The 48072-nt window shown below is 63.9% G+C and carries 51 protein-coding genes and 1 pseudogene; 29 read left to right on the forward strand and 23 right to left on the reverse strand.

The window, feature by feature from the left end; all coding sequences use genetic code 11:
- Window positions 1-7 precede the first annotated feature (7 nt).
- Window positions 8-142 (forward strand): hypothetical protein, encoded by a 135-nt coding sequence (locus ACOJSJ_RS06585; protein ID WP_420144239.1) that lies wholly within the window; start codon window positions 8-10, stop codon window positions 140-142.
- 128 nt (window positions 143-270) lie between these two features.
- Window positions 271-801 (forward strand): peptide deformylase, encoded by a 531-nt coding sequence (gene def / locus ACOJSJ_RS06590; protein WP_420144240.1) that lies wholly within the window; start codon window positions 271-273, stop codon window positions 799-801.
- A gap of 87 nt (window positions 802-888) precedes the next feature.
- On the opposite strand, the gene phoB is transcribed toward def, so the two are convergent.
- From phoB to ACOJSJ_RS06625, 7 genes are all read right to left on the reverse strand, one after another.
- Window positions 889-1590: a phosphate regulon transcriptional regulator PhoB gene (phoB, locus tag ACOJSJ_RS06595; RefSeq protein ID WP_420144192.1), complete on the reverse strand. Its 702-nt coding sequence runs from the start codon at window positions 1588-1590 to the stop codon at window positions 889-891.
- 4 nt (window positions 1591-1594) lie between these two features.
- Window positions 1595-2290, reverse strand: coding sequence for a phosphate signaling complex protein PhoU (gene phoU, locus ACOJSJ_RS06600; RefSeq protein WP_420144193.1), 696 nt, complete (start codon window positions 2288-2290; stop codon window positions 1595-1597).
- A 17-nt stretch (window positions 2291-2307) separates the two neighbouring features.
- The gene (gene pstB / locus ACOJSJ_RS06605; protein WP_420144194.1) at window positions 2308-3096 is read right to left on the reverse strand and encodes a phosphate ABC transporter ATP-binding protein PstB; all 789 of its coding nucleotides are present in this window, start codon (window positions 3094-3096) and stop codon (window positions 2308-2310) included.
- Window positions 3097-3104: 8 nt separating this feature from the next.
- A complete protein-coding gene (gene pstA / locus ACOJSJ_RS06610) occupies window positions 3105-4349 on the reverse strand; it encodes a phosphate ABC transporter permease PstA (protein ID WP_420144195.1) in 1245 nt (414 codons plus the stop codon).
- Window positions 4346-5740, reverse strand: a complete 1395-nt coding sequence (pstC, locus tag ACOJSJ_RS06615) for a phosphate ABC transporter permease subunit PstC (RefSeq protein WP_420144196.1) — start codon at window positions 5738-5740, stop codon at window positions 4346-4348. Before pstC ends, pstA begins: the two co-directional genes overlap by 4 nt.
- Before the next feature lie 7 nt (window positions 5741-5747).
- Window positions 5748-6812, reverse strand: a complete 1065-nt coding sequence (locus tag ACOJSJ_RS06620; protein WP_420144197.1) for a substrate-binding domain-containing protein — start codon at window positions 6810-6812, stop codon at window positions 5748-5750.
- Window positions 6813-6905: 93 nt separating this feature from the next.
- Complete coding sequence (locus tag ACOJSJ_RS06625; RefSeq protein WP_420144198.1) at window positions 6906-8192, reverse strand: ATP-binding protein; 1287 nt, start codon at window positions 8190-8192, stop codon at window positions 6906-6908.
- 100 nt (window positions 8193-8292) lie between these two features.
- Between ACOJSJ_RS06625 and ACOJSJ_RS06630 the strand changes: the two genes are divergently transcribed.
- From ACOJSJ_RS06630 to ACOJSJ_RS06665, 8 genes are all read left to right on the forward strand, one after another.
- Entirely contained in the window at window positions 8293-8730 is a 438-nt protein-coding gene (locus ACOJSJ_RS06630) for a hypothetical protein (protein ID WP_420144199.1), read from the forward strand.
- A 106-nt stretch (window positions 8731-8836) separates the two neighbouring features.
- Window positions 8837-9997, forward strand: coding sequence for a glycosyltransferase (locus tag ACOJSJ_RS06635; protein WP_420144200.1), 1161 nt, complete (start codon window positions 8837-8839; stop codon window positions 9995-9997).
- 74 nt (window positions 9998-10071) lie between these two features.
- Window positions 10072-10350: an HPr-rel-A system PqqD family peptide chaperone gene (locus ACOJSJ_RS06640; protein ID WP_420144241.1), complete on the forward strand. Its 279-nt coding sequence runs from the start codon at window positions 10072-10074 to the stop codon at window positions 10348-10350.
- Window positions 10347-11210, forward strand: a complete 864-nt coding sequence (locus ACOJSJ_RS06645) for an HprK-related kinase A (RefSeq protein ID WP_420144201.1) — start codon at window positions 10347-10349, stop codon at window positions 11208-11210. Before ACOJSJ_RS06640 ends, ACOJSJ_RS06645 begins: the two co-directional genes overlap by 4 nt.
- Complete coding sequence (locus tag ACOJSJ_RS06650) at window positions 11207-12196, forward strand: nucleotidyltransferase family protein (RefSeq protein ID WP_420144202.1); 990 nt, start codon at window positions 11207-11209, stop codon at window positions 12194-12196. The genes ACOJSJ_RS06645 and ACOJSJ_RS06650 overlap by 4 nt, the downstream gene beginning before the upstream one ends.
- Before the next feature lie 154 nt (window positions 12197-12350).
- Entirely contained in the window at window positions 12351-13448 is a 1098-nt protein-coding gene (locus tag ACOJSJ_RS06655) for an endonuclease/exonuclease/phosphatase family protein (RefSeq protein WP_420144203.1), read from the forward strand.
- On the forward strand, window positions 13448-13840 hold the full coding sequence (locus ACOJSJ_RS06660; protein WP_420144204.1) for a hypothetical protein: 393 nt from the start codon (window positions 13448-13450) through the stop codon (window positions 13838-13840). Before ACOJSJ_RS06655 ends, ACOJSJ_RS06660 begins: the two co-directional genes overlap by 1 nt.
- A gap of 32 nt (window positions 13841-13872) precedes the next feature.
- Window positions 13873-14724: a hypothetical protein gene (locus tag ACOJSJ_RS06665; RefSeq protein WP_420144205.1), complete on the forward strand. Its 852-nt coding sequence runs from the start codon at window positions 13873-13875 to the stop codon at window positions 14722-14724.
- Here the strand turns inward: ACOJSJ_RS06665 and ACOJSJ_RS06670 are convergent.
- Window positions 14714-15304 (reverse strand): TetR/AcrR family transcriptional regulator, encoded by a 591-nt coding sequence (locus ACOJSJ_RS06670; protein WP_420144206.1) that lies wholly within the window; start codon window positions 15302-15304, stop codon window positions 14714-14716. The genes ACOJSJ_RS06665 and ACOJSJ_RS06670 overlap by 11 nt on opposite strands.
- A 72-nt stretch (window positions 15305-15376) precedes the next feature.
- Here ACOJSJ_RS06670 and bdcA point away from each other — a divergent pair, with 72 nt between their 5' ends.
- The gene (gene bdcA / locus ACOJSJ_RS06675; protein WP_420144207.1) at window positions 15377-16090 is read left to right on the forward strand and encodes an SDR family oxidoreductase; all 714 of its coding nucleotides are present in this window, start codon (window positions 15377-15379) and stop codon (window positions 16088-16090) included.
- A gap of 256 nt (window positions 16091-16346) precedes the next feature.
- Here bdcA and ACOJSJ_RS06680 read toward each other — a convergent pair whose 3' ends face one another.
- From ACOJSJ_RS06680 to ACOJSJ_RS06695, 4 genes are all read right to left on the reverse strand, one after another.
- Window positions 16347-16736, reverse strand: a complete 390-nt coding sequence (locus ACOJSJ_RS06680) for a hypothetical protein (RefSeq protein WP_420144208.1) — start codon at window positions 16734-16736, stop codon at window positions 16347-16349.
- 106 nt (window positions 16737-16842) lie between these two features.
- Window positions 16843-18240, reverse strand: coding sequence for an amidohydrolase (locus tag ACOJSJ_RS06685; protein ID WP_420144209.1), 1398 nt, complete (start codon window positions 18238-18240; stop codon window positions 16843-16845).
- A 456-nt stretch (window positions 18241-18696) separates the two neighbouring features.
- Window positions 18697-19488: a 3-hydroxybutyrate dehydrogenase gene (locus ACOJSJ_RS06690; protein WP_420144210.1), complete on the reverse strand. Its 792-nt coding sequence runs from the start codon at window positions 19486-19488 to the stop codon at window positions 18697-18699.
- Entirely contained in the window at window positions 19485-20678 is a 1194-nt protein-coding gene (locus ACOJSJ_RS06695) for a DUF3734 domain-containing protein (RefSeq protein ID WP_420144211.1), read from the reverse strand. Before ACOJSJ_RS06695 ends, ACOJSJ_RS06690 begins: the two co-directional genes overlap by 4 nt.
- 159 nt (window positions 20679-20837) lie before the next feature.
- Between ACOJSJ_RS06695 and ACOJSJ_RS06700 the strand changes: the two genes are divergently transcribed.
- On the forward strand, window positions 20838-21719 hold the full coding sequence (locus tag ACOJSJ_RS06700; protein WP_420144212.1) for a neutral zinc metallopeptidase: 882 nt from the start codon (window positions 20838-20840) through the stop codon (window positions 21717-21719).
- A gap of 19 nt (window positions 21720-21738) precedes the next feature.
- Here the strand turns inward: ACOJSJ_RS06700 and ACOJSJ_RS06705 are convergent, their stop codons facing one another.
- On the reverse strand, window positions 21739-22125 hold the full coding sequence (locus tag ACOJSJ_RS06705; RefSeq protein WP_420144213.1) for a hypothetical protein: 387 nt from the start codon (window positions 22123-22125) through the stop codon (window positions 21739-21741).
- A 108-nt stretch (window positions 22126-22233) separates the two neighbouring features.
- The gene (locus ACOJSJ_RS06710; protein ID WP_420144214.1) at window positions 22234-22425 is read right to left on the reverse strand and encodes a hypothetical protein; all 192 of its coding nucleotides are present in this window, start codon (window positions 22423-22425) and stop codon (window positions 22234-22236) included.
- An 85-nt stretch (window positions 22426-22510) separates the two neighbouring features.
- Here ACOJSJ_RS06710 and ACOJSJ_RS06715 point away from each other — a divergent pair, with 85 nt between their 5' ends.
- The 7 genes from ACOJSJ_RS06715 (at window position 22511) to ACOJSJ_RS06745 (ending at window position 29199) form a co-directional block, all read left to right on the forward strand.
- A complete protein-coding gene (locus ACOJSJ_RS06715) occupies window positions 22511-25198 on the forward strand; it encodes a bifunctional [glutamine synthetase] adenylyltransferase/[glutamine synthetase]-adenylyl-L-tyrosine phosphorylase (protein ID WP_420144215.1) in 2688 nt (895 codons plus the stop codon).
- Window positions 25198-25659 carry a thioredoxin-dependent thiol peroxidase gene (gene bcp / locus ACOJSJ_RS06720; RefSeq protein WP_420144216.1) on the forward strand — a complete coding sequence of 154 codons (462 nt, stop codon included), beginning with the start codon at window positions 25198-25200 and terminating at the stop codon, window positions 25657-25659. The genes ACOJSJ_RS06715 and bcp overlap by 1 nt, the downstream gene beginning before the upstream one ends.
- A complete protein-coding gene (locus ACOJSJ_RS06725; RefSeq protein WP_420144217.1) occupies window positions 25656-26465 on the forward strand; it encodes a ferritin-like domain-containing protein in 810 nt (269 codons plus the stop codon). Before bcp ends, ACOJSJ_RS06725 begins: the two co-directional genes overlap by 4 nt.
- Before the next feature lie 106 nt (window positions 26466-26571).
- The gene (locus tag ACOJSJ_RS06730) at window positions 26572-27300 is read left to right on the forward strand and encodes a M23 family metallopeptidase (protein ID WP_420144218.1); all 729 of its coding nucleotides are present in this window, start codon (window positions 26572-26574) and stop codon (window positions 27298-27300) included.
- An 82-nt stretch (window positions 27301-27382) separates the two neighbouring features.
- The gene (gene erpA, locus ACOJSJ_RS06735; RefSeq protein ID WP_420144219.1) at window positions 27383-27709 is read left to right on the forward strand and encodes an iron-sulfur cluster insertion protein ErpA; all 327 of its coding nucleotides are present in this window, start codon (window positions 27383-27385) and stop codon (window positions 27707-27709) included.
- A 126-nt stretch (window positions 27710-27835) separates the two neighbouring features.
- Complete coding sequence (gene xth, locus ACOJSJ_RS06740; RefSeq protein ID WP_420144220.1) at window positions 27836-28612, forward strand: exodeoxyribonuclease III; 777 nt, start codon at window positions 27836-27838, stop codon at window positions 28610-28612.
- A 68-nt stretch (window positions 28613-28680) separates the two neighbouring features.
- Complete coding sequence (locus ACOJSJ_RS06745; RefSeq protein WP_420144221.1) at window positions 28681-29199, forward strand: DUF2239 family protein; 519 nt, start codon at window positions 28681-28683, stop codon at window positions 29197-29199.
- Window positions 29200-29376: 177 nt separating this feature from the next.
- Here the strand turns inward: ACOJSJ_RS06745 and ACOJSJ_RS06750 are convergent, their stop codons facing one another.
- The gene (locus tag ACOJSJ_RS06750) at window positions 29377-31482 is read right to left on the reverse strand and encodes a RelA/SpoT family protein (protein WP_420144222.1); all 2106 of its coding nucleotides are present in this window, start codon (window positions 31480-31482) and stop codon (window positions 29377-29379) included.
- Window positions 31483-31593: 111 nt separating this feature from the next.
- On the opposite strand from ACOJSJ_RS06750, the gene ACOJSJ_RS06755 reads away from it, so the two are divergent.
- The 3 genes from ACOJSJ_RS06755 (at window position 31594) to ACOJSJ_RS06765 (ending at window position 34054) form a co-directional block, all read left to right on the forward strand.
- On the forward strand, window positions 31594-32076 hold the full coding sequence (locus tag ACOJSJ_RS06755) for a winged helix-turn-helix transcriptional regulator (RefSeq protein WP_420144223.1): 483 nt from the start codon (window positions 31594-31596) through the stop codon (window positions 32074-32076).
- 68 nt (window positions 32077-32144) lie between these two features.
- Window positions 32145-33257, forward strand: coding sequence for a sensor histidine kinase (locus ACOJSJ_RS06760; protein ID WP_420144224.1), 1113 nt, complete (start codon window positions 32145-32147; stop codon window positions 33255-33257).
- A complete protein-coding gene (locus tag ACOJSJ_RS06765; RefSeq protein ID WP_420144225.1) occupies window positions 33254-34054 on the forward strand; it encodes a LytR/AlgR family response regulator transcription factor in 801 nt (266 codons plus the stop codon). Before ACOJSJ_RS06760 ends, ACOJSJ_RS06765 begins: the two co-directional genes overlap by 4 nt.
- A 64-nt stretch (window positions 34055-34118) precedes the next feature.
- Here ACOJSJ_RS06765 and ACOJSJ_RS06770 read toward each other — a convergent pair whose 3' ends face one another.
- The gene (locus ACOJSJ_RS06770) at window positions 34119-34850 is read right to left on the reverse strand and encodes an SDR family oxidoreductase (protein WP_420144226.1); all 732 of its coding nucleotides are present in this window, start codon (window positions 34848-34850) and stop codon (window positions 34119-34121) included.
- Window positions 34851-35028: 178 nt separating this feature from the next.
- Here ACOJSJ_RS06770 and ACOJSJ_RS06775 point away from each other — a divergent pair, with 178 nt between their 5' ends.
- Window positions 35029-35922, forward strand: a complete 894-nt coding sequence (locus ACOJSJ_RS06775) for an AraC family transcriptional regulator N-terminal domain-containing protein (RefSeq protein ID WP_420144227.1) — start codon at window positions 35029-35031, stop codon at window positions 35920-35922.
- Window positions 35923-35963: 41 nt separating this feature from the next.
- Here ACOJSJ_RS06775 and ACOJSJ_RS06780 read toward each other — a convergent pair whose 3' ends face one another.
- Window positions 35964-37247: a dipeptidase gene (locus tag ACOJSJ_RS06780; RefSeq protein WP_420144228.1), complete on the reverse strand. Its 1284-nt coding sequence runs from the start codon at window positions 37245-37247 to the stop codon at window positions 35964-35966.
- Window positions 37248-37374: 127 nt separating this feature from the next.
- On the opposite strand from ACOJSJ_RS06780, the gene ACOJSJ_RS06785 reads away from it, so the two are divergent.
- Together ACOJSJ_RS06785 and aat are read left to right on the forward strand one after the other, a co-directional pair.
- Entirely contained in the window at window positions 37375-39333 is a 1959-nt protein-coding gene (locus ACOJSJ_RS06785) for a S9 family peptidase (RefSeq protein ID WP_420144229.1), read from the forward strand.
- 142 nt (window positions 39334-39475) lie between these two features.
- Window positions 39476-40228 (forward strand): leucyl/phenylalanyl-tRNA--protein transferase, encoded by a 753-nt coding sequence (gene aat / locus ACOJSJ_RS06790; RefSeq protein ID WP_420144230.1) that lies wholly within the window; start codon window positions 39476-39478, stop codon window positions 40226-40228.
- A gap of 35 nt (window positions 40229-40263) precedes the next feature.
- Here aat and ACOJSJ_RS06795 read toward each other — a convergent pair.
- The 6 genes and pseudogenes from ACOJSJ_RS06795 to ispH all read right to left on the reverse strand — a co-directional run.
- Window positions 40264-40683: pseudogene (locus ACOJSJ_RS06795) on the reverse strand (DUF2155 domain-containing protein); the annotation flags it as partial.
- Window positions 40680-41078 (reverse strand): NADH:ubiquinone oxidoreductase subunit NDUFA12, encoded by a 399-nt coding sequence (locus tag ACOJSJ_RS06800; protein WP_420144231.1) that lies wholly within the window; start codon window positions 41076-41078, stop codon window positions 40680-40682. The pseudogene ACOJSJ_RS06795 and the gene ACOJSJ_RS06800, both read right to left, overlap by 4 nt.
- A gap of 54 nt (window positions 41079-41132) precedes the next feature.
- A complete protein-coding gene (locus ACOJSJ_RS06805) occupies window positions 41133-41654 on the reverse strand; it encodes a DUF192 domain-containing protein (protein ID WP_420144232.1) in 522 nt (173 codons plus the stop codon).
- 199 nt (window positions 41655-41853) lie between these two features.
- Window positions 41854-42315, reverse strand: a complete 462-nt coding sequence (gene rnhA, locus ACOJSJ_RS06810) for a ribonuclease HI (RefSeq protein WP_420144233.1) — start codon at window positions 42313-42315, stop codon at window positions 41854-41856.
- Complete coding sequence (gene thrB / locus ACOJSJ_RS06815; protein ID WP_420144234.1) at window positions 42312-43289, reverse strand: homoserine kinase; 978 nt, start codon at window positions 43287-43289, stop codon at window positions 42312-42314. The genes rnhA and thrB overlap by 4 nt, the downstream gene beginning before the upstream one ends.
- Window positions 43290-43292: 3 nt before the next feature.
- Entirely contained in the window at window positions 43293-44252 is a 960-nt protein-coding gene (ispH, locus tag ACOJSJ_RS06820) for a 4-hydroxy-3-methylbut-2-enyl diphosphate reductase (RefSeq protein ID WP_420144235.1), read from the reverse strand.
- A gap of 172 nt (window positions 44253-44424) precedes the next feature.
- On the opposite strand from ispH, the gene ACOJSJ_RS06825 reads away from it, so the two are divergent.
- The 4 genes from ACOJSJ_RS06825 to ACOJSJ_RS06840 form a co-directional block, all read left to right on the forward strand.
- A complete protein-coding gene (locus ACOJSJ_RS06825; RefSeq protein ID WP_420144242.1) occupies window positions 44425-45033 on the forward strand; it encodes a hypothetical protein in 609 nt (202 codons plus the stop codon).
- Between the two features lie 117 nt (window positions 45034-45150).
- Window positions 45151-46878: an arginine--tRNA ligase gene (argS, locus tag ACOJSJ_RS06830; RefSeq protein WP_420144236.1), complete on the forward strand. Its 1728-nt coding sequence runs from the start codon at window positions 45151-45153 to the stop codon at window positions 46876-46878.
- 13 nt (window positions 46879-46891) lie between these two features.
- Window positions 46892-47614, forward strand: coding sequence for an SPOR domain-containing protein (locus ACOJSJ_RS06835; protein ID WP_420144237.1), 723 nt, complete (start codon window positions 46892-46894; stop codon window positions 47612-47614).
- A 65-nt stretch (window positions 47615-47679) separates the two neighbouring features.
- Window positions 47680-48072: glycoside hydrolase family 3 N-terminal domain-containing protein (locus ACOJSJ_RS06840; RefSeq protein WP_420144238.1), on the forward strand; the 393-nt coding region annotated here is incomplete at its 3' end.

The following is a 48072-nucleotide window of genomic DNA, read 5'->3' on the forward strand; positions in this document are numbered from 1 at the left end:
CAACCGTATCGAGCGCATGTTCGGCCACCTTAAGATCAACCGCGCCATCGCTACCCGATACGATCAACTGGCCAATAGCTTCCTTGGAATGGTCCATCTCGCAACGGCCAGATACTGGCTTAAATTTGTCCACGCCGCCTAATGTCCTGCTCTTGTTCTGAAATTTCAAATTAAGCAGGAAATGTGCGAAGTTAAGCAGGGCGCATCGCCATGGCGCATCCCCGCCGCCGCCCGCTTGATATTCAGGCGCGTTCCGCCTATGTTCGGCCCATGGCAATCCGTCCCATTCTCGAAGCGCCCGATCCGCGCCTGCGTACGATCTCGACCCCTGTCGAAGCGATCGATGACGACCTGCAAACGCTGATCGATGACATGTTCGAAACCATGTACGATGCGCCCGGCATCGGCCTTGCCGCCATTCAGGTCGGCGTGCCCAAACGGGTGCTGGTCATGGACCTTCAGGAACCCGAATCGGACGAAGAGGGCGCGCCGCCGGTCAAAAAGCCGATGGTCTTCATCAATCCCGAAATCCTCAAAGGGTCGGACGACCTGTCGGTCTATAATGAAGGCTGCCTGTCGGTCCCCGACCAGTTTGCGGAGGTGGAACGCCCCGCCGTCATCCGCGCCAGCTGGATGGACCGCGAAGGCCGCATTCATGAAGAACAGCTGGAAGGGCTGCTCGCCACCTGCCTCCAGCATGAAATGGACCATCTGGAAGGCATCCTCTTCATCGATCACCTGTCCCGCCTGAAACGCGACATGCTGATGAAGAAACTGAACAAGGCCCGCCGCGCCGCCTGACCCGATCCGGCGACGCAAGCCAGAAAAAAGCCTCTCCAAATCGCTTTGGAGAGGCTTCTTTTTACCCGCGATCATGGGGAAAGGCTTTCACCCCATCCCCTCGGTATCCAGCGCATAGCCCGCCGACCGCACGGTGCGGATGATGTCCTGATATTGCCCGTCCGCGTTGATCGCCTTGCGCAGCCGGCGGATATGGACGTCGACGGTGCGCAATTCGATGTCGCTGTCCTGACCCCACACGCTGTCGAGCAGCCGCTCGCGGGAGAAGACCCAGCCGGGATGCTCCAGAAAATGCTTGAGCAGGCGGAATTCGGTCGGGCCCAGCGGGATCACCTGACCGCCGCGGCGCACCTTGTGCCCCACCGTATCCATTTCGACATCGGCAAAGGTCAGCGTTTCGCCCGCCAGCGCCGGACGCACCCGGCGCAGCACCGCGCCCACGCGCGCCACCAGTTCGCGGGGGCTGAACGGCTTGGTCACATAATCGTCGGCGCCGGTTTCCAGGCCGCGCACCCGGTCCTCTTCCTCACCGCGCGCGGTCAGCATGATGATGGGAATGTTGGCCGTGCCGTTCATCCGGCGCAGGCGGCGGCACACTTCGATCCCCGACAGGCTTTCGACCATCCAGTCGAGCAGCACGATGTCGGGCGTGTTCTCCTGCGCCATCAACAGCGCCTCTTCGCCATCGACCGTATGGGCGACGTCGAAATCCTCCCGCTTGAAATGCCAGATCAGCAATTCCGCCAGCGCCGCATCGTCCTCGACCAGCAGCATCTTCGCACGCGCCATGAAATCAGTCCTCCGGCTGGATGTCGGGGCCGCGCTCTCGTTCCGGCAGGGTCTGGCCGGTAGCGGCGTAATAGACCATTTCCGCGACATTGGTCGCATGGTCGCCGATACGTTCGATATTCTTGGCGACGAACAGCAGATGCGCGCATTCGCTGATCGTCTTGGGATTTTCGACCATATAGGTCACCAGCGTACGGAACACGCTGTTGTAGAAATCATCGACCACCGTGTCGCGCTCGATCACCGCCAGAGCCAGATCGGCGTCGCGCGCGGCAAAGGCGTTCAATGCATCATGCACCATCTCGCCCGCGACCTGCCCCATGGACGGCAGCAATGCCACCGGTTCCAGCATGCGCCGGTTGGTGGCGATCATCGGCACCCGCTTGGCGATATTCTTGGCATAATCGCCGATGCGCTCCACGACGCTGACGATCTTCAGCGCGGCGATCACGTCGCGCAGGTCGTTGGCCATCGGTGCGCGGAGCGCAATCACCTGAATGACCAGCTTTTCGACTTCCGCTTCGATCGCGTCGATCCGCTTGTCGTCGGCGACGACTTGCGCGGCCAGTGCCTTGTCCTGCCGCTGAAGCGCCAGCATGGCATTTTCGATGCCCGCTTCGGCCCGACCGCCCATTTCGGCGATCAGCCCGCGCAGCCGGTCGATTTCCTCGTCAAACGCCTTGATCGTATGTTCAGCCATGATGTTCCTCCCCCGGATCAGCCGTAGCGGCCGGTGATATAATCCTTCGTCCGTTCCTGACGGGGATTGGTGAAGATGTCGCTGGTCACGCCATATTCGACCAGTTCGCCCAGATGGAAGAAGGCGGTCCGCTGCGATACGCGGGCGGCCTGCTGCATGTTATGCGTCACGATCACGATGGCGTAACGGCCGCGCAGTTCGTGGATCAGTTCCTCGATCTTGGCAGTGGCGATCGGGTCCAGCGCCGAACAGGGTTCGTCCATCAGGATGACTTCGGGTTCGACCGCGATGGCGCGGCCGATGCACAGACGCTGCTGCTGGCCACCCGACAGGGCGGTGCCGCTGTCATGCAGCCGGTCCTTCACTTCGTCCCACAGGCCCGCGCGGCGCAGCGATTTTTCCACGATCACGTCCATGTCCGCCTTGGACGCGGCCAGGCCATGGATGCGCGGCCCATAGGCGATATTTTCATATATCGACTTGGGGAAGGGGTTGGGTTTCTGGAACACCATGCCCACCCGCGCGCGCAGCTGCACCACGTCCATCGACGGCGCATAGATGTCCTCGCCGTCCAGCGTGATCTGGCCTTCGACCCGCGCCGACGCGACGGTGTCGTTCATGCGGTTGAGCGTGCGCAGGAAAGTCGACTTGCCACAGCCCGACGGGCCGATGAAGGCGGTGACATGATCCATGCCGACATCGATCGACACGCCCTTGATCGCCTGCTTTTCGCCATAGAAGACCTTGACGTCACGCGCGGTCATCTTGGGGTCGGCAATGGCCAGGTTGATTTGTTCTTCGGTCATGGGTGTCATTACCACCGTTTTTCAAACTTGTTGCGCAGGTAGATGGCGAGGCCGTTCATCGCGAGCAGGAACACCAGCAGCACGATGATCGCGGCAGAGGTCTTTTCCACGAAGCCCTTCGACACTTCGTCGGACCACAGGAAAATCTGCACCGGCAGGACGGTCGCGGGATCGACGATGCCGCCCGGCGGCGTCGCGATGAAGGCGCGCATGCCGATCATCAGCAGCGGCGCGGTTTCGCCCAGCGCGCGCGCCATGCCGATGATGGTGCCGGTCAGGATCCCGGGCAAAGCGAGCGGCAGGACATGCTGGAACACGACCTGCACCGGGCTGGCCCCGATGCCCAGCGCCGCGTCGCGAATGCTGGGCGGCACGGATTTGATGGCGTTGCGCCCGGCGATGACGATGACGGGCATCGTCATCAGCGCCAGCGTCATGCCGCCGACCAGCGCGGCGGATCGCGGCAGGTGCAGCAGGTTGAGGAAGATCGACAGGCCCAGCAGGCCGAAGATGATCGAAGGCACCGCCGCCAGATTGTTGATCGACACCTCGATAATGTCGGTCAGCCAGTTCTTGCGGGCATATTCCTCCAGGTACAGGGCCGTGGCGACGCCGATGGGGAAGCTCAGCACCAGCGTCACCAGCATCGTCAGCAACGATCCCTTGAACGCGCCCCATATGCCGACCTGCGTCGGATCGGTGCCGTCGCTGGCGGTCAGGAAGCCCATGTTGAACCCGGTGGACAGCACGCCCTGCTGCTTCAGCCGGTCGACCGCCGCTTCCATCTCCGGCGAACCCTTGTCCTTGGCGGCGAGGTCGAGGCCGGTGGAGGCGGGGACGCGGATCGTTTCGGTGCGGCTCAATATCTTGGGATCGGCCTTGATCGCGTCGCGGATGCTGATCCACGCGGTCGGCGACAACAGCGCATCGGCCTTATCGCCCAGCGCCGCCTTCGCGACCGTGTCGGTCACCATCGGCAGATTGGCGTTCACCAGCGCTTCGTCGGTGATGGCGTTGGGGTCCAGCAGCAGCGGCGAAGCCGGGAAATCGACCTTCAGCGCAATCTCGGTCCGGGTAAAGCCGCGCAGGCCATTGCCCATCATCGTAATCAGCAGAAAGCCCAGAAACGCGGCGGACAGCAGCACGGCGAACAGCCCTGCCATCTTGAACCGGCGTTCGGCGGCATAACGCCCGGCGATGCGCCTGCGCATCGTCTCCGACTTCCAGTCGGTGGGGTTGCGTGTCGCACTCATTCGTATGCCTCGCGATATTTCTTCACGACCCGCAGGGCCACGATGTTGAGCAGCAGCGTGACGATGAACAGCACCAGCCCCAGCGCGAAGGCCGCCAGCGTCTTGGCGCTGTCGAATTCCTGATCGCCGGTCAGCAACTGGACGATCTGGGTGGTGACGGTGGTCACGCTGGCAAAGGGATTGGCGGTCAGGTTCGCGGCAAGGCCAGCGGCCATCACCACGATCATCGTTTCGCCGATGGCGCGGCTGACGGCCAGCAGCACGCCGCCCACGACGCCGGGCAGGGCGGCGGGGATGAGGACGCGGGTGATCGTCTCGCTGGTCGTCGCGCCCATCGCCAGGCTGCCGTCGCGCATCGATTGCGGCACGGCCGCGATGCTGTCGTCGGCCATGGACGATACGAACGGGATGATCATCACGCCCATGACGAGGCCGGCGGCCAGCGCGCTTTCGGAACTGGCGCCATGAATGCCGATGGCTGCGGCCAGATCGCGCAGGGCAGGGGCGATGGTGAGCGCGGCGAAATAGCCATAGACCACGGTCGGCACGCCCGCGAGCATCTCCAGCGTCGGCTTCATCCATTTGCGGACGGTCGGGCTGGCATATTGGGTCAGGTAGATGGCGCTCATCAGGCCCAGCGGGATCGCCACGATCATGGCGATGATCGCGCCGATGAAGATGGTGCCCCAGAACAGCGGGACCGCGCCGAACGCATCGTCATTGCCATATCCCATGGCGGCCGATTGCGGCGACCATTTCAGGCCGAACAGGAAATCGATGGGATTGACCATCGAAAAGAAGCGGAAGCTTTCCCACAGCAGCGACGCGACGATGCCCAGCGTGGTGATGATCGCGATCAGCGATGCGATCAGCAGGCTGGCCATCACCAGTCGCTCGACCCGTGTACGCGCCCGGAAATCGGGGCGGATGCGGGTAAAGGCATAGGCGCCGCCCGCAAAAGCCAGCACCAGCGCCAGCACGGCGCCCGCAATGCCATATTTGTCGAGCGCCTGCGCATAGGGTCCGACCAGAGCCTGCGACAGGGGGTTGAACGCCCCTGCCTGACCGCCGCTGGCGATCGCCCGTGCCTCGCCAAGGATGGCGGACCGGGAAAAGGCATCGGCGGGCAGGCGCTGTGCCGCCGGGTCCGCCAGCACGCTCTGCGTGACGAGGCCCGGCGCGACATTGGCCCAGATGACGAGGAAGATCGCGGCCGGAACCAGAGTCCACAGCGCGACATACCAGCCATGATAGCCCGGCAGGCTGTGAACGGCGTCGCGCCGCCCGGTGGCCCGCGCTGCATTTTGCAGGCGCAGCGCACGGGCGCGGGCGCTGACCCAGGCGATTGCGCCCAGGCCCGCCAGCAGCAGGAGGATTGCAGGTCCGGTCATGTCGTCCTTACTTCAGCTGCGAACCGTCGAGCACGGTCAGCGACTTGACCGTTTCGGCGCTCCTCTTGCGCACATCTTCGGGCGCCGCGACCATGCCGCGCTTGGTCAGCACGCCGTCGGGGTTCCAGTTGGCGGCGAAGGCGTTCAGGAAGCCCTGAAGGCCGGGGATGGCCGCCATATGCGCCTTCTTGACGTAGATGTAGAGGGGGCGGGCGCCCGGATATTCGCCGGTCGACACGGTTGCATAGGTCGCTTCGACGCCGTTGATCGGCACATCCTTCAGCGTGTCCTTGTTTTCTTCAAGGAAGCTGTAGCCGAACACGCCGACCGCATTGGGGTTCGCGCCCAGCTTCTGCACGATCAGATTGTCGTTTTCGCCGGAATCGACATATTTGCCGTCTTCGCGAATGCGGGTGCAGGTCGCCTTATATTCGTCTTCGTTCTTTTCCTTCAGCGCCTTCATCGCTTCATCGCTCTGGCAACCCTTTTCCAGGATCAGTTCGGCGAGCGAATCGCGGGTGCCGCTGGTCGAGGGCGGACCGAAGACGGAAATGGCGATCGCGGGCAGGCTGGGGTCGACATCCTTCCACGTCTGCGCCTTGTTCGGCCCCTTGCCATACGGATTGGCGGCCAGCGCTTCATAGACGATCTTGGGCGTCAGTTTCAGGCCCGGACCCTGTTTCGATTCGGCAAAGGCCAGACCGTCGACGCCGACCTGAATTTCGATGATGTCCTTTACGCCATTGGCGGCGCACTGTTCGAACTCGGCCTTCTTCATGCGGCGCGATGCATCGGCGATGTCGGGATGCTGCGCGCCCACGCCCGCGCAGAACAGCTTCATGCCGCCGCCGGTGCCGGTCGATTCGATGATCGGCGACTTCATGCCCGCATTGCCCTGAACGAACAGTTCGGCGACTGCGGTGGCGAAGGGATAGACGGTGGACGAACCCACCGCGCGGATCTGGTCGCGGGTCGCGCTCGCGCCACCGGACTGGTCGCCGCACGCGGCAAGGCTGACAAGGCTCACGGTCGTGGCGGCGAGCAGGGCGAACTTCTTCACGGAAACCTCCATAGGGCTGAGGCCGCGATTCGCATGTCGCCGCCCCCTTCTGGGAAGCGCCCTAGTCGCGGACCATCGCGCCTTTGTGACAGTCAGGTTGCGTTTTTATGACACCGTGCCCGAAAGCGCGGACGGACGCTTTTTCTCGTCATTTTTATTCGGTGCTTCTTCGACCGGAGGGGGCAGCAAAACCGTGATGGTCGTGCCCTTGCCCAATGTGCTGGCGATGTCGAACCGGCCACGATGCCGCTCCACGATATGTTTGACGATGGCAAGGCCCAGGCCGGTGCCGCCCATCGCCCGGCTGCGCCCCGAATCGACGCGATAGAATCGCTCGGTCAGGCGGGGCAGGTGATCGGGACCGATGCCTTCGCCCTCATCCGCCACGGTCAGGCGCGTCATGCCACTCGGCCCTTCGCTCAGGGTAACGTGGATCGGCGTGCCGGGGCGGCCATATTTGACCGAATTGCCGATCAGATTGTGCAGCAGTTGCGACAATTGCGCGCGGTCGCCCTGAACGCTGGGCAATTGGGGGGCGATCTCCATCTCCACCTCGCGCCCGCGCTCGCCATGGCTGGACCGGAACACGCCGACCACTTCGGCGGCCAGTTCGGACATGTCGACCAGCGTGTCGGGCACGCGATATTTTTCCGCCTCGATCCGGCTCAGGGAAATCAGGTCGTCGATCAACCGCTGCATCCGCCGCGCTTCGCCATCCATGATCTTCAGGAATCGCTGGCGGGTTTCCTTGTCCTTGCCCAGTTCCGGGTCGGCCAGCGTTTCGATGAATCCCAATATCCCGGCCAGCGGCGTGCGCAGTTCGTGGCTGGCATTGGCGACGAAATCGACGCGCATCCGTTCGGCCGCATGGGTGCCGCTATGGTCGACCAGATGGACGAGGCGGCGCATGTCGGCGACCTGACCCACCGGGGCGATCCGCATCTGCCACCGCTGGTCCCGCGCGCCCAGACCCACCAGTTCCACCATCACCGGTTCGGCCAGCGGCGCATGGCTGGTCAGCCGTTCGGCGGCGGCGGGGTGGCGGATGGCGATGCGCGCATCCTCCCCCTCTATATGCGTGCCCAGCAATCGTTGCGCCGCCCGGTTCGCCCGCACGATCCGGCTGCGCTCCACCAGCATCAGCGGATCGGATATGCCCTCCAGCAGGCTGACGAAATCGGGATGGATGGTCAGGTCGTTGGCATCCTGAACCATCACGGCCGGTTCCGTCCGCTGGGCGATCCCCTCGGCGCAGATCAGCAGCACGATCAGCCCCGCCAATATCGGCAGGGCGATGGCGATGGGCGAAGCGCCCAGCAACAATGCCCCCCCGGTGCCCAGCAACAGCATGGCGAGGGAGGCGGTAATCTGGGATATGGTCAGTCGATTCATGGTTACCGTACTGGATTTGTCGCGCAATTGCTGCGATGGCGGTTCTAATAGCGTGCAATCTTTACGCTTTGACAAGCGTGATGAGCGGATGATGACGGATATGAGCGAACCGAAACCCGGTCAGGATGGCGAACAGGCCCATGAAGCGACGGATGCGCAGGCATCTTCGCTCGCCAAGCCCTCGCGCCGTCAGCTGCTGATGGGCGGCGCGGTCGCGGCATCGGCCATCGTGTCGATTCGCCCGGCGCTCGCCAATACCGCCGCGTCCGTGCTCAACTGCACCATTCCGGTGCCCGATCAGGGGCGTTCCGGCAATTTCGTCGCCCCCAATGGCCAGCTGGTGCCGTCGGGCACGCCCGGCGCCTTTCCTGGCGCTGGCCGCCCCTTCACCGGCGAACAGGTGAAACAGGCGCTGCGCGGTCGTCCGCTGCCCGGCACCAGCTATGATCAGAACCAGGCCTATCTGAACTATATCCGTCGCCTGCAACGCGGGACCAGCGGCTTTACCTGCTACGCATCGCTGCAAATGCCGCGCTGAACCGCGCAAAGCCCACCGTCCGTCGCAATGATATGAACGGATACGGTTCGTCCGTGTTCGGGACGTCGAACCTGTATCGGTTCGATCCTGGGCAAAGGGCATGGCGATGGCGCAGTTCCGCCGCAAGGCAGCGCGTGATATTTCGGTGGCGGTCTATCTGTACCAGCCCGGCGACGGCGGGCTTGATCGTGTCGCCATCCTCCTTGCCAACCATCTGCTGCATCGTGGCGTCGATGTCGAATTGTGGATGGCGCGCCGCGACGGCCCGGCCGCCCATCTGATCGACCCGGACGTGCCGGTGCGGATCGTGCCCGCGCCCGATGGCGCGCGCCGCCTCTCGATGATCGCGCAATGCCCCGCGCTGTCGCGCATGGTGCGGCACTATCGCCCCGACATCCTCTATTCGGCGGGTAATCAGAGCAACATGCTGGTCGCTCTGGCGGCGCTCGGTACGCCCACCCGCGCCGTCAGCCGGATTTCCAACCCCATCGTCCGCCCCGGTCAGCAGGGCGCGGGCGCATGGGCGCGGCTGATGCGCTTTCGCGCCATAGCGCGGCTCAGCGACCTGACGATCGTGATGGGCGAACATGACCGCGCCCTGTTGAGCCAGTGCGGCGACGTCCGCCTGCTCCCGCGCCCCACCGTGACCGACGCGATGGATCGCGCCTGCATATCGCGCGCCGACCGATGCCCGGGCGACCCCTGGCGGTTGCTGATGGTCGGACGACTGACCGCGCAAAAGGATCAGGCGACCGCCCTCGACGCGCTCGCACAGCTCGATCATCGCGACTGGCGCCTGACGATAGCGGGGCAGGGGCCGTTGCGCGCCGATCTGGAACGGCGCTGCGTCGCGCTCGGCATCGCCGACCGGGTCGATTTCACCGGCTATGTCGGCTGCCCCGATCGCCTTGCCACGTTGATGGCGCGGGCGGACCTGTTGCTGCAACCGTCCCGCTGGGAAGGATTATGCGCCACTCTGATCGAAGCGATGGCTTGCGGCGCGGATGTCGTTGCGACCGATTGCACCCCCAATGTCCGCCCGTTGCTGGCGGCGGGCGGACAGCATCCGGTGACCCCGGTCGGTGACGCGTCCGCCTTTGCCCGCGCCATCGAACGGGTGATGCGCCGCCCCGCACCCGCGCGGCTTCGCGCCGCCGCCGTCGCCGACCACCGCGTCGATTTCGCGCTCGATCGCTATCTCCACGCTTTCGAACGGCTGCTGGGCGCACAGATCGCCCAACCTGCTCCATCGCCAGTCCTGTCCTGATGCGTTAGGCACTTGGCTACGTCTTTCGCGCTACAGCGATGCGGACAGCCATTGGGGTGCCGATTTTGAACGACATGCAGGCCTATCGCCGGGATGCGACGGACAGGGTGGATGCCTGCGTCCTCGACGATCTGACCCTTTTCTACCATCATCGTTCCGGCCAGACGCATATGGTCATCAGCCCGGTTCCCGAAATCTGGGATCGCATGGCCGATGGCGCGCCGGTCACGGCACAGGCGATGCACGACCGGCTCGCCCGCGATTATGATCTGGGACCGGTGCAGAATGCCGTCGCGGAAATCGGCGCGCATCTGGACGCGCTAGTCCTGCTGGGGCTGGTGCGCACGGCATGAAGCACGCCATCACCCTGCGCATCGGCCCGGCGACTTTCCGCATCGGTTCCGCCTGGCCGCAACCCGTCGCGCAGCTTGCCCGGCTCTACGCCGCCTATCCCGATGTCGGGGGGCAGGTCGCCGACTTCACCGTGCGTCTTCAGCCCACCAGCGCGCTGCGCCGCCATGTCCGGCCGTCCATCTTCATCACCGGCGACCATGGGCTGGCCGACGCCGCACCCATGAGCCTGTCGCACGGCCTGCTGGCCGCCGAAATGGGCATGAACCTGCAAATGGCGCTGGGGTGGCGGCGGCACCTTCTGCTCCATGCCTCCAGCGTCGAAAAGGATGGTCGCGTGCTGGTAATGACCGGCGAATCTGGGTCCGGCAAATCGACCCTGTCGGCGCTGCTGGGTGAACGCGGCTGGCGCTTCATGGGCGATGAATTCGCGCTGCTCGATTGCGACAGTGGCGCGATCCTGCCCTTTCCCCGCCTCGTCAGCCTGAAGAACCGGGCCATTGATGTCGTGCGCGACGCCGTGGGCGAAGCGCGGATGGGGCCGCTGCTCGCCGCCACGGCAAAGGGGGACATCCGCCACATGGTGCCCCGTGCCGATGCGGTGGCGCAGATGGATCGGGGCGGGATGCCCGCGCTGCTGCTCTTCCCGCGCTTTGGCCATGCGGCGGACGTCCGCAATCTGGGGCAGGGTGAAATCTTCATGCGCCTGACTCAGGCGTCGACCAATTATGTGACGCTGGGCGCGGCGGCCTTCCACGGCCTCACCCGTTTCGTGCAGCGGGTGCCCGCCCGCGCCATCGACTTTTCGTCGGGAGACGAAGCCTTCGCCATGGTCGACCGCCTGTGGGACGAACTGGCATGAGCGCGGCGCTGCTGGTCCGCACGCTGCGCGATCCCGCGTCGGCCGCTGCGCTCGATGCCGATGGCTGGAACCGCCTGCTTGCCGCGGCAAAGGCGGAACGGCTGGTGGGCACGCTGGCCTGGCGGCTGGATGGCGTCGCCCAGCCCGATGCCGTGCGCCTGATACTGGCCGACGCCCGCCATGACAGCGCCCGCGAAGGGCAGCAGGCCCTGTGGGAAGCGGATCGCGCGGCACAGGCGCTGGCCGGGCTGGGCATTACCGTGCTGCTGCTGAAAGGCACGGCCTATGTCGCTGCGGGTCTGCGCGCGGGGCAGGGGCGCTTTGTCGGGGATCTCGACATATTGGTGTCGCGTGATGCCATGCCCGTGGTCGAACGCGCGCTGATCGCGGCCGGGTGGGAATGGGTGAAGGAAGACGCCTATGACGACGCCTATTATCGGCAATGGATGCATGAACTGCCGCCGATGATCCATGTCGAACGCGACCGGATGATCGACGTGCACCACACCGTCCTGCCGCTGACCGCGCGGCAAACGCCGGATGCGGCGGCCATGATCGCCAATGCCGTTCCGATAACCGATGGATTATATATCCTCTCGACCGAAGACCGTATCGTTCATTCGGTCGCCCATATGCTGGCCGATGGCGACATGCAGGGCGGCCTGCGCAACCTGTGGGACATATATTGCCTGCTCCCCGATGCAGAGCCTGCCGCGCTGGATGCCCGCGCCGCGCATCATGGCCTGCGCGCCCATGTGCGACAGGCGCGGCGACTGGCGGACGCCATTTACGGCGATGGCGCGCGGCTGACGCTGTGGGACCGGCTGGTCCGGGCGCGGCTGATGGCGCGGGACGGCTGGGGCCGTGAAACGCGCAAGGCCCTGGTCTTCGCCTTCTTCGTCCGGTCGCACTGGCTGCGCATGCCGCCCATGATGCTGGCGCGGCATCTCTACACCAAATGGCGCAAGGGCCATCGCCCCCGGTAAACGTCAAGGCTCCGATAAAATGCCAAAGCCCAATCATGACGGTCCTGCGTCATTGGGGTGACGAAAACTGACTTGCAATCTTAACCGATCCGCCATGGCGCGGACATCGGCATGACCCACGACGCGGCTATTACGCCAAGGCAGGGGTATGAACATGTCAAAGCCAGCGCGCGCCATTTTCTTTGCGAGCCTGACAGCCTTGCTGGCTGCCAGCGCGCCCAGTGCCAGTGCGCCGACCATGCGTGCGCCAACGATGCGCGCACCCGCTGATCGTCCGACAGCGGCATCGTCCGGCCTGCCGCTGTCGGTCATGACCTATAATGTCATGGGCCTGCCATGGCCGGTCGCCTTTGGCCGGGCGCAGGCGATCGATAGCATCGCCGACCGGCTGGCCATGCTGCGCTGCGACGGGCATCAGCCCCATGTCGTGCTGTTGCAGGAAGCCTTTCTGGCCGATCCCGACCAGTTCGCCCAGCGCGCGGGCTATGCCCATGTCGCCGCCGGACCCGATGCGCAGGCGCGCAGCGCCATGGCGCAGACACCCGCCGACACGGCATTCCTGGCTCAGGCCCGATGGGACCGGGGCGAAACCATGTCCAAACAGCTGGGCAGCGGCCTGATGATCCTGTCCGACTATCCCATCGAACGGATCGACCGGCTGGCCTATCCTGCCTTTGCCTGCGCCGGGTTCGACTGCCTCGCCAATAAAGGTGCGCTGATCGCGCATCTGCGCGTGCCGGGCGTGGCGCGGCCGGTGGCGGTCGTGAACACCCATCTCAACGCGCGCAAGGCGGCGGCCGTGCCGGTCGCCCGCTCTCAGCGCGCCTTCGACCGTCAGGTCGCGCTGCTGACCGCCTTCGTGCGCCATCATGTGCCTGCACATCAGCCGATGATCGTCGGCGGCGACCTCAATATCGGTCGCGATCCCGACCGGATACGCAGCTTCTTCACCCATTGGCGCAGCGCCGGGCAGGCGTTCGTCACAGCGTCGCTGGGCGGCGGCCGCCGCGCCCTTGCGCAGGGGGCGGCCATCGGGGCAGATGCGCGCCGCGACCTTGCCGAAACGGTGGAGCGCGGCAAGGACTGGCTGTTCGCGCGCGACGGCAATGGCGCGCCCATGGCGGTCGCCCACGCCGCCGTGCCCTTTGGCGGCACGGCCGAAACGCGCCTGTCCGACCATGCAGGCTATATGATCGGCTACGCCCCGGCGGATATGCGTCCGATCCGCGTCGCCGCCATGGAGCCGCGCTGATGGCGCTGCGCACGGCATCGCTGGCGCTGCTGATCGCGCCGTTCAGCGCCCCGGCATCGGCCGAAACCTTCTGGCCCGATCATGCCAGTTTCGCGCTGAAACTGCGGATCAGCCTGTCCGTCCGGCCCGTGTCTCCCGCATCGATGCAGCGGCCTGCGCGCATCTACGCCATGGAACTCGCGCCATCCCCCGCCAGCCCCGCCGATCTGCGCCTGTCGATGCAGCGGCGGCGCCAGCGTTTCCAGTCGACCCGCATGGCCCGCCTCGCGCTGTTGCCCGGTGCGGACGTCCGCCCGCGCCATGGATCAATCCCGCGCCCTGATGTTCGCCGCCGCCATGCGCTGGTAGGAATGCTGCCATCCTGTTGTAGCAATAGCGCCTTAAGCGCGTGAATGAGCAAAAGGGATGGGTGATGCGATACGGAATGGGATTGGCGATCGGGGCGATCGGGCTGATGATGGCGGGCATGGGCGCGGGCGTAACCCTGGCGCAGGATGACGCGGCCCAAAGCTCCCCATCCTCGCCTTCCCCTCCGCCGTCACCGGTCGTGCTGCGCCTGCCCGCGCCCGAAGCGCGTCAGGGCGTGGCGTCCGATGGCGTCCATGTCTTTGCCATCGACAATGACCGGATTGGCAAATATCGCATCTCCACGGGCGAACGCATCGGCCAATGGCAGGGCGAACGTCGCCTGTTCCCCCATATGAACAGCTGCACCGTGGCGGGGCGGGAACTGGTCTGCGCCGCGTCCAACTATCCGGCCGTGCCGCAAACCAGCGCGGTGGAGATTTTCGATACGAAGACCCTGCGCCATCTGCGCACCGTCAGCCTGGGTTTCGGCCCCGGATCGCTGACCGTGCTGGACCGGCATGATGGCAAATGGTGGGCGGTCTTCGCCAATTATGCGGGCAGAGGCGGGGAACCGAACCGTGATTATCGCTACACGCTGCTGGTGCGCATGGACGACGCCTTCCGGCAGGAGGCCGCATGGACGTTCCCGCAACGGGTGCTCGACCGCTTTGCGCCGTTTAGTTGTTCGGGCGCCAGCTGGAGCGCGGACGGCCGCCTGTATGTGACCGGCCACGACCGTCCGGAAATGTACGAACTGGCCCTGCCTCAGGCGGGATCGGTGCTGGAATGGCGGCGCACCATCGGCATCGCCGCGCCGGGGCAGGCGATCGACTGGGACCCGGTGGTGAAAAACCGCCTCTGGGCGCTGGACCGCAAACAGACGACACTGGTCGCCAGCACCATCAGCGACGACAGCGTCAACGATTGAGCATCGCCCCGATAGCCAGACTGGCCATGTCGGCCACGGCGATCAGCCTTTCGGGCGTATGGCCGCCGCGCGCATCGGCGGACAGGCCCGACATCACCGTTGCGACATAATCCGCCACCACGTCCGCCCGGTCGGCATGGGTGCGGGCGATGAAATCGCGCAGCGTCCGCACACTGGCATCGCGGCAGCCCCGCGCACGGCAGGCGGCTTCGCCATCGGTGCTGCGCTCGCCCTCCAGCACCATGCATCCGGGCGCATCGGCATCGTTCGAATAGACGGTCGCGGCCATATGCAGCAGGTCGCACAGCGCACGAGCCGTCTCGATCCCCGGCATCTGCAACGGCCCGCTCAATGGCGATGCTGCCGAATAACGGTCCAGCACTTCGCCATACAGGTCGATCTTGCTGCCGAACGCGGCATAGAGGCTGGGCGGGTTGACCCCCATCGCATCGGCCAGCGCCGCCACACCCACGCCTTCATATCCATGGGCATGGAACAATGCCTGCGCCCGATCCAGCGCCACATCCCGGTCGAAAGCGCGGGGACGGCCGCGACCACGGGAAATTATTTTATCATTCACTACAAAAATCCTTGAAGCGACCTTCTGGTGATTTATATAGCGATCACTAATATTTTCTCAAGGATCGACATCATGACTGACTTTACCGGGAAAAAGGCGCTCGTCATCGGCGGCAGCCGCGGCATCGGCGCCGCCATCGTCCGCCGCTTTGCAAAGGACGGCGCGGCCGTCACCTTCACTTATGCCGGGTCGCATGACGCGGCGCAGGCGCTGGCCACGGAAACCGGATCGACCGCCGTCCGTTCCGATGCGTCGGACCGCGACGCCACCATCGCGCTGGTCGCGGGGCAGGGGCCGATCGACATATTGGTGGTGAATGCGGGGGTCGCGGTAATCGGCGACGCGCTGACCCATGACGCCGACGCCATCGACCGGATGATCGACATCAATGTGCGCACGCCCTATCATGCCGCCGTCGAATCCGCACGGCAGATGCCCGACGGCGGGCGCATCATCGTGATCGGATCGGTCAATGGTGACCGCATGCCCTTTGCCGGTGGTGCTGGCTATGCCCTCACCAAATCCGCGCTCCAGGGGCTGGCCCGCGGCCTTGCCCGCGATTTCGGCCCGCGCGGCATCACCGTCAACATCGTTCAGCCCGGCCCGACGGATACCGACATGAACCCAGCTGACGGCGACTTCGCCGATGCGATGCGCGGCTTCATGGCGATCCCGCGCTATGCCACGTCGGACGAAATCGCCGGTCTGACCGCTTATCTTGCTGGGCCGGAAGCCGGGATCATCACCGGCGCGATGCACACCATCGACGGCGGCTTTGGCGCCTGACCGGAACGGCCGGGGGAGGGGGGCATCGTCGTGCCTCGACCGGTGTGCAACGACTGTTCGGGCATGATCCGGTTCTATCCGATCATGCCCATTCAGGCGATCCTGCGCGCCTGGAAAATGCGCCGATCCCGATCATCCACTTCGAACGCGGTCGGGCAGGGGCTGGCGCAGAACCAACCCTCTCCGAATTGCGCGCGAACTACGCAGGAAATGTCGGGTCGGCCTGCCGTTATCAGGCGCTGGCTGTCAGGAACATTCAGTGGGTCGCCATGCCCGGCGGCGCAAGGCCATCGGACATCAGCCACATTTCGGCGGGCAGCTGCGATGAAAAGACGCCGATGATCGCATCGCCCAGCCGCGATCGCAGATATATCTTGTCCGCAATGTCGGCGACCAGAATGGCGATCCGGTCGGTGGGGCGATGGGCGCCCGACACATGGGCGACGATTCGTGCTTCGACCTCCGCCGACTGCCGTTCCGCCTGCGTGACGTCGGACAGGACACGAATGGGCAACCCGTTGCGTCGTCGGTCCTCCATCACCAGCGTCAAATGGGTGTAATGGCGATCGACATCGTCGATCGACCATCTCCCCGTGGCGTGGACGAAGATTATTCCGTCCGGATCGTCCAGTTCACATGCAATCACGGCACACCCTTATATATCGGATGACCATTGCCCCTGACGTTTCGTTTAGCAAATAAGTTTACCATGGCAAATACGCAAATCCGCCAGTGCAATCCTTTTGAGCCGTTTATCGTTTCTTCAATATGTCCAGCGCCATGACGGTCATTGCTTCGCTGGCCGTGGCGATGACTTTGTCTGCCTGCGGTGCCCAGAACGGGCTGTGCAGCGATGGCAGGCTGGCCTGTCCCGCCTGCGCCGCTGTCATCTTGTCCGCCGGTACGCCGCCGACCCAGAATATAAAGCTCTTGATGCTCTTGTCCGCGCGATAGAAGCGGCCGAAATCCTCGCCCCCCATGACCGCGCTGGTCTTTATGACCTGACCGTCGGGGAAATGCCCTTTCAGCACGCCCGCCATTTCCTCTGCGAATTCGGGTGGATTATAAGTCGACGGGGTGAATTCGTCCTGCACGGTGACGACCGGCATCCGGTCGTCGGGCACGCCCGCCGCGATCGCTTCGCCCCGGCTGATGCGGCGGATGCCCTCGATCAGCTTTGCGCGCGTATCGTCGGAATAGCTGCGGATGGTAAGCAGCAGCTTCGCTTCGTCGGGAATGATATTATGCTTGGCCCCGCCCTGAAAGCTGCCGACGGTGACGACGGCGGGGTCTTGCGGGTCTTGTTCCCGGCTCACCAGCGTCTGGAGCGACGTCACGATGCGCGATCCCAGCACGATCGGGTCGCGCGTCGTCTGCGGGTACGCGCCGTGACCGCCCAGCCCCTTCACCACTATGTCCACGCTGTCGACATTGGCCAGCGCATAGCCGGGGGTATAGCCGATCTGCCCCGCCGCGATATTGGCCGCATCGTGAAAGGCCAGCGCATGGGTGGGCCGGGGGAAACGGGTGTAAAGCCCGTCCTCCAGCATGTCGCGCGCGCCCTTGCCCACTTCTTCCGCGGGCTGAAGGATCATGACCAGCGTGCCGTCCCAATCCTTCTTCCGCGCGGCCATCAGCTTGGCCGTCTCGATAAAGGCGGTCATGTGCGTGTCGTGGCCGCATGCATGCATCACGCCGGTTTCCACGCCTTCGGGCGTCTTGGTGCGCACTTTGGACGCGAACTCAAGCCCCGTCTGCTCCACCACCGGCAACCCGTCCATGTCTGCGCGGATCAGCAGCACCGGCCCGGACCCGTTCTTCATGACCGCGACGACGCCGGTGCCCCCGACCTTCTCGGTCACGTCGAACTTCAGCGCCTTCAGCCGCTTGGCCAGCTTTGCCGCCGTATTCACTTCCTGCAACGACAGTTCGGGATTGGCATGCAGATCGCGATACAGCGTCATCAATCCTTCCATGTCGCCCGCAATCGCTTCGCCGATGGCGTTGCTGCGCACCTGCTGCACCGACGCGGCGTCGGTGGATTGAGCGGCGGCGGGCTGGGATGTCGTGGTCGTTTCGGTGGATGTCTGGGCCGTCGCGATGGACGAAAGGCTGACGGCGGCCAGAACGGCCGTTAGCGCGTGGCGCATGCTGATATTCTCCCTTGCTGAGGCAGGACCATAAGGCGATTTTCGGGCCGTTAAAGCTCATTGTTTCCATTGCGCATGAACGGCGCCGTCGTGGCTGTCCTACCCTCGCGTGCCACCCTATGATGGAGCGTTCCGCTTTGCGATAGGATCAGCCCAGCGCAACTTTATGCCGAAACAAGCGGGAAAAGTGCGAAGTTAAGCGCAACCTGTGGCATAGATCCTTAAGTCGGGATCGTCCCCATATCCATTCACCCTCTGCTGTCGAAGGATTGAATCTCTAAATTCAAAGAGTGGCGAGGACTTTCACAGGCTCAGCCCGAACGGCCATTGTTCATGGCGCGATGCTCCGGCCACCCCGGACCCCGACGAACGATGCCCTTGGCCGCATAGGAAAAGAGCCTTCCCGCGCCATCGCGGAAAGGCTCCTGTCAGAATTCTGCCGGGGCAGGGCAGGGGCTATTGCGCGGTCCATCCGCCATCGACGCTGATATTCGCGCCGGTGATGTTGGCGGCGGCATCGCTGCACAGGAACATGGCGGTGGCGGCCACCTGTTCGACCGTCACGAACTGCTTGGTGGGCTGCCCGGCCAGCAGCACGTCGTTCATCACTTGGTCGCGCGTCATGTTCCGCGCCTTCATCGTGTCGGGAATCTGGTTTTCGACCAGCGGCGTCCACACATAGCCGGGGGAAATGCAGTTGGCGGTGATGCCGAACGTCGCGACTTCCAGCGCCACCGTCTTGGTGAACCCGGCAATGCCGTGCTTGGCCGTGACATAGGCGCTCTTGAAGGGCGATGCGACCAGCGAATGGGCCGACGCGGTCTGGATGATGCGCCCCCATTTGTTCGACTTCATGTGGGGAATGGCCAGCCGGGTGGTGTGGAACGCGCTGTTCAGATTGAGCGCGATGATCAGATCCCATTTGTCGATCGGAAATTCCTCGACCGGGGCGACATGTTGCATGCCTGCATTGTTGATCAGGATATCGACCCCGCCAAAGGCATCGGCGGCTTCCTTCATCATCGCCTCGATCTGGTCCACCTTGGTCAGGTCATGACCGGCATAGATCGCCTTCGCGCCGCTGATCGCCTCCAGCCCGACGCGCTCCTTTTCGATGGCGGCTGCATCGCCAAAGCCGTTGATGACGACATTGGCGCCTTCGCCGGCCAGCGCCTTGGCATAGGCCAGCCCGATGCCCGACGTGGAACCTGTGATCAGCGCGGTCTTGCCAGCCAGCGACTTGCTCATGCCTTCTTCTCCTTCAGGTGATCGGGTTCATCCAGATCGAACGTGGAACTCTTGCCGTCCAGGATGTTGCGGGCGATCAGGTCGCCCTTGTGCATCACTTCCTCCACCGCGTCGCGGCCCTGGCTCCAATGGTCCAGCATGGTGGATCGGGAAAATTCGAAATCCTTCGCCCCGCTTTCCCAGTTGCGCGACCGATAGATCAGATGAACGATGTTCACCGATCCACGGTCCAGGCATTTGGCGAGCGCCTGCGCTTCGGCGCTGCCCCGCAATTCGGGCGGCAGTTTTTCCAGCAGCGCCTCTATCGCGCCATGTTCGCGGCGCAGGCGCAGATACTGGTCGGTCACCTGCCGGGTGCGGCTGCTATACTGGATGTCTTTCATGCGCGAATAGACATCGGTCATCTGCCGCGGCATCGGCCCTTCCGCGGGGAAAAGGTCGACCTGAAACACCAGCATGTCCTCGCTCTGGTGATTGAGGACATGGGCCAGCGGCGTATTGGACACCAAGCCGCCGTCCCAATACCAGCGCCCGTCAATCTCGATCGGGGGCAGGCCCGGCGGCAGCGCGCCCGATGCCATGATGTGCCGCGCGTCGATCCGCGTATTGCCGCCCGGACCGCGCGTGTCCCAATAGGCGAAATTGCCGGTTTCCACGTCCACCGCGCCGACCGACAGCCTCACCGGCCCGTCGTTCAGCAGATCCCAGTCGACGCAGGCGTCCAGCGTCTGCTTCAGCGGCGAACTGTCATAAAAGCTGATCGCGCCTTCCGATCCTTCGGGCATCAGCGTGGCGGGCCACAGGCGCGGGCGGAACATACCCGGCACGCCGAAACTGGCGACCACGCCCGCCGCGCCCAGATGCGCGGCTTCGCGGATATGGTCGATTTCGGGCAGGACGATATTGGGCATGCCGCCCGACAGCGTGTACCAGAATTTCTTGAGGCGGCTCAGGCGCCGGTGCGGTTCGTTGCCCGCAATGATCGCGGCGTTGATCGCGCCGATGGAAATGCCCGCCACCCATGTGACGTCCACGCCCAGTTCGTCGAGTCGTTCGTAGACGCCGGACTGAAAGGAGCCAAGCGCGCCGCCGCCCTGCAACAGCAAGGCGATTTCTCTGGGCAGGGAAAGCGGGATGCGCGCGCGGCGCAGCGGCTTCGCGTCGGGGCGCGCAGGTTCGATGTCAGCCATGTCGCAGTGCAATATAGGTTTCGCCCGCCCACTTCCAACAGAATGTCTGGAAACTTGTCATCGCCGTGCGCAACCTTCCGTTGCGCGAACGGTTCCCCGCCCGATCTGAATCGGTTAGGCATGGGCCTGACCCCGTGACCGGATAAAAGGGACCGTCCGATGCGCCTCGACGATGAACAGGAAAGCAGCCATTACGAGGTGCAGGACGGGCGCGGTGGCGGCGGTTTCGGCGGTGGGGGCCTTGGCATGTTGCTGCCCTTCGTCGCCAGCCGTTTTGGGTGCGGCGGCATCGTCGTCCTGCTGATCATCATGGTGGTGATGGGCGGCAATCCGCTGGCTCTGCTGGGCGGCGGCGGTAGCGGTGGTGGAGGGCAACAGGTCCAGACCCAGCGTCCGCCGACGGGCGACCTTACCGATGTGCAGCGCGTGTCGCTGCGCGTACTGGGATCGACGGAACGCCGCTGGACCGACATTTTCCGGGCGGAGGGGCAGCAATATCCGCCCCCGACACTGGTCTTCTACAGTCAGAACGGCCAGTCGGGCTGTGGTGCGGCGCAATCGGCGATGGGGCCATTTTATTGCCCTGCGGATCAGCGCATCTACCTCGACACCGATTTCTTCAACGAAATGGAAACCCGCTTCAACGCGCCGGGCGATTTCCCGATCGGCTATATCATCGCGCATGAGGTTGGTCATCATATCCAGACCGTCACCGGGCAAGCCGCCCGCATCCGCAAGGCGCAGCAGTCCGCCAGCGAAGCGGAAGGCAATGCGCTTCAGGTCAAGATGGAGCTACAGGCCGACTGCTATGCCGGGGTCTGGGCGGCGCGCGACACAAACCTGATGGAACCGGGCGATCTGGAAGAAGGGATGCGCGCGGCCGAAGCGATCGGCGACGATACGCTGCAAAAGGCGGCGGGGCGCCGGCCCGTGCCAGAAAGCTTCACCCATGGCAGCAGCGCGCAGCGCATGGAATGGCTGCGCAAGGGGCTGTCCACCGGTGACCCCGCGCAATGCGACACGTTCAGGGGCGCGATCTGACGGTCACGCAAGCGGGGCCTTACTGGGATTGAGGCTCCGCTGGCGTCGCCGGTTGGCGCGCGATGCCCGCACCCGGTTGCGGTTCCTGTTGCACCAACGGCGCCTGCGCGTCGCCTGGCAGCCCCTGTCCGGGCGCCAGCGTAGGCTGTCCGGCGCCTGCCAGCGGCTGGGCGAATGCGGCCGGATCACCGACCGGCCCGGCCATGGGTGGCGGCGACGGTTCGACTACGGCCGGGGTCGGCGGCGGAACATAGGGCTGCGGCGCACCGGACGCCTGCGATGCGTCGGACGATGACGGGGGCAGCATGGTCGGCGTCGGCTGTACGAAATTCTGTGCCATGACCGCGATGATGGGCGCTGCGATCAGCGTGATGATGGCAAAACCGCGATATGACATGACGATCAATCTTGTCCATTCAGGATGATATTCCCGATAATCGACCCAATTGGTAAATAAAAACCTGCCTGATCGGCTGCGCCTTCCGCTTGGTTAACGGGCGCGCAGGTCGCGATTTCAGTGCCGGTCCAGCTTCGCCAGCAAAGCCATCATGTCGTCGGGAACCCCGTCGCCGCCGGGCATATAGGTCGTGCGCAGGGCATTGCCGATCCCTTCATAGGGTTCGGGCAGGGTAACGGTCACGATGGGCGCATGGCTGCCTTCGCGCGTCGTTGCCGATCGGCCGGTCGCTTTACGCTGTACGTCCATGACCATTGAACGGCTTTGTGGCCCAAAAGTTTCTGGCTTTCATCGCAAGGTCAAGCGATAGCCCCGGCGATAAGGGAGAGCAGATGTGACCGACTGGCTGGAAACCGAAAAGCGGATCAGGGATCATTCCCCCTTTCTGGCGCGCGCGCTGGACCGTTATCCCACGGTGACGCAGCATCTTGCGGCGGGTGATCATGATGGCGCACTGGCCGCCGCCCATGCGGTCGCGTCGCCCGATGAGGGCGTGGCCCGGTCGCTTCGCCGCCGCCGTGGCGCGATTGCCCTGGCCGTCGCCGCCGCCGATCTGGCGGGCGCATGGGACATGGACCGCGTCACCCGCACCCTGTCCGACTTCGCCGATCAGGCGCTGGGGGAAGCGCTCGCCGCCGCCATGCAGGAACGCTATCCCGATGCCGACCATCGCGGCTTCGTCGTGCTGGCGCTGGGCAAGCATGGCAGTCGCGAACTCAATTATTCGTCCGACATCGATCCCATCCTGCTCTACGATCCCGCCACTTTGCCGCATGGGGAGCGGGAGGATGTTGCCGACGCCGCCGTGCGCATTGGCCGCCGGATGAGCGAGCTTCTCACCCATCGCGATGGCGATGGCTATGTCTTCCGCGTCGACCTGCGTCTGCGTCCCTCGCCAGAGGCCACGCCCATCGCCCTGCCGGTGGAGGCTGCCATCGGCTATTATGAATCGACTGCCATGGGCTGGGAACAGGCCGCCTTCATCCGCGCCCGCCCGGCGGCAGGCGACCTGGCGCTGGGCGATTATTTCCTGCGCCAGATCCGCCCTTTCGTATGGCGGCGCAGTCTCGATTTCGGGGCGATCGACGCCATCGTCGACATATCGCGCCGCATTCGCGACCATTATGCGCAGGGGCAGGCCTTCGGTCCGGGCTATGACCTCAAGCGCGGCCGTGGCGGCATTCGCGAAGTCGAATTTTTCGCGCAGGTGCATCAACTGATCCATGGCGGCCGCAACGCAGCCCTGCGATCGGGCAACACGCGCGAAGCGCTGCGCGCTCTGGCTCAGGCGAACGTCATCGAACCTGACGTCGCCGCCCGTCTGGATGCCGCCTATATCCTTTTCCGCATCATCGAACACCGGCTTCAGATGGTGGAAGATCGCCAGACCCACGAACTGCCCAAAACGCCCGCCAGCCTCGACAATGTGGCGCGCCTGCACGGCCTGCCCGATGCCGGTGCGCTGCTCGACCTGCTGCGCCCGCATGTGGAATGGGTCGGCCGCAATTATGACCGCCTGTCGCCGGATCGGGAGGATGCCTCGCTTTCCCATGACGAAGACCGGCTGAGGCAGCAGCTGACCGACCTGGGCTTTGCCGATCCGGAAACCCCGCTTGCCCGCATCGCCCGCTGGCGCGGCGGCACGATCCGCGCGCTACGCAGCGGCCCGTCGCGGGAGGCGCTGGAGGCGCTGCTCCCCGGCCTGATGCGCACATTGGCGAAGGCGCCCGATCCGTCGCGTGCGCTCAACCGGCTGGACGACATGATCGGCCGTCTGCCCAGCGCCATCAATTTCTTCAAACTGCTCGCCGCGCGTCCGGCGCTGGTCGAACTCTTGACCGAACTGCTCAGTCATGCGCCCACGCTCGCCGATGCGCTGGGGCGCCGGGCCGAACTGATCGACGGCCTGATCGACGCGTCCGCCTTCGACCCGCCGCCGCCCGTGCCGCAACTGGCGCGGCAACTGGGGGCGCTGGAACCGGGGGAGGATTATCAGGCCCTGCTCGACCGCGTGCGTCAGCGCGTGGGCGACCGCCGTTTCGCGCTTGGTGCGCAGATCATCCGTGGCGGCGATCCGCTGGAGGCGGGCAGGGGCTATGGCCGCGTCGCCGAAGCCGCGATCAAAGCGCTTGCCAGCGCGACCGTCATGGAATTTGAGGGCGCCCATGGCCGGGTGCCGGGTGGCGAAATGTTGATACTGGCGCTCGGTCGCATGGGCGGCGGAGTGCTGACCCACGCGTCCGACCTTGATCTCGTCTATCTCTTCACCGGCGATTTCGCGACCGAATCCGATGGCGCAAAGCCGTTGGGGGCTACACAATATTTCAATCGTCTGGCCCAGCGCATTACCAATGCCCTGTCGGTCCACACTGCATCCGGGCCATTGTACGAAGTGGATACCCGCCTGCGCCCCTCCGGCGCGCAGGGACTGCTGGCCGTCAGCATCGACAGCTTCGCCCGCTATCAGCGGGAGGAGGCGTGGACATGGGAGCATCTGGCGCTCACCCGCGCGCGCCCGGTCTTCGGATCGGCGCAGGCCCGCGCCGCCATCGACGCTGTGCTGGCGCAGACGCTTCAGCGCCCCCGCGATTTCGACGATCTGGCGCGGCAGGCGGTCAAGATGCGCGGCGACATCGCGAAACATAAGCCGCCCGCCAGCGATCTTGACGTCAAACTGGTGCCCGGCGGTCTGGTCGATCTGGAATTTCTGATCCATATCAACCAGTTCCATTATCGTATCGGCTTCGACCCCGATCTGGGACAGGCTCTGGCGGCTTTGGTTGCGGCGGGCCATCTGCCGTCGGGGCTGATCGCTGCTCATGACCTCGTCACCCGGTATCTCGTCGTGTCGCGCCTCGTTTCGCCCCGGTCGACCGAACCGCCAGAGGCCACCCGTGCGCTCGTTGCCCGCGCCTGCGGGGCGGAAGATTGGGATGGCCTGCTTGCAAGCTATGCCAAGGCGCGGCAATGCGTAGGGGAAGCCTGGGCCGCGCTCGCCGCGCCCTATCAGGAGGAAAGTTGATGCTGGAACAGGGTGATGCCATCCCCGCCGTAACGCTGAAGGATGCCGACGGCATCGATTTCACGGTGGATAGCTATCAGGGAAAGCCGCTGGTCGTCTATTTCTATCCCAAGGCGGACACGCCCGGCTGCACCAATGAAGCGAAGGATTTCACGGCTCTGGCCGACGCCTTTGCCGATGCTGGCGTGCCCGTCGTCGGCGTGTCGAAAGACAAGCCGGCAAAGCTCAAGAAATTCGCGGAAAAATATGGCCTGACCGTCATCCTTGCATCCGACGAGCCGGGCGCGGCCTGCGAAGCGTTCGGCACTTGGGTCGAAAAATCGCTCTATGGCCGCCAATATATGGGCATCGAGCGCGCGACGTTCCTGATCGGCGCTGACGGCACCATTCTGCGCGTCTGGCCCAAAGTGAAAGTAAAGGGCCATGCGCAGGACGTGCTGGAGGCGGTACAGGCGCTTTGACCCTTCCCGGCAAGATCGCCAGCGTGGGGGCGGCCTGCGCGCATATTCTCAATATTCCTGACCCGGTCGCCAAGCTGATGGCTGCGCGCGCCGTCGCGCGGGCATGGCGGCTGGGTCGTCTGGCGCATCGGTTCGACGCGGTCATGCCCGACCGTCCGGCACGGCCCGCCGCGCCCGAACTGCTGCCCCCCAATAAAATGCCAAAGCGCGGCAAGATCGGTTCGGAACGCTCGCGCATCGCGATGCTCCATGCGCTTGCCCATATCGAATTTGTCGCCATCGACCTCGCTTTCGACCTGATCGGCCGGTTCGGGGATCAGTTTCCGCCCGACTTTACCAGCGAATGGATGCGCGTGGGCGCGGACGAAGCGATGCATTTCGCGCTGCTCGACCGGCGATTGCGGCAATTGGGCAGCCATTATGGCGCGCTGCCCGCGCATGACGGCCTGTGGGAAGCGGCGGAGGAAACGGCGGGCGATGCGCTCGCCCGGCTTGCGATCGTGCCCATGGTGCTGGAAGCGCGCGCGCTCGACATCACGCCTGCCACCGTGGAACGGTTCGAAGCGGCCGGTGACGTCCAGTCGGGCACGATGTTGCGGCGGATCGTCACTGACGAAATTCGCCATGTTGGCGCTGGGACGACATGGTTCGTCTGGGCGACGAAACGCATGGGTGTCGAATCCCCGAAACATTATCAAATGCTTGTGAAACGCCATTTTCGTGGAGGCGTTAAGCCACCGTTCAACGACTCGGCGCGTCGGCAGGCCGGTTTAACGGAAGAATACTACGCCGCGCTTGCAACATGATCGCCGATTTGCACTCTGCATCCAGCGGGGGCGATCCAGGTCGCCAAAAATTGAACACGGGAAGCGCCGAGGGGCATAAGCCTCCGGTGACATAGTCGGGGTCTGCATGTCAGTTCTTCATTCGGTTAATGTTCGCCGGTCGCATTTGTTCCAGACGGGCAATAAGGTTAAAACGCTTTTAGCCAGTATCGGGATCGTCGGTGCGCTGTGCGCAACCGCCCCGGTCCACGCCACGGAAAGCGATGATCCCTACGGCGAAGAGTCGGAAATCAACACCAGCCCGCTTGGTCCGTCCGACGTCGGCTTCTCCAATCTCTTTTCCAGTCTTCAGCGTCTGGACGGCAATGCTAAGACCGCGGCTTACATCCCGTCGGGCCGCCCCGTTGAAAAGCTGACCCTGACCTCGAACTTCGGCGTCCGTTCCGATCCGTTCAACCGTTCCGCCCGCATGCACAAGGGCATCGACATTCCCGGCCCGATCGGCACGCCGATCCACGCCACGGCCGACGGCATCATCAGCCGCGCCGGATGGGCCAGCGGCTATGGCAACCTCGTCCAGATTTCGCACGGCAGCGGCATGGAAACGCGCTATGGCCACATGTCGAAACTGCTGGTCGCCGAAAACAGCTATGTAAAGCGCGGCCAGATCATCGGTCTGATGGGATCAACCGGCCGTTCCACCGGCAGCCACCTTCATTATGAAGTCCGCGTCGACGGCGCGGCGATCAACCCGCTGCCCTTCGTCGCCGGTCCCGACTATCTGGTCGCGATGAACACGAAGCCGCCGCTGGCCATGGGTGGCCCGACCAAGGCGGAAGAAAAAGCCGCCGACTGACCGCGGCATTCCCGAAATTCGCAAAAGGCCCGGCTGCCGATGGGTTGCCGGGCCTTTTGCCTGCTCCTATCTAGGGCGCATCATGGCCGATATTGATCTGACCCCGTCCGCCGCTGCCCGCGTTGCCGCTATCGCCGCCCGGCAGGGCAAGCCCGCGATCCTCCGCCTGTCGGTGGAGGGGGGCGGCTGTTCGGGCTTCCAGTATAAATTTGGGCTGGCCGAAACGGTCGAGGCCGAAGACCTGGCCGTCGAACGTGACGGCGTAACGCTGGTGGTGGATGATGTCAGCATCGATCTGGTACGCGGGTCGGCCGTCGATTTCGTGTCCGATCTGGGCGGACAGGCGTTCAAGGTGACGAACCCCAATGCGACCGCCGGTTGCGGCTGCGGTACCAGTTTCTCGGTCTGATTCGACCCATCGATTGCCGGTATCCGTTCGCCCTGAGCTTGTCGAAGGGCATTACTTCTTTAAAGAGCAGGCTATGGCTTCGGCGTTCCGACGAAGCCGATTGAATGTTTTGAACAAGGAAGTCGGATGCGTATCGCCACCTTCAACATCAACGGCATCAAGGCGCGCCTGCCGCGCCTGCTGGAATGGCTGGACGAAACGCGGCCCGACATCGCCTGTCTTCAGGAAATCAAGACCAGCGACGAAACCTTTCCGGTCAAGGACATCGAAGCGGCCGGTTATGGCGTCATCTGGCATGGGCAGAAGGGATTTAACGGCGTCGCCATTCTGGCGCGGGGCGAAACCCCGGTGGAGGTGCGTCGTGGCCTGGATGGCGAACCGAAGGACGAACATAGCCGCTATCTCGAAGCGGATGTGAAGGGCGTCCGCGTCGCCAGCATCTACCTGCCCAATGGCAATCCGCAGCCCGGTCCGAAATTCGACTATAAGCTCCGCTGGATGAAGCGTCTGCGCGCCCGCGCCGCCGAAATCTGGGCGGAAGAAGTGCCCGCGATCCTTGCGGGCGACTATAATGTCATTCCCCGTAACATCGACACCTTCTCCGTCAAGGCGATGCAGGACGACGCGCTGATGCAGCCCGAAAGCCGGGAAGCCTATCGCCGTCTGCTGGGCGATGGCTGGACCGACGCCATCGTCAGCCGCCATCCGCATGGCGGCGTGTGGACCTTCTGGGATTATCAGGCGAACAGCTGGCCGCGCGACGCGGGTTTCCGCATCGACCATCTGCTGCTCAGTCCTGCCGCTGCCGACCGCCTGATCGACGCACAGGTGGACAGGGAATTTCGCGGGCGGGAAAAGGCCAGCGATCATGCGCCGACATGGGTCGAACTGCGCGACAGCTGATTATTACCCGGATATATTGACTCAATAAAACCCGGATAATATTATCCATGCCGAAAGGGAGATTCGGCATGGAACGGACTTTGACGGCATTTGCAGGCGATTTGTGGATCGCCACCGGCGACGAAGGCGAAGTGCGCGCTGCATTGCGCGCGATGGGCGACGATGCCCAGAATATCCTGCTGTTCGACGACGCGACCGGGCGTCAGGTCGACATCGACCTGCGCGGCGCAGCGGTCGAGGAGGTGCGGGGCAGGGGACGCCCGAAGCTGGGGGTCCAGCCGCGCGAAGTGACGCTGCTGCCCCGCCATTGGGACTGGCTCGCCACCCAGCCGGGCGGGGCATCGGCGACGTTGCGCCGTCTTGTCGAAACCGCGCGCAAGGACAGCGCCGATCGGCCAGATCCCCGTGTGGCGATGGACGCTGCCTATCATTTCCTCACCGCGATGGCGGGCGACCGTCCCGGCTACGAAGCCGCGATCCGGGCCTTGTTCGCGAAAGACGGGGATATGTTTACTTCGCTGTCTCAGGACTGGCCATCCGGCATCCGCGATCACGCCCGCGCGCTCGCCGCGCCGGCCTTCGGATAAAGGGACTGCCCCCGGATAAGGCGAAAGGCGCGACAGTCATGCCCCGCCCGCGCAGATGGAAACGCAGGTTGGCAAATCCGGTAAATTTGCCGATCGGGCAGAGGTGCTATGCAAGACGCGCGGGGTGGCCGATCCGATGCTGCCGGGGTCAGCTGCCCTGCGTGCGCCTCTGGTCTGTCAGACCCGGTCCGCCTGCACCACCACATCGATGGCGCGCAGCGCCTGAAGGATACGATTCAGGTGCTGCGCGTCGGCGACTTCCAGATCGATGATGTCGGTGTGGAAAGGCCCTTCGCGGTTCACCAGTTGCAGGTTGAGGATGTTCGCCTTGGTCGCGCCGAATACATTGGCGACGGCGGCCAGCGCGCCGGGCTGGTTCTTGACGATGACGGACAGGCGGGCTGTCCCGCCCTTCGACTTGCTGTCCCAGCTCAGGTCGACCCAGTCGTCATCCTGATCCACCTCCAGCGACCGGCAATCGATCGTATGCACTTCGATCGGTTCGCCGGTGCGCCGCACGCCCACGATCCGGTCGCCGGGCACCGGGTGGCAGCAATCGGACAGATTATAGGCGATGCCGGGCGTCAGGCCGCGGATCGACACGGGTTCATGCTGGCGCGGATGCGCTTCCTCCAGCCCTTCCGCGCTGGTGGAGCCGGGGACCAGCGCCTCCATCACTTCGCTGTCGAGCAGGCGATGGGTCGCGATCGCCACCATCAGCGAAGCGCGGTCTTCCAGCTTCAGCCTTTTGATCGCGGCTGTCAGCGCCTTGTCGCCCAGTTCTTTCGCCAGATCGGGGGAAAAGCGGCCGACAATCTCTTCATAGAGCTTCTCGCCCAGCTTGATTTCCTCGCCCCGCTGTTTCTGGCGGATATAGCGGCGGATCGCGGCGCGGGCCTTGCCCGTGATGGCGAAGGTCAACCATCCCGGTTGCGGCTCCTGCCCCTCCGACTTCAGGATTTCGACCTGATCGCCATTTTCAAGATTGGTTCGCAGCGGCACGACGCGGCCGTTGACCTTCGCCCCAACAGTCTGGTTGCCAAGCGACGTGTGAACCGCATAGGCGAAATCGACCGGGGTCGATCCCTTGGGCAGCTGATGCAGTTCGCCCTTGGGGGTGAAGGCGAAGATCCTGTCCTGATACATCGCCATGCGGGTATGTTCGAGCAGCTCGTCCGCATCCTGGCTCTGTTCCAGAATTTCAACCAGATCGCGCAGCCATGCCGCATGGGGATCGGTCGCGTCGCCGCGCTGTTTGTAAGCCCAGTGCGCCGCCAGCCCCAGTTCCGCGTCATTATGCATTTCGCGGCTGCGGATCTGCACTTCGATGCGGGCATTATCCTGATGGATGACGGTGGTGTGCAGCGACTGGTAACCGTTGCGCTTGGGCGTGGAGATATAATCCTTGAATCGGCCCGGCACCATCTTGAAGGTCCGGTGGATCACGCCCAGCGCGCGATAACAATCCTCGACGCTGTCGGTGATGACGCGGAAAGCCATGACGTCGGTCAGCTGTTCAAAGCTGATATGGCGTTCCTGCATCTTCTTGAAAATCGAATAGGGATGTTTCTCGCGCCCCGACACGGTAACCGACATGCCATGGCCGCCCAGCAGCAGTTGCAGCTCCGCGCCGATCCGGTCGACCTTGTCATGGCCGCCTTCCTTCAGCTGTTCCAGCCGCCTGGTGATGCTGTCATAGGCTTCCGGTTCGATTTCCCGGAATGACAGCAACTGCATTTCGCGCATGAAATCATACATGCCGATCCGCTCCGCCAGCGGGGCATAGATGTCCATGGTTTCCCGTGCGATGCGGCGACGCTTGTCGGGATTCTTGATGAAGTGCAGCGTGCGCATATTGTGCAGCCGGTCGGCCAGCTTCACCAGCAGCACGCGAATATCGTCCGACATGGCGAGCAGGAATTTGCGCAGATTTTCCGCCGCCCGCTCATTTTCAGACATGGCCTCGATCTTCGACAGCTTCGTCACGCCATCGACCATGCGCGCGACATCCTTGCCGAACGCCTGTTCTATCTCGTCATAGGTGACCAGCGTGTCTTCGATCGTGTCGTGCAACAGGGCGGTGACGATGGTTTGGTCGTCCAGATTGAAATCGGTCAGAATCCCCGCGACTTCGATCGGATGGCTGAAATAGGGGTCGCCGCTGGCGCGCTTCTGGCTGCCATGCTTCTGGACGGAAAACACATAGGCGCGGTTGATCATCGCTTCGTCCGCCTGCGGATCGTAGCGTTTTACCCGTTCGACAAGTTCATATTGGCGTAGCATCGTTTCCCGATTGTGTTGGAAGCCCCTTGTCGTGCAACAAAAAAATCCCATATCCAGATAATAAGGCGACGATTTTGCAACGCCTGTTGCTTTGCGCTATGTATTAGACCCATGAAACATAATCTTGCCCAAGACCTGGAACAATGTGCCCTCCCCAGCGCGCTGGAAATGATGGGCGAACGCTGGTCTTTCCTCATTCTGCGCGGCGCCCTGTCGGGCATCCGTCATTTTGAGGAGTTTCAGTCCACGCTGGGCATCGCGCGCAATATCCTCGCCAACCGGCTCGCCCGGCTGGTCGAAAATGGCATATTGGTGCGCGAACCGATGCAGTGCGACCGGCGAAAGGTCGAATATCGCCTGACGGAAAAGGGGCAGGGGTTGGCCCCGGCGATGATCGCGCTGCGCCAGTGGGGCGAAAAATGGGGTTGTGGTACGCCCGCATGTCAGGTGCTGGCCGACCGTCGCGATGGTCAGCCGATCCTTCCCATCGGTATTCAGGCGCATGATGGCCGCACGCTGGAACTCTCCGACCTCGTCTGGCTGTGCACCGACGAAGTGACCCCCATGGCGGATCAGCCCGCGGTCGCCGCCTGACATTCGACGGGTCGGCCGTCTGCAAAGCGGCTTTGACCGGCGGCGCAAATGGCCTAAGTCTGGCTGCGATGTCCGTATCTGTCCCCCGCATCCAGCCTCAGCCCTTTTTCGCTGACAAGAATCGCGCTTTCTGGAACCTGCAATCGCTGGGATGGCTCGGCGCATTCCTGTTGCGCGGGTCGTCCACCATCGCCAATGGTCAGCCGCTTTCCAGTCTGGTGCCGGTGCTGATTTCCACCGTCAGCGGCTATTCGGTGACGTTGCTGATCGCGGTCATGTTCCGCTTCCTGCTGAAAAAGCGGCCCATCGTGACATGGGGCGTGTCGATCGTCACTGTGGTCGCCGCTGCGGCGCTGGTCGCTTTCATCGACGCATGGGTATTTTCGACCCAGAACCGCGCGAGTGAAACGGCGGGGCTGCAACTGTTCCTCGGCGCTTTCTACCTGTCGATGACGCTGCTGGGGGCATGGTCTTCGCTCTATTACGCCATCAACTTCTACCTGACGGTGGAGGAGCAGGCGGACCAGCTTTTGCTGCTCGAAAATCAGGCGGCGAACGCGCAGCTGGCAATGCTGCGATACCAGCTGAACCCGCATTTCCTGTTCAACACGCTCAACAGCATATCGACGCTGGTACTGCTGAAACAGACCGATCGCGCCAATGCGATGTTGTCGCGCCTGTCGTCCTTCCTGCGCTACACGTTGATCAACGAACCCACTGCCCATGTAACGATCGAGCAGGAAATAGAGACGCTCAAACTCTATCTGGAGATCGAAAAGATGCGGTTCGAAGATCGGCTGCGCCCGGTCTTCACCATCGATCCGGCGGTCGCAAAGGCGCGTCTGCCTTCGCTGCTGCTCCAGCCGCTGGTGGAAAATGCGATCAAATATGCGGTGACGCCCAAGGAGGAAGGGGCGGAAATTTCGGTCAGCGCGCAGCCTGCCGGTGAAAATGTCCGGATCGTCGTATCGGACAGCGGGCCGGGATTGAATGAAGGTGGAACCCGACCGCACATTCCCATGAGCGAGGGGACCGGTATCGGCCTGCCGAACATCCGGGACCGATTAATTCAGGCCTTCGGGGAACGACAGAGCTTCGAAACGCGTTCCACGCCGGGCGGATTTTCGGTCACGATCGAAATTCCGCTTAATCTGGATGAAACATCGAAAGTGGCCGCATGACCATCAGAACAATCCTCGTCGACGACGAAAGCCTGGCTATTCAGGGCCTTGCGCTGCGTCTCCAAGCGCATGAGGATGTCGAAATCATCGAAACATGCACCAATGGTCGCGAAGCCATCCGTGCCATTAAGACGCATAAACCCGACCTTGTGTTCCTCGACATCCAAATGCCCGGCTTCGACGGTTTTTCCGTTGTGCAGGGCCTGATGGAGGTGGAGCCGCCGCTCGTCATCTTCTGCACGGCCTATAGCGACCATGCGATCCGCGCGTTCGAGGCGCAGGCGGTCGATTATCTGATGAAGCCGGTGGACGAAGGGCGCCTTGCCGACGCGCTGGACCGGGTGCGTCAGCGCCTGTCCGAAAAGCGGCAGGTGCAGGAAGTGGAAAAGCTGCGCGAAGTGCTGGCCGAAGTCGCGCCGCAGGCAATGAGCGATTTCGTCACCGACGATGATTCCCCGGCCTCCAGCCGTTTCGAAAAGCTCATCAACATCAAGGACCGCGGTCAGATCTTCCGCGTCGACGTGGATTCGATCGAACGGATCGACGCGGCGGGCGATTATATGTGCATCTATACCGCCGACAATTCGCTGATCCTGCGCGAAACGATGAAGGATCTGGAAAAGCGGCTAGATCCGCGCAATTTCCAGCGCGTCCATCGCTCCACGATCGTGAACCTCAGCCAGGTGCGTCAGGTCAAGCCCCACACCAATGGCGAATGTTTCCTGGTGCTGGAAAGCGGAGCGCAGGTGAAGGTCAGCCGATCCTATCGCGATGTGGTGGCGCGCTTCGTCCACTAATCGGCCAGCAACCGGCAAAAAGAAAGGGCCGCCCAAAGGGAGCGGCCCTTTTACCTTGAGGGTGTTAGTCCATCGTGCGCACCGGTCGCACGATCAGTTCGTTGACGTCCACGTCGCCCGGCTGTTCCACGGCATAGGCGATGGCACGGGCGATCGCGTCCGGGGTCAGGGCGATGGAACGGAAATCCTCCATCGCGGCGGCGGCGCCCGCTTCGGTGATGGTGCTGGCCAGTTCGGATTCGACCACGCCCGGCGACACGATGGTCACGCGAATATCGTCATGTTCCATGCGCAGCCCGTCGGAAATCGCCCGCACTGCATATTTGGTGGCGCTATAGACGCCGCAGGTCGGCCAGACGCGATAGCCGCCAATGGACGAGATTTTGACGAAATGGCCGCTTCCCTGTGCCTTGAACCGGGGCAGGGCGACTGCTATCCCGTGCAGCACGCCGCGAATATTGACGTCGATCATCCGGTCCCATTCGTCCACCTTCAGGCTGTCGAAGCGGGACAGCGGCATCAAGCCTGCATTGCTGATCAGTACGTCGACATGGCCATATTCCGTTTCGGTCGCGGCGATGAAAGCTTCCATGTCCGCCGGGTCGGTGACGTCCAGCGACCGGAAGGCGACCGTGCCGCCCGCCGCATTCAGTTCGTCGGCCAGCGCAGCCAGCCGATCGGTACGGCGCGCACCCAGCATCAGCTTGGCGCCCCGCGCCGCCAGCAGCCGCGCTGTACCTTCGCCGATGCCGCTGCTGGCGCCGGTGATGGCAATGACCTTGTTTTCGATAGCCATGATTGTCGTCTCCATGTCCGGCGGATCGACCGTCGATCCGATGGGTCATGAATGCGCCATCATACCTCGCATGCGGTAGAATGGCCTTGCAGGAAGATTGCACGATATTCCAGATCATGGCATGCGACCTGTTCAGTCGCACCAGCCCCGATTATGGAAGGGGCAAGGAGTATAGCTGATGTCGCACGAACCATTGGCGCAGCAGATTGCCCGATATGCCGGGGATGATGGCATAATCGATACCGCCATTGACCGGTTGACGCTGGTGCGCTGGTCGCATGCGGGGGAACCGGTGCATATGCTGCAACGCCCTGCGCTTTGCATCATCGCGCAGGGCGTAAAGCAGGTGATGCTGGGCGACGGCGTCCTGTCCTATGGTCCGGCCAGCTATCTGGTCGCCTCGCTCGACCTGCCGATCACCGGTACGGTGATGCAGGCCAGCGAGAATGCGCCCTATCTCTGCTTCTGCCTTTATCTGGACTCGGCATTGCTGTCCGACATCGCCATATCATTGCCCCCCGTCGCGCCGGTGGCGGAAGGCAGCGCCCTGTCGCTGCACCCGATCACGCCCGAACTGCTGGACGCGGCGACGCGGCTGACAGCCCTGTTGGACCAGCCTGACAGCGCGCCCTTGCTGGCGCCACTGATCGAGCGGGAATTGCTGGTGCGCCTGATGACCGGGCCGAGCGGCGGCATCGTGCGCGCCATCGCCAGCGGGGAAAGCCGCACCGGCCAGATCGCCCGCGCCATCGGCTGGCTGAAGGCGCATTTCCGCGAACCGTTCAACGGGTCCAGCCTTGCCGGTCTGGCCGGGATGAGCGTGTCTAGCTTTCACGATCATTTCCGCCGGGCGACGGCCATGACCCCGCTGCAATATCAGAAGCAACTGCGTTTGCAGGAAGCGCGCAAGCTGATGCTGGCCGACCGGCTGGACGCGGCGGAGGCGGGCTTCCGCGTCGGCTATGACAGTCCGTCGCAGTTCAGCCGCGAATATCGCCGCCTGTTCGGCGCCCCGCCACAGCGTGACATGGGGCGCCTGCGCGGCCTGCCGCAGATCGCACTGGCGATCTGAAAAACAACGGCCGGGGTAAGATCGCCCCGGCCCGTCGCTTTTCATTTCGCTGCGCCGTCCAGCGACGCCACGGTCGCGCTGCCCGCCGGTTCACCCGCCATGCCCGCCGCGACCTTTTCCGCCGCTGCCATCACGCGCAGCACATTGTCGCCCGCCAGCTTGGCGATGTCGGCATCGCTCCAGCCCCGACGCATCAGTTCCGCGAGCAGCGCTGGATAGGTCTGCACCCCGGTCAGCCCCTGCGGCAGGGATGCGACACCATCGAAATCGCTGCCGATGCCGACATGATCGACGCCTGCGACTTTGGCGATATGATCGACATGGTCGGCGACCTGAGAGATGGTCACCATCGGTTCGGGGTTCGCCTTTTCCCACTCGGCCAGCGCCTTCTTCGCGCCTTCCGGATCGCCGATATACAGACCGCCAAAGGGCGGCGCGTTATTGCGGGCGATTTCCGCGCTGCGTGCCGCGCTCCAGACGCGCCGGGCTTCGGAAACATAGGCGGGCGCGAAATTCACCATCACCACCCCGCCATTGGCCGCGACCTGTTTCAGCACCGCGTCCGACACGTTGCGCGGCGTATTGCAGATCGCCCGCGCATTGGAGTGGGAAAACATGACCGGCGCCTTCGTCACGCGCAGCGCGTCCAGCATTGTGTCTTCGCTGACATGGCTGAGGTCGACCAGCATGCCGAGCCGGTTCAGTTCATGCACCACGGCCTCACCGAATTTCGTCAGCCCGCCATGTTGCGGATTGTCGGTGGCGCTGTCCGCCCAGCCGATGGTGCGCGCATGGGTCAGCGTCAGATAGGCCGCACCCAGAGCGCGATAATTGCGCAGCACGGCGAGGCTGCCGTCGATCTGCCCGCCGCCCTCGACGCCCAGCAGCGACCCGATCTGCCCGGCCTTGTGCGCGGCGCGCATCTGCGCGGCGGTAGTGACGAAGGCGAAGTCCTTGGGATAGCGCCGGGCAAAGCTGTGGGCGAGGTCGATCTGCTCCAGCGTGTCCTTTACCTGTTGCATTTCGGGCAGGTCGGCCGATACCCACACGGACCAGAATTGCCCGCCCACGCCGCCAGCGCGCAGCCGCTGGATGTCGGTGTGGAAAACCGACGGGTCCAGCGCGTCGAGCGGAATCGTCCAGCGCTTGTCCCCGACCTTGCCCGACAGCGATTCGGGCCAGTCATTATGCCCGTCGATCAGCGGCGTGGCCTTCAGCACCTTTGCGATGCGGGCGGCATAGGGGCCGGTGGCGGGATCGGGCGCGGCATGAGCGGCGGGGATGGCGAGGAGCAGGGGCGCGAAGGCCAGAGGCAGGATTTTCATGGGGCGGCACGCTAGGCTGAAGGCGGGCCAAGTCAATGCGTTCGCGGCATGATTTTCGCCGCGCTTGCCACCGGCCGGTGTGCGCCATAGCCTGCATCATATCATCACGGAAAAGAGGGGAAATTCCATGCGCCGCCTGTCCGCCGTCCCGAACCGGTCTGCGATCCCGATCGCCGTCCTTGCCTGCGCCCTTGCCCTGCCTTTCACCGCATCCGCGCAGGACGCGGTGGTGGAAAAGCCCGCCGCCCTTGTCGCCGACGGCATGCCCGCCGTGCCGGTGGCGCTGGCGGACAAGACCCGCCCCTATATGGAGTTTCGCACCGCCGCCTTTCAGGGCTGGAACGCGGCCGACAGGTCGATGCTCATCACCACCCGGTTCGGCAATACGCCACAGGTGCATGGCGTAAAGGCGCCCGGCGGCGCACGCACCCAAATGAGTTTCGAGGTCGACCGGATCGGCGCGGCCAGCTGGGCGCCGGGCAGGGGCGACGTCATGGTCGTGATGAAGGATGTCGGCGGCGGCGAGTTTTTCCAGCTTTATACGTTGAAGGACGGCATGCTGACGCTGCTGACCGACGGCAAGAGCCGCAATGAATTTGGCGCATGGTCGCATGACGGCGCGCTGGTCGGATATAGTTCGACCCGCCGCAACGGTGCGGACAGCGACCTTTATGTCATGGACCCGCGCAATCCCAAAAGCGACCGGCTGGTGGCGCAGGTGAAGGGCGGTGGCTGGCAGATTGCGGGCTTTTCGCCCGACAAGGCAAAGGCGATCGTGGTCGAATATCAATCGATCACGAAGAGCAATTTGTGGCTGCTCGACTTCGCATCGGGCAAGCTGGCCCCGCTTGGCGATCACAGGAAAGCCATTGCCTATGGCGGTGCGGATTTCGCCGCGGACGGCACATTGTGGGTGACGTCGGATGAGGGCAGCGAATTTCTGCGCCTCGGCACCGTGGATCTGCGCAGCGGCGCCTTTCGCGCGGTCGCGCCCGAACCGAAATGGGATGTGGACGCTTTCGACATCGCGCCCGACGGCAGCTGGATTGCCTATATCGTCAATGAAGCAGGCGTCGCCCGGCTAAAGCTGCTGGACGTCAGGAGCGGCAAGGCGCGCACCGTCGATGGCCTGCCTGCGGGCCAGATGGGCAATATTCATATCGCGCCATGGGGCGACATTGGCCTGAGCGTCACATCGGCCAAGAGCGCGGCGGACGCCTTTTCCGTCGATCCGAAAACGCTGGCGGTCGCCCGCTGGACAACCAGTGAGACAGGCGGCCTCGACGTCACGAAAAATGTCGAACCGGAACTGGTGGAGGTGAAGAGTTTCGACGGGACCAGCGTGTCGGGTTTCCTCTATCGCCCCGATCCCGCGAAATTCCCCGGTAAGCGGCCGCTGATCGTCAATATCCATGGCGGACCGGAAGGACAGTCGCAGCCGACCTTCCTTGGTCGCAACAATTATCTGATCAACGAACTGGGCATCGCCATCTTCTTCCCCAATGTCCGGGGATCGTCGGGTTACGGCAAGAGCTTCGTCAGCATGGACAATGGCCCGTGGAAACGGGAGAATTCGGTGAAGGACATCGGCGCCTTTCTCGACGTGCTGGAAAAAGACCCGGCGCTCGATGCCACGCGCTTTGCCGAAACCGGCGGCAGCTATGGCGGCTATATGTGCTATGCCGTCGCGATCCGATATGGCGCGCGGCTGAAGGCCGCCAATTGCGTGGTCGCCATCTCCAATTTCGTGACCTTCCTTGAAAATACCCAAAGCTATCGCCGCGACCTGCGCCGCGTCGAATATGGGGATGAACGCGATGCAAAGCAGCGTGCCAAGCTGATGGAAATCTCTCCGCTGACCTCCGTGGCGAAACTGAACCTGCCGCTGATGGTCGTGACCGGCGGCAATGATCCGCGCGTGCCCGCCAGCGAAGCCGACCAGATGGTGAAGGCGGTGCGGGACAAGGGCGGCATGGCCTGGCACCTGCTGGGTCAGGATGAAGGCCATGGCTTCGCCAAGAAGGTCAATCAGGACTATCAGTTCTGGACCAGCCTGATGTTCTGGCAGCAGAGCCTGCTCAAATAGGGCGCTGTTCCGCGTTGGAAATGCGTGGACTTGCGCACGCCGAACAGCCCCTGAGACAGGGAGTGAGACAGTCGGACGAGCAAACGGGCAAAAGGGCGGAGGGGCTTTCCCCTTTCGTCCGGCCTGCCTATCGTGACGCACAATGTTGATCGATCCGCTCGTCCTGCTTCAGGCCTATTCCATCGGCGTCTTCCCCATGGCCGACGACCGGGAAGCGGCAGAGGTTTATTGGGTGGAGCCGAAGCGGCGGGCGATCATGCCGCTCGATGGCTTTCATCTGTCTCACTCGCTGTCCAAAAGGCTGCGTCGCGACCATTTTCGGGTCACCGCGAACCGCGCCTTTGTCAGGATCTTGGCGCTATGCGCCGAATCCGCGCCCGATCGCCCGTCGACCTGGATCAACCATCAGATAGAGGCCGCCTATCGCCATCTGCATGAAAACGGCTTTGCCCATTCCATCGAGGTTTGGGAGGGCGATGAACTGGTCGGCGGACTGTATGGCGTGGCGCTGGGCCGTGCCTTTTTCGGCGAATCCATGGTGTCGCGGCGGACCGACGCGTCGAAGGTCGCGATGGCATGGTTGGTGGCGCGGATGCGCGTCGGCGGCTTCACCCTGCTCGATTGCCAGTTCATGACCGATCATCTGCGCAGTCTGGGCGCAATCGAAATCAGCCAGCGCGACTATCTTCAGTTGCTGGGCGCGGCGACCGGGGGCGTGGTGCTGGGCGCCGGGGTCGACGGCGTGCTGGCGGCCGGTTCGGGACCACCGGCCGAACTGGCGTTCGCGCCGCTAGCGGGCGAAGCGGCGACCGGTTCGCCCTTGCCGCCCAGCTTGATCGTGTCGGGACCGGTTTCGGGCCATTCCATCGCGCAGCTTCTGACCCAGACGTCATAGACCGGGTGCTGCACGACATTGCGGTCGGGTCGTTCGCGGAAAATCCAGCCGGAAAAGTTGCGCCGCCATTTGCCGTCGGCGCTGCTGCGCACGTCCAGTTGGACGAAAGCGCCGGTTTCCTGCACATTTTCCCATGGCGCACTGGTTTCGCAGGCTTGCAGCCGCACGATGGCGTCGCCCACGCGCAGCGCTTCGCCCGGTTTCATGGTAAGGTCGCGGGTCAGGCCGTTGCGCTTGTTGAGCAGGCCGATGACGGCGGTGCGCTCTGCCATCGGGGTGCCGGGCAGGGCGCCGTTGCCGGCGCTCTGGATCGGCGTGCCCTCCACCTTTACCGGGCCGCCCTGATTTTCGGTCGGGGCTTCATTGCTGCCGCATGCCGCGAGCATCAGCGCGCAGGGCAGGGCAGGCAGCAGGGACAGGATCGGCGGGAAAACCCCCGCCGGACGCCGGGTCATGCCGCGTCGGGGCTCCACGCTTCATAGTCGCCGGTCGCTTTCTGGCGCTGGCCGCCCTTTTCGAGCGCGCCGGACGGGCGATAGGCGTTGGCGGTGCCGGTCGCGTTGGGGGTGAATTCCTTTTCCCAGATGCGCGGCGGCGGCAGGAAGCTTTCGGGCGCACCCTCGATCGAGTGATGCAGCCAGCCATGCCATTCGGCCGGAACGCGGCTGGCGTCATTCGCGCCCTTGTACATCACCCAGCGGCGCGTCAGGCCATTGGGGTCGGTGCCGCCTTCATAATAGACATTGCCCTGATGATCCTCGCCCACTTTCGTGCCCTTGCGAGCCGTGAAGAGCCAGGTGCCGAAGGTGGCGCCATTCCACCAGGTGAAGATGTTAGCCAGGATTCCCATGCGCCAGCGCTTAGCCGCTGTGACGGGGCGGGGCAAGGAAGATGTCGCCTTAACTTAGCTGGCCGGACAGAAATTCAGGTCGGTCGTGCGCTTTTCCGCCGGGACGGCGCATCCGCCCCAACTGACCCGGTCGCCTTCCCTGATGCCGAGCGCCGCCGCGCGCCCGCCGCGCAGTTCCAGCACGGCCGCCACCGGTACCCCGGCCGATACCGGTTCGCGGGCATAGGGTTGCGCCTCGCTTTTCAGAAAAGCGATCGTGCCGTCGGTATGGATGAACAGCATGTCGAGCGGGATGAGCGTGTCCTTCATCCAGAAACTGGCTGTTCTGGGCGGTTCCATCGGGAAGATCATGCCGCCGTCGTCGGCCAGTTCCTTGCGGAACATCAGCCCCTTTTCCTGTTCCTGCAGTGTGGCGGCGACCTCCACGTCGAAACGGCGGGCGCCGCTGGCGGTGCGGATGATGACGGGCAGGTTCGTCCCACCGGCGCTGACCTGCAAGCTATTATCCGGCTGAGAGGGCGGGCTGGAGCAGGCGGTGACGAGGGCGAAGGCGAAGATGGGCGTGAAACGGATCATGCCGGGGTTTCTAGAGCATTTGGAAGTCATCTGGAACAGATCAGCGCGCGCAAAATCCGGCAATCGAAAGACATTCAGCGAATACACCGATCCAATCCGATCGGGACGATGCGCAAAAACGATTCGCAGCGGAAGCGGAAGGATATGATCCTGTCCCGCTGCGACAATCGGTCATTATGTCTTAATCGCAGCAGGCGGTTTATGCCGGACGCGACGATGCGCGGAAACTTTCCGCCGCGGCGCAGGCCAGCGCGTCTGCGCGTTCGTTTTCGGGGTGGCCGGCATGACCCTTGACCCATTGCCATGTCACCTTGTGCCGGGCGGCCGCCTGAACCAGCGCCTGCCAGATTTCGACATTCTTGACCGGCTTGTTGTCGGCGGTCTTCCAGCCCTTTTTCTGCCAGCCGAACACCCATTTGGTGATGCCGTCCATGACATATTTGCTGTCGGTGTAGAGCGTGACCCGGCAGGGTTTCTTGAGCGTATTGAGCGCTTCGACCGCAGCCATCATTTCCATGCGGTTATTGGTGGTCTGCGCTTCGCCGCCGGAAATTTCCTTTTCCTTTTCGCCAAAGCGCAGTACCGCGCCCCAGCCGCCCGGACCCGGATTGCCCTTGCACGCGCCGTCGGTGAAAATGTCTACCTGAGGAAGGTGGCTCATGCGCCCAGCAGGTCCGCCGGATCGGCGCTGGCGTAGAAATCGAGGCGGCGCAGATAGGCGAGCGGGTCTTTGCGCGTCACCAGCGCATCGGCGGGCGTATTGATCCAGTCATAAGCGCGGGTCAGCAGGAAGCGCAGCGCCGCGCCCCGGCACAGGATCGGGAAGGCGGCGCGTTCCGCTTCGGTCAGGCCATGGGCCTGCGCATAGCCAGCGCCCATCGCGGTCGCGCGGTCGCCAAACCATGTCGCGCCATCATTGCTGAAACACCATGCGCTGTGCGTGACAGCCAGATCATAGGCGCGGATGTCGGTGCAGCTGAAATAAAAGTCGATGAGGCCGGTCACCTCTTCCCCCAGCATCAGCACATTGTCGGGGAACAGATCGGCATGGATGACGCTGCGCGGCAGGCTGGCGGGCCAGTGCGCGTCGAGGAAGGCGAGTTCTTGCGTAACGCGGGCGGACAGGCCCGGCGCGATCTGGTCGAAATCGTCGCCGCATCTGGCCGCCAGCGCGTGCCAGCCTGCCTTGTCGAGCGCATTGCGCCGTTCGCCGGTGAAGCCCTGCGCCGCCCGGTGCAGTTCGCCCAGCGCCACGCCAGCGGCGCGCGCCTGTCCGGGCGTGGGTTCGGTGACGGAAATGCCGGTCAGAAATTCGATCAGGCAGGCTGGGCGGCCCGACAGCTGCTGGAGACGCTGACCGTCCCGGTCGGCGATGAAACGGGGGACGAGGCAGCCGCGTGCACCCAGATGATCGAGCAGGTCCATGAAGAAGGGCAGGTCCGCTTCGTCCACCCGCTTTTCATAGAGGGTCAGGATATAGCGGTGGCCCGAACCGTCATGACCGGTGGTTTCGAGCAGGTAATTGCTGTTTTCGACGCCTTCGGCGATGCCCTTGGCCGATACCAGCCGTCCGGCGTCGTAACGGGTGAGGAAAGCGTCGATCTCTTCGGCGGGGACATGGGTATAGACGGCCATGGTTCAGGCGGTCTCCAGTCCACGGGGCAGTTTGAAGGCGATATTTTCCTTCGCGGTTTCGACTTGTTCTTCCGCCACGGTAAAGCGTTCGGCGATCCGGTTGACCACTTCGCGCACCAATATTTCGGGGGCGGAGGCGCCGGCGGTCAGGCCCAGTGTGTTGACACCTTCCAGCCAGTCGAAATCGATTTCACTGGCGCGCTGAATCAGGCGGGCGGGGGTGCCTTCGCGTTCAGCGACCTCGACAAGGCGCAGCGAATTGGAGCTGTTGGGCGCGCCGATGACGTAAAGCGCGTCGCATTGCGGGGCGATCGCCTTGACCGCAGTCTGCCGGTTCGACGTGGCGTAGCAGATGTCCTCTCCCTTGGGCGCGGAGATGGACGGGAAGCGCCGGTGCAGCGTCGCCACGATGGCGGCGGTGTCGTCCACCGACAGGGTGGTCTGCGTCAGGAAGGCGAGATTGTCGGCGTCGGCAGGCGCGAATGCTTCTGCATCCTCGACCGTTTCGATGAGGGTCATCGTGCCGTCCGGCACCTGTCCGAAGGTGCCGATGACTTCGGGATGGCCCTTATGCCCGATGAACAGGATGTGACGACCGGCATCGACCTGCCGTTCGGCCTGACGATGGACCTTGCTGACCAGCGGGCAGGTGGCGTCGAGATAGGAGAGGCCACGCTGTTCCGCCTTGGCAGGCACCGCCTTTGGCACGCCATGCGCCGAAAAGACGACCGGCACGCCGTCGGGCACCTGATCCAGGCTCTCCACGAAAATCGCGCCCTTGGCCTTCAGCCCGTCGACGACATATTTGTTGTGGACGATTTCGTGGCGGACATAGACCGGCGCGCCATAGGCCTCGATCGCCTTTTCCACGATGATGATGGCGCGATCCACCCCGGCGCAAAAGCCGCGCGGGGCGGCGATCAGGAGCTTCATCGGCGGGCGGGCGGTGGGCGCGTGCGTCATAGGTAAAGGCGCTTAGGACAATGTGGCGCCGGATGAAAGCCGCTTCCTTACGGTTGCGTGGGCGGTTGCGTGGGGGGCGGCGGATGGATAAGGAAGCGCAAAGCTTCCGGCCCATGTGGCCCGCGCGAAGGAATATCTGCCAGTGAAATCGTCTCATATCGCCGTGACTGCCATGCTTGCCCTCGCTCTGGCGGGCTGTTCGCGCCGGGGTGAGATCGACGCGACGGGCGGCATCGTGGCGGTGCGGTCGGCCTGCCCGGCGGCCGCGATCCCGGCGCAGACCGGCGACGTCACGCTGTTCACCGCGCCCGGCCGGACCGATGCGGGGTCGATCGACGTGGTGGCGAACATCACCAATTTGCGGTCGACCTGCGCCGATGGCGCGCAATTCTATACCGAGGCGACCTTTACCGTGGACGCGCGGCGCAGCGATGCGACGGCCGCGCGGCAGGTGACGCTGCCCTATTTCTCCGCCGTGGTGCGCGGCGGCAATGCCGTGATCGCCAAGCGCGTGGGGCAGGTGACGCTGAACTTTGCGGCGGGCGACTATCGCGCCAGCGCGCAGGCGAAGGCCGGTTCCTATGTGGACAAGGCCGCCGCCACGCTGCCCGCCGACATCCAGCAGAAGATCACGCAGAAGCGCAAGGCGGGCGATGCCGACGCCGCGATCGATCCCATTGCGCAGCCCGACGTCAAGGCGGCGTTGCAGCGGACCAGTTTCGAACTGCTCGTGGGTTTCAACCTGACCCAGGATCAGCTCCGATATAACGCTACCCGTTAAGAGCGAACCTATCATTCCGTTCGCCCTGAGCTTGTCGAAGGGCCGTACTTCTGAAAAGAACGGGGCTTCGACAGGCTCAGCCCGAACGGGTCTATAAGCTTTTCGAGGAATTGCCCCGTGTCTCTTTACACCCGTTTTACCGCCCATCTCGACGCCGTGCTCGACGCGCTGGAGGCCGAGGGCACATTGCCCGCCGGTCTCAATCGCAAGCCCGTGACGGTCGAACCGCCGCGCGATGCCAGCCATGGCGACCTGGCCACCAACGCCGCCATGGTGCTGGCCAAGCCCGCAGGCACCAATCCGCGCGCGCTGGCCGAAGCGATCGTGACGAAATTGCAGGCGCTGGACGAAGTCGAAAGCGCGACCATCGCCGGGCCGGGCTTCATCAACATGACGCTGACCGATCCGACATGGCGCGCCGAACTGGCCGCGATCCATGCCGATGCCCACGATTATGGCCGTTCCGACTTCGGGCAGGGCGTGACCGTCAACGTCGAATATGTGTCGGCCAACCCGACCGGCCCGATGCATATGGGCCATTGTCGCGGCGCCGTGGTGGGCGATGCGCTCGCCACGCTGCTGGAATATGCCGGGCACAAGGTGACCCGCGAATATTATATCAACGATGCAGGCGGGCAGGTGGACGTGCTGGCCCGGTCCGCGCATTTGCGTTACGCGCAGGCGCTGGGCAAGGATGTCGGCGACATTCCCGAAGGCCTGTATCCGGGCGATTATCTGGTGCCGGTAGGACAGGCGCTGGCGGACGAATATGGCGACCGCTTCGTCGATGCGCCGGAGGCCGAATGGATCGTCACCTTCCGCACCTTTGCCGTGGCGAAGATGATGGACATGATCCGCAGCGATCTGGCGCTGCTGGGCATTCATCACGACATCTTCTCTTCGGAGGCCGAATTGCAGGCGGCGGGCAAGCCGGAACAGGCCGAAGCGTGGCTGCGCGCCCATGATCTGGTCTATGACGGTACGCTGGAAGCGCCCAAGGGCGAACTGCCCGACGACTGGGAGCCGGTGGAGTTGCCGCTGTTCCGTTCCACCAAGTTCGGGGACGATCAGGATCGGCCGATCAAGAAATCGAACGGGGCGTGGACCTATTTCGGCGCCGACATGGCCTATCATTACCAGAAGGCGCAGGCCGCCGACCAGCTGATCGACATCTGGGGCGCGGACCATGCGGGCACGGTGAAGCGGATTCAGGCTGCCGTCGCCGCGTTGACGCAAGGCAAGGCGCGGTTCGACGTCAAGCTGATCCAGATGGTCCGCCTGCTGCGCGATGGCGAGCCGGTGAAGATGTCCAAGCGCGCGGGCAATTTCGTGACGCTGGCCGATGTGGTGAAGGAAGTGGGCAAGGATGTCGTCCGCTTCACCATGCTGACGCGCAAGGCCGACGCGCAGATGGACTTCGATTTCGCCAAGGTGGTGGAAGCGTCCAAGGATAATCCGGTATTCTATGTGCAATATGCCCATGCGCGGATTTCATCGCTGGGGCGGCGCGCGCAGGAGGCGGGGATCGACCTGCCAGCGGCCGACCTGTCCCTTCTTGGGACGGCGGAGCTGAATATGGTGAAGCTCGCCGCGCAGTTCCCCCGCGTGGTGGAAGGTGCTGCGCAGGCGCGTGAACCGCATCGTATCGCCTTCTATCTCAACGACTTGGCATCCGCCTTCCATGGATGGTGGAATATGGGCAATGACGATCCGCGCGCGCGCGTCATCCTGGTCGACGATCCGGCGTTGACCGCGACGCGGCTTTTCCTCGCGCAAGGAATAGGGCAGATTATCCGCAACGGTCTGGCGCTGATGGGCGTTGCGGCCCTGACGGAAATGCAGTGAGGCGCTGAATACCATGAGCGATTATGCGCGCGGACGACTGGATCTGGACGATGAGGATCGTCTGCCCTGGCTGGAACCGGCCATCGACGACGAAGCGGAGGAAAGCATTTCGCCGCTGCGTTTGCTGGGGCTGATCCTGCTGGGTCTGGCGCTGATCGGTGCGGTGGTGGCGGGCGTCTGGTGGATGCAGAACCGCAATGGTGCAGGCGGCGCGGGTGAAGGCCAGCTGATCGCCGCGCCGACCGATGGTTACAAGATCGCCGCCAATGAAGCCGACGCCAAGAAATTCGACGGCGAAGGCGATGCGAGCTTTGCCGCGAGCGAAGGCGTGGCGCGTGACGGTCGGATCGACCCCAGCCGCGTGCCCGAAGCGCCGATCGCCAAGACCGCCCCGGCGCCTGCCGCCGCTGCGGCCGCGGCGCCGGGCAAGCCGTCGCAGAGCGTGTCCGCCAAGGTGGCCGATGAAACCGCCGCCGCGCCCAAGGCTGCGCCTGCCCCCACCAGGGGCGGGGCGATGATCCAGCTGGGCGCCTATGGCAGCGCGTCGGGGGCGAAGGACGCCTGGACGAAACTGTCCAAGCGCTTTGCCTATCTGGCCCCGCTGGCCATGACGGTGGAGCCTGCGCAGGTTGGCGGCGGCACGGTATATCGGCTGCGCGCCGGCGCGGGGGGAGAGGCCAGCACGATCTGCGGCAAGCTGAAGGTCGCGGGCGAAAGCTGCATGGTGGTGAATTGACCATAGTGGGATGAGGGCGACGAAGTCCTTCGACAAGGTCGCATCGTCCCGCTACCATCGCCGTCATGAAACCCGTTATCTTCGGACTGTCCGGCGAAACCCTGACCGCGGACGAGCGCGCTTTTTTCGCGGAGGCCGATCCGGCCGGTTATATCCTGTTCAAGCGTAATGTCGCCGACCATGCGCAACTGCGCGCGCTGACGGATGATCTGCGGGCGCTGCACGGGCGCGACGATCTGCTGATCATGATCGATCAGGAAGGTGGGCGGGTGGCGCGGATGCAACCGCCGATATGGCCCGCCTTCCCATCCGGCGCGGCGTTCGACCGGCTGTATGACCTCGCCCCTTCCAGCGCCATTGCGGCCGCGCGCGCCAATGCCCACGCCATCGCGCTGATGCTGGCGGAAGTGGGGATCAGCGTCGATGCGCTGCCCCTGCTGGATGTGCGGCAGGATGGC

Source organism: Sphingobium sp., from assembly GCF_048594625.1.
Taxonomy (GTDB): Bacteria; Pseudomonadota; Alphaproteobacteria; order Sphingomonadales; family Sphingomonadaceae; genus Sphingobium.

Bases quoted from the DNA above. Each gene is read 5' to 3' on its own strand.
- erpA (WP_420144219.1), top strand. From the start codon at position 27,383: ATGGCCGATATTGATCTGACCCCGTCCGCCGCTGCCCGCGTTGCCGCT.
- ACOJSJ_RS06825 (WP_420144242.1), top strand. From the start codon at position 44,425: ATGCTTGCCCTCGCTCTGGCGGGCTGTTCGCGCCGGGGTGAGATCGAC.
- bdcA (WP_420144207.1), top strand. From the start codon at position 15,377: ATGACTGACTTTACCGGGAAAAAGGCGCTCGTCATCGGCGGCAGCCGC.
- ACOJSJ_RS06750 (WP_420144222.1), bottom strand. From the start codon at position 31,482: ATGCTACGCCAATATGAACTTGTCGAACGGGTAAAACGCTACGATCCG.
- ACOJSJ_RS06700 (WP_420144212.1), top strand. From the start codon at position 20,838: ATGCGCCTCGACGATGAACAGGAAAGCAGCCATTACGAGGTGCAGGAC.
- ACOJSJ_RS06690 (WP_420144210.1), bottom strand. From the start codon at position 19,488: ATGAGCAAGTCGCTGGCTGGCAAGACCGCGCTGATCACAGGTTCCACG.
- ACOJSJ_RS06800 (WP_420144231.1), bottom strand. From the start codon at position 41,078: ATGGGAATCCTGGCTAACATCTTCACCTGGTGGAATGGCGCCACCTTC.
- xth (WP_420144220.1), top strand. From the start codon at position 27,836: ATGCGTATCGCCACCTTCAACATCAACGGCATCAAGGCGCGCCTGCCG.
- ACOJSJ_RS06630 (WP_420144199.1), top strand. From the start codon at position 8,293: ATGAGCGAACCGAAACCCGGTCAGGATGGCGAACAGGCCCATGAAGCG.
- ACOJSJ_RS06640 (WP_420144241.1), top strand. From the start codon at position 10,072: ATGCAGGCCTATCGCCGGGATGCGACGGACAGGGTGGATGCCTGCGTC.
- rnhA (WP_420144233.1), bottom strand. From the start codon at position 42,315: ATGAGCCACCTTCCTCAGGTAGACATTTTCACCGACGGCGCGTGCAAG.
- pstC (WP_420144196.1), bottom strand. From the start codon at position 5,740: ATGACCGGACCTGCAATCCTCCTGCTGCTGGCGGGCCTGGGCGCAATC.
- ACOJSJ_RS06710 (WP_420144214.1), bottom strand. From the start codon at position 22,425: ATGGACGTACAGCGTAAAGCGACCGGCCGATCGGCAACGACGCGCGAA.
- ACOJSJ_RS06685 (WP_420144209.1), bottom strand. From the start codon at position 18,240: ATGCGCCACGCGCTAACGGCCGTTCTGGCCGCCGTCAGCCTTTCGTCC.
- ACOJSJ_RS06695 (WP_420144211.1), bottom strand. From the start codon at position 20,678: ATGGCTGACATCGAACCTGCGCGCCCCGACGCGAAGCCGCTGCGCCGC.
- ACOJSJ_RS06760 (WP_420144224.1), top strand. From the start codon at position 32,145: ATGTCCGTATCTGTCCCCCGCATCCAGCCTCAGCCCTTTTTCGCTGAC.
- ACOJSJ_RS06665 (WP_420144205.1), top strand. From the start codon at position 13,873: ATGGGATTGGCGATCGGGGCGATCGGGCTGATGATGGCGGGCATGGGC.
- ACOJSJ_RS06625 (WP_420144198.1), bottom strand. From the start codon at position 8,192: ATGAATCGACTGACCATATCCCAGATTACCGCCTCCCTCGCCATGCTG.
- ACOJSJ_RS06775 (WP_420144227.1), top strand. From the start codon at position 35,029: ATGTCGCACGAACCATTGGCGCAGCAGATTGCCCGATATGCCGGGGAT.
- ACOJSJ_RS06780 (WP_420144228.1), bottom strand. From the start codon at position 37,247: ATGAAAATCCTGCCTCTGGCCTTCGCGCCCCTGCTCCTCGCCATCCCC.
- ACOJSJ_RS06655 (WP_420144203.1), top strand. From the start codon at position 12,351: ATGTCAAAGCCAGCGCGCGCCATTTTCTTTGCGAGCCTGACAGCCTTG.
- ACOJSJ_RS06835 (WP_420144237.1), top strand. From the start codon at position 46,892: ATGAGCGATTATGCGCGCGGACGACTGGATCTGGACGATGAGGATCGT.
- ACOJSJ_RS06730 (WP_420144218.1), top strand. From the start codon at position 26,572: ATGTCAGTTCTTCATTCGGTTAATGTTCGCCGGTCGCATTTGTTCCAG.
- thrB (WP_420144234.1), bottom strand. From the start codon at position 43,289: ATGGCCGTCTATACCCATGTCCCCGCCGAAGAGATCGACGCTTTCCTC.
- pstB (WP_420144194.1), bottom strand. From the start codon at position 3,096: ATGACCGAAGAACAAATCAACCTGGCCATTGCCGACCCCAAGATGACC.
- phoB (WP_420144192.1), bottom strand. From the start codon at position 1,590: ATGGCGCGTGCGAAGATGCTGCTGGTCGAGGACGATGCGGCGCTGGCG.
- ACOJSJ_RS06785 (WP_420144229.1), top strand. From the start codon at position 37,375: ATGCGCCGCCTGTCCGCCGTCCCGAACCGGTCTGCGATCCCGATCGCC.
- ACOJSJ_RS06745 (WP_420144221.1), top strand. From the start codon at position 28,681: ATGGAACGGACTTTGACGGCATTTGCAGGCGATTTGTGGATCGCCACC.
- ispH (WP_420144235.1), bottom strand. From the start codon at position 44,252: ATGACGCACGCGCCCACCGCCCGCCCGCCGATGAAGCTCCTGATCGCC.
- ACOJSJ_RS06765 (WP_420144225.1), top strand. From the start codon at position 33,254: ATGACCATCAGAACAATCCTCGTCGACGACGAAAGCCTGGCTATTCAG.
- aat (WP_420144230.1), top strand. From the start codon at position 39,476: ATGTTGATCGATCCGCTCGTCCTGCTTCAGGCCTATTCCATCGGCGTC.
- ACOJSJ_RS06620 (WP_420144197.1), bottom strand. From the start codon at position 6,812: ATGGAGGTTTCCGTGAAGAAGTTCGCCCTGCTCGCCGCCACGACCGTG.
- pstA (WP_420144195.1), bottom strand. From the start codon at position 4,349: ATGAGTGCGACACGCAACCCCACCGACTGGAAGTCGGAGACGATGCGC.
- ACOJSJ_RS06635 (WP_420144200.1), top strand. From the start codon at position 8,837: ATGGCGCAGTTCCGCCGCAAGGCAGCGCGTGATATTTCGGTGGCGGTC.
- phoU (WP_420144193.1), bottom strand. From the start codon at position 2,290: ATGGCTGAACATACGATCAAGGCGTTTGACGAGGAAATCGACCGGCTG.
- ACOJSJ_RS06650 (WP_420144202.1), top strand. From the start codon at position 11,207: ATGAGCGCGGCGCTGCTGGTCCGCACGCTGCGCGATCCCGCGTCGGCC.
- ACOJSJ_RS06770 (WP_420144226.1), bottom strand. From the start codon at position 34,850: ATGGCTATCGAAAACAAGGTCATTGCCATCACCGGCGCCAGCAGCGGC.
- ACOJSJ_RS06805 (WP_420144232.1), bottom strand. From the start codon at position 41,654: ATGATCCGTTTCACGCCCATCTTCGCCTTCGCCCTCGTCACCGCCTGC.
- ACOJSJ_RS06645 (WP_420144201.1), top strand. From the start codon at position 10,347: ATGAAGCACGCCATCACCCTGCGCATCGGCCCGGCGACTTTCCGCATC.
- ACOJSJ_RS06755 (WP_420144223.1), top strand. From the start codon at position 31,594: ATGAAACATAATCTTGCCCAAGACCTGGAACAATGTGCCCTCCCCAGC.
- bcp (WP_420144216.1), top strand. From the start codon at position 25,198: ATGCTGGAACAGGGTGATGCCATCCCCGCCGTAACGCTGAAGGATGCC.
- def (WP_420144240.1), top strand. From the start codon at position 271: ATGGCAATCCGTCCCATTCTCGAAGCGCCCGATCCGCGCCTGCGTACG.
- ACOJSJ_RS06660 (WP_420144204.1), top strand. From the start codon at position 13,448: ATGGCGCTGCGCACGGCATCGCTGGCGCTGCTGATCGCGCCGTTCAGC.